At 65.2% G+C, this 57,671-nt stretch carries 49 protein-coding genes and 2 pseudogenes (1 of these 51 only partly in view); 38 read left to right on the top strand and 13 right to left on the bottom strand.

Going from position 1 to position 57,671, the window contains the following annotated elements; translation table 11 throughout:
- The first annotated feature begins 58 nt into the window (after positions 1-58).
- The 14 genes and pseudogenes from KIO74_RS30905 (at position 59) to KIO74_RS30840 (ending at position 19,770) form a co-directional block, all read left to right on the top strand.
- Positions 59-661 (top strand): DUF1419 domain-containing protein, encoded by a 603-nt coding sequence (locus tag KIO74_RS30905; protein ID WP_213339604.1) that lies wholly within the window; start codon positions 59-61, stop codon positions 659-661.
- Positions 662-669: 8 nt separating this feature from the next.
- Complete coding sequence (locus KIO74_RS30900) at positions 670-1,068, top strand: DUF3085 domain-containing protein (protein WP_213339603.1); 399 nt, start codon at positions 670-672, stop codon at positions 1,066-1,068.
- A 107-nt stretch (positions 1,069-1,175) separates the two neighbouring features.
- Positions 1,176-6,269, top strand: coding sequence for a helicase-like domain-containing protein (locus KIO74_RS30895; RefSeq protein ID WP_213339602.1), 5,094 nt, complete (start codon positions 1,176-1,178; stop codon positions 6,267-6,269).
- Between the two features lie 260 nt (positions 6,270-6,529).
- Complete coding sequence (locus KIO74_RS30890) at positions 6,530-8,212, top strand: ParB N-terminal domain-containing protein (protein ID WP_213339600.1); 1,683 nt, start codon at positions 6,530-6,532, stop codon at positions 8,210-8,212.
- A gap of 98 nt (positions 8,213-8,310) precedes the next feature.
- Positions 8,311-8,787 (top strand): UCP036055 family protein, encoded by a 477-nt coding sequence (locus KIO74_RS30885; protein WP_213339599.1) that lies wholly within the window; start codon positions 8,311-8,313, stop codon positions 8,785-8,787.
- Positions 8,784-9,671: a DUF7007 domain-containing protein gene (locus tag KIO74_RS30880; protein WP_213339598.1), complete on the top strand. Its 888-nt coding sequence runs from the start codon at positions 8,784-8,786 to the stop codon at positions 9,669-9,671. The genes KIO74_RS30885 and KIO74_RS30880 overlap by 4 nt, the downstream gene beginning before the upstream one ends.
- The gene (locus tag KIO74_RS32085) at positions 9,668-10,171 is read left to right on the top strand and encodes a hypothetical protein (protein WP_244434627.1); all 504 of its coding nucleotides are present in this window, start codon (positions 9,668-9,670) and stop codon (positions 10,169-10,171) included. Before KIO74_RS30880 ends, KIO74_RS32085 begins: the two co-directional genes overlap by 4 nt.
- Positions 10,172-10,848: 677 nt before the next feature.
- The gene (locus KIO74_RS30870; RefSeq protein ID WP_213339597.1) at positions 10,849-11,436 is read left to right on the top strand and encodes a hypothetical protein; all 588 of its coding nucleotides are present in this window, start codon (positions 10,849-10,851) and stop codon (positions 11,434-11,436) included.
- 348 nt (positions 11,437-11,784) lie between these two features.
- A pseudogene (locus tag KIO74_RS30865) lies at positions 11,785-12,501 on the top strand (ArdC family protein); the annotation flags it as partial.
- A 331-nt stretch (positions 12,502-12,832) separates the two neighbouring features.
- On the top strand, positions 12,833-14,188 hold the full coding sequence (locus tag KIO74_RS30860) for a tyrosine-type recombinase/integrase (RefSeq protein WP_254985791.1): 1,356 nt from the start codon (positions 12,833-12,835) through the stop codon (positions 14,186-14,188).
- A gap of 8 nt (positions 14,189-14,196) precedes the next feature.
- Positions 14,197-16,026, top strand: a complete 1,830-nt coding sequence (locus KIO74_RS30855) for a site-specific integrase (protein ID WP_249731673.1) — start codon at positions 14,197-14,199, stop codon at positions 16,024-16,026.
- Entirely contained in the window at positions 16,023-18,188 is a 2,166-nt protein-coding gene (locus tag KIO74_RS30850) for a hypothetical protein (RefSeq protein ID WP_172241061.1), read from the top strand. The genes KIO74_RS30855 and KIO74_RS30850 overlap by 4 nt, the downstream gene beginning before the upstream one ends.
- Complete coding sequence (locus KIO74_RS30845; RefSeq protein WP_089172863.1) at positions 18,185-18,625, top strand: hypothetical protein; 441 nt, start codon at positions 18,185-18,187, stop codon at positions 18,623-18,625. The genes KIO74_RS30850 and KIO74_RS30845 overlap by 4 nt, the downstream gene beginning before the upstream one ends.
- A 221-nt stretch (positions 18,626-18,846) precedes the next feature.
- Positions 18,847-19,770: an ArdC family protein gene (locus tag KIO74_RS30840; protein ID WP_089172864.1), complete on the top strand. Its 924-nt coding sequence runs from the start codon at positions 18,847-18,849 to the stop codon at positions 19,768-19,770.
- Positions 19,771-19,784: 14 nt separating this feature from the next.
- On the opposite strand, the gene KIO74_RS30835 is transcribed toward KIO74_RS30840, so the two are convergent.
- Positions 19,785-20,213: a MerR family transcriptional regulator gene (locus KIO74_RS30835; RefSeq protein WP_089172865.1), complete on the bottom strand. Its 429-nt coding sequence runs from the start codon at positions 20,211-20,213 to the stop codon at positions 19,785-19,787.
- An 86-nt stretch (positions 20,214-20,299) separates the two neighbouring features.
- Between KIO74_RS30835 and KIO74_RS30830 the strand changes: the two genes are divergently transcribed.
- From KIO74_RS30830 to KIO74_RS30805, 6 genes and pseudogenes are all read left to right on the top strand, one after another.
- Positions 20,300-20,725 (top strand): mercuric transporter MerT family protein, encoded by a 426-nt coding sequence (locus tag KIO74_RS30830; RefSeq protein WP_089172952.1) that lies wholly within the window; start codon positions 20,300-20,302, stop codon positions 20,723-20,725.
- A gap of 23 nt (positions 20,726-20,748) precedes the next feature.
- Entirely contained in the window at positions 20,749-21,036 is a 288-nt protein-coding gene (locus KIO74_RS30825; protein ID WP_089172866.1) for a heavy-metal-associated domain-containing protein, read from the top strand.
- 1 nt (position 21,037) lies between these two features.
- The gene (gene merF / locus KIO74_RS30820; protein WP_089172867.1) at positions 21,038-21,277 is read left to right on the top strand and encodes a mercury resistance system transport protein MerF; all 240 of its coding nucleotides are present in this window, start codon (positions 21,038-21,040) and stop codon (positions 21,275-21,277) included.
- Between the two features lie 4 nt (positions 21,278-21,281).
- On the top strand, positions 21,282-23,519 hold the full coding sequence (merBA, locus tag KIO74_RS30815; RefSeq protein ID WP_089172868.1) for a bifunctional organomercurial lyase/mercury(II) reductase MerBA: 2,238 nt from the start codon (positions 21,282-21,284) through the stop codon (positions 23,517-23,519).
- A 126-nt stretch (positions 23,520-23,645) separates the two neighbouring features.
- Positions 23,646-23,861: pseudogene (locus tag KIO74_RS30810) on the top strand (zincin-like metallopeptidase domain-containing protein); the annotation flags it as partial.
- Positions 23,861-24,802 carry an adenine nucleotide alpha hydrolase family protein gene (locus KIO74_RS30805; protein WP_034462714.1) on the top strand — a complete coding sequence of 314 codons (942 nt, stop codon included), beginning with the start codon at positions 23,861-23,863 and terminating at the stop codon, positions 24,800-24,802. The pseudogene KIO74_RS30810 and the gene KIO74_RS30805, both read left to right, overlap by 1 nt.
- Positions 24,803-24,914: 112 nt before the next feature.
- Here the strand turns inward: KIO74_RS30805 and KIO74_RS30800 are convergent, their stop codons facing one another.
- A complete protein-coding gene (locus KIO74_RS30800; RefSeq protein WP_152539756.1) occupies positions 24,915-25,781 on the bottom strand; it encodes a hypothetical protein in 867 nt (288 codons plus the stop codon).
- Between the two features lie 444 nt (positions 25,782-26,225).
- On the opposite strand from KIO74_RS30800, the gene KIO74_RS30795 reads away from it, so the two are divergent.
- The 3 genes from KIO74_RS30795 (at position 26,226) to KIO74_RS30785 (ending at position 27,885) form a co-directional block, all read left to right on the top strand.
- Complete coding sequence (locus tag KIO74_RS30795; RefSeq protein ID WP_034462712.1) at positions 26,226-26,411, top strand: hypothetical protein; 186 nt, start codon at positions 26,226-26,228, stop codon at positions 26,409-26,411.
- A gap of 323 nt (positions 26,412-26,734) precedes the next feature.
- Positions 26,735-26,893 carry a hypothetical protein gene (locus KIO74_RS30790; protein ID WP_160170419.1) on the top strand — a complete coding sequence of 53 codons (159 nt, stop codon included), beginning with the start codon at positions 26,735-26,737 and terminating at the stop codon, positions 26,891-26,893.
- A 677-nt stretch (positions 26,894-27,570) separates the two neighbouring features.
- Positions 27,571-27,885, top strand: a complete 315-nt coding sequence (locus KIO74_RS30785; RefSeq protein WP_034462711.1) for a DUF736 domain-containing protein — start codon at positions 27,571-27,573, stop codon at positions 27,883-27,885.
- A 68-nt stretch (positions 27,886-27,953) separates the two neighbouring features.
- On the opposite strand, the gene KIO74_RS30780 is transcribed toward KIO74_RS30785, so the two are convergent.
- Positions 27,954-28,217 (bottom strand): WGR domain-containing protein, encoded by a 264-nt coding sequence (locus KIO74_RS30780; RefSeq protein WP_034462746.1) that lies wholly within the window; start codon positions 28,215-28,217, stop codon positions 27,954-27,956.
- Positions 28,218-28,346: 129 nt separating this feature from the next.
- Complete coding sequence (locus tag KIO74_RS30775) at positions 28,347-28,547, bottom strand: hypothetical protein (protein WP_034462710.1); 201 nt, start codon at positions 28,545-28,547, stop codon at positions 28,347-28,349.
- 179 nt (positions 28,548-28,726) lie between these two features.
- Here KIO74_RS30775 and KIO74_RS30770 point away from each other — a divergent pair, with 179 nt between their 5' ends.
- Entirely contained in the window at positions 28,727-28,948 is a 222-nt protein-coding gene (locus KIO74_RS30770; protein ID WP_034462709.1) for a hypothetical protein, read from the top strand.
- Positions 28,949-28,997: 49 nt separating this feature from the next.
- Here KIO74_RS30770 and KIO74_RS30765 read toward each other — a convergent pair whose 3' ends face one another.
- From KIO74_RS30765 to KIO74_RS30745, 5 genes are all read right to left on the bottom strand, one after another.
- Positions 28,998-31,337: a S8 family peptidase gene (locus KIO74_RS30765; RefSeq protein WP_244643288.1), complete on the bottom strand. Its 2,340-nt coding sequence runs from the start codon at positions 31,335-31,337 to the stop codon at positions 28,998-29,000.
- Positions 31,338-31,344: 7 nt separating this feature from the next.
- Positions 31,345-32,316 carry an AAA family ATPase gene (locus KIO74_RS30760; protein ID WP_244643287.1) on the bottom strand — a complete coding sequence of 324 codons (972 nt, stop codon included), beginning with the start codon at positions 32,314-32,316 and terminating at the stop codon, positions 31,345-31,347.
- 128 nt (positions 32,317-32,444) lie between these two features.
- Complete coding sequence (locus tag KIO74_RS30755) at positions 32,445-33,599, bottom strand: RHE_PE00001 family protein (protein WP_213339594.1); 1,155 nt, start codon at positions 33,597-33,599, stop codon at positions 32,445-32,447.
- Positions 33,600-33,862: 263 nt separating this feature from the next.
- Complete coding sequence (locus tag KIO74_RS30750) at positions 33,863-34,309, bottom strand: mRNA interferase PemK (protein ID WP_034462706.1); 447 nt, start codon at positions 34,307-34,309, stop codon at positions 33,863-33,865.
- A 3-nt stretch (positions 34,310-34,312) separates the two neighbouring features.
- A complete protein-coding gene (locus tag KIO74_RS30745) occupies positions 34,313-34,582 on the bottom strand; it encodes a type II toxin-antitoxin system Phd/YefM family antitoxin (RefSeq protein ID WP_034462705.1) in 270 nt (89 codons plus the stop codon).
- Positions 34,583-34,644: 62 nt separating this feature from the next.
- Between KIO74_RS30745 and KIO74_RS30740 the strand changes: the two genes are divergently transcribed.
- The 6 genes from KIO74_RS30740 to KIO74_RS30715 all read left to right on the top strand — a co-directional run bounded on the left by KIO74_RS30740 (position 34,645) and on the right by KIO74_RS30715 (position 41,970).
- Entirely contained in the window at positions 34,645-35,739 is a 1,095-nt protein-coding gene (locus KIO74_RS30740; RefSeq protein WP_213339592.1) for a hypothetical protein, read from the top strand.
- Positions 35,740-35,747: 8 nt separating this feature from the next.
- The gene (locus tag KIO74_RS30735; protein WP_213339590.1) at positions 35,748-36,917 is read left to right on the top strand and encodes a tyrosine-type recombinase/integrase; all 1,170 of its coding nucleotides are present in this window, start codon (positions 35,748-35,750) and stop codon (positions 36,915-36,917) included.
- Positions 36,918-37,391: 474 nt separating this feature from the next.
- Positions 37,392-38,615, top strand: coding sequence for a plasmid partitioning protein RepA (gene repA / locus KIO74_RS30730; protein WP_034462702.1), 1,224 nt, complete (start codon positions 37,392-37,394; stop codon positions 38,613-38,615).
- Complete coding sequence (repB, locus tag KIO74_RS30725; protein WP_034462744.1) at positions 38,612-39,598, top strand: plasmid partitioning protein RepB; 987 nt, start codon at positions 38,612-38,614, stop codon at positions 39,596-39,598. The genes repA and repB overlap by 4 nt, the downstream gene beginning before the upstream one ends.
- A gap of 191 nt (positions 39,599-39,789) precedes the next feature.
- Positions 39,790-41,022 carry a plasmid replication protein RepC gene (repC, locus tag KIO74_RS30720; RefSeq protein WP_213339589.1) on the top strand — a complete coding sequence of 411 codons (1,233 nt, stop codon included), beginning with the start codon at positions 39,790-39,792 and terminating at the stop codon, positions 41,020-41,022.
- 615 nt (positions 41,023-41,637) lie between these two features.
- Positions 41,638-41,970, top strand: coding sequence for a single-stranded DNA-binding protein (locus KIO74_RS30715; RefSeq protein WP_034462700.1), 333 nt, complete (start codon positions 41,638-41,640; stop codon positions 41,968-41,970).
- A 49-nt stretch (positions 41,971-42,019) separates the two neighbouring features.
- On the opposite strand, the gene KIO74_RS30710 is transcribed toward KIO74_RS30715, so the two are convergent.
- A complete protein-coding gene (locus tag KIO74_RS30710) occupies positions 42,020-42,325 on the bottom strand; it encodes an XRE family transcriptional regulator (RefSeq protein ID WP_249731672.1) in 306 nt (101 codons plus the stop codon).
- Positions 42,326-42,502: 177 nt separating this feature from the next.
- A complete protein-coding gene (locus KIO74_RS30705; RefSeq protein ID WP_034462699.1) occupies positions 42,503-42,796 on the bottom strand; it encodes a helix-turn-helix domain-containing protein in 294 nt (97 codons plus the stop codon).
- Positions 42,797-43,109: 313 nt separating this feature from the next.
- On the opposite strand from KIO74_RS30705, the gene repC (KIO74_RS30700) reads away from it, so the two are divergent.
- Positions 43,110-44,321 (top strand): plasmid replication protein RepC, encoded by a 1,212-nt coding sequence (gene repC, locus KIO74_RS30700; protein ID WP_051443753.1) that lies wholly within the window; start codon positions 43,110-43,112, stop codon positions 44,319-44,321.
- Between the two features lie 41 nt (positions 44,322-44,362).
- Here repC (KIO74_RS30700) and KIO74_RS30695 read toward each other — a convergent pair whose 3' ends face one another.
- Positions 44,363-44,791, bottom strand: coding sequence for a hypothetical protein (locus KIO74_RS30695; RefSeq protein ID WP_034462698.1), 429 nt, complete (start codon positions 44,789-44,791; stop codon positions 44,363-44,365).
- Entirely contained in the window at positions 44,788-45,486 is a 699-nt protein-coding gene (locus KIO74_RS30690; RefSeq protein ID WP_213339588.1) for an AAA family ATPase, read from the bottom strand. Before KIO74_RS30690 ends, KIO74_RS30695 begins: the two co-directional genes overlap by 4 nt.
- Positions 45,487-45,975: 489 nt before the next feature.
- On the opposite strand from KIO74_RS30690, the gene KIO74_RS30685 reads away from it, so the two are divergent.
- From KIO74_RS30685 to KIO74_RS30655, 7 genes are all read left to right on the top strand, one after another.
- Positions 45,976-46,401, top strand: coding sequence for a hypothetical protein (locus KIO74_RS30685; protein ID WP_034462697.1), 426 nt, complete (start codon positions 45,976-45,978; stop codon positions 46,399-46,401).
- Positions 46,401-48,719, top strand: a complete 2,319-nt coding sequence (locus KIO74_RS30680; protein ID WP_213339587.1) for a relaxase/mobilization nuclease domain-containing protein — start codon at positions 46,401-46,403, stop codon at positions 48,717-48,719. The genes KIO74_RS30685 and KIO74_RS30680 overlap by 1 nt, the downstream gene beginning before the upstream one ends.
- A 677-nt stretch (positions 48,720-49,396) precedes the next feature.
- Complete coding sequence (locus KIO74_RS30675; RefSeq protein WP_034462694.1) at positions 49,397-49,801, top strand: FixH family protein; 405 nt, start codon at positions 49,397-49,399, stop codon at positions 49,799-49,801.
- Positions 49,798-51,207 carry an efflux RND transporter periplasmic adaptor subunit gene (locus KIO74_RS30670; RefSeq protein WP_213339586.1) on the top strand — a complete coding sequence of 470 codons (1,410 nt, stop codon included), beginning with the start codon at positions 49,798-49,800 and terminating at the stop codon, positions 51,205-51,207. Before KIO74_RS30675 ends, KIO74_RS30670 begins: the two co-directional genes overlap by 4 nt.
- Positions 51,207-54,407 (top strand): efflux RND transporter permease subunit, encoded by a 3,201-nt coding sequence (locus tag KIO74_RS30665; RefSeq protein ID WP_213339619.1) that lies wholly within the window; start codon positions 51,207-51,209, stop codon positions 54,405-54,407. Before KIO74_RS30670 ends, KIO74_RS30665 begins: the two co-directional genes overlap by 1 nt.
- Before the next feature lie 1,101 nt (positions 54,408-55,508).
- On the top strand, positions 55,509-56,837 hold the full coding sequence (locus KIO74_RS30660; protein WP_244434625.1) for a TolC family protein: 1,329 nt from the start codon (positions 55,509-55,511) through the stop codon (positions 56,835-56,837).
- Between the two features lie 14 nt (positions 56,838-56,851).
- A protein-coding gene (locus tag KIO74_RS30655) for a multicopper oxidase family protein (protein ID WP_034462690.1) crosses the window boundary here: on the top strand, positions 56,852-57,671 show its 5' portion. The gene runs 575 nt beyond the window's last position; only the first 820 of its 1,395 coding nucleotides appear in the window; its start codon is at positions 56,852-56,854; its stop codon lies off the right edge, out of view.

The raw sequence follows: 57,671 nt of genomic DNA, 5'->3' as shown, positions 1-57,671 counted from the left end.
ATGGCGAACCGGAAGGGGGAGCCGCGCTCCGGCCCGACGAGGCTGAAAGGAGCCGACCATGACCCTCTCTTCGATCCGCAAGGTCTATCAAGGCGCCGCCGACCGCCGGCAGATGTTTCGCATGTTCGATCGGCACAAGGATCGGCCGAACCGCACGGACGACGACGCGACCGCGCTTTATGCGGGCGAGTGGTTCGAGATCGGCGCAGCCGAGCATGACTATATTTTCGAGATCCTGCCGCCATTGTGGATGCGCGGCGATATGTTCGCGATGCGCGAATTCCTCACCGGCAGCATCACGAGCGTGTTCTTCGAACTGAGGATCGACGGCCGCGTCCGCTATTTTCACGCCTATTGCGATCTTGGCGACCGGAAGTCGCCCGAGCGTATGCGCGCAGCGATCATCGAGCGCGAGTCGCGTCCGGTCCGCGCCATGACGCGCGAGGAGCGCCTCGAGCACATCTGGTCGAGCACACACGATCCCTATCGTGGCTATGCCGACCGGCGCTTTCCCGCCGCGGAGCGCGGCAAGCGCATTGTCATCGTCTACGGCCAGGATCGGAGCCATGACTTCCGGCTGCTCGACCGGCTGACCGACGCGGATATCGCCGTGAAGCTTCCGGTGCATCTGCGCTACCTGCCCGACGCGATCGCCGCATAGGTGCAGCCATGTTCACCTTCTCCGTGACGGCGGTCCACGCCGCGATCACGCGCGGGCGCATCGACGCCCTCATGAATGGCGGCTTCCGCAATCCGCACTACGGCCTTGCGCCCGGCAAGGATGAAACGCCCGGCGTCTGGCTGGTCGGCGACGAAGGCGTCTACATCATGTCCAACGGAAAGCTCGCCGAAGGGCAACGCTCCCTCGTCGTCTATGCCGAGGAGTGCGATCCGAAGACCAACCCCGACTACTGGCACTACAAACGCCAGTATTTCGGCGGCGATGACGGCATCGATTTTCTCGACGCCGAAATGCTCGTGCGGCTGATCGGGGCAATGCCCTTAGCCACGCACCTCACGATCACGATGACCGACGACAGCATGTCGATCACGCCGATCCACCGCTGACCGCTCGGGCCACGCGGCCCGTTCCCGCAACCTCTCGCGACCATCGCACCAGCCGGAATCCCCCGGCGGGGTCGATGGCGCGCGCCTTCAACACAGGAGACCTTACGATGGCGCACGACGATCCCTTCACTCTCGACCTTTTCGGCAACACCGCTCTCTCGTCGGGCCTTGGCCTCGGCGTAACCGCCTTCGGCGGTGCGTTCGCGAACGATGCCGACGATGAGCCCGATCCCTCGACGCCGGCTCCGGCGCTGCCGGTCGCAGCCACCGCACGCCCCATTCCACCGGCACGTCCCGCGCGCGGGACGAATTTCCTTCTCGTCGGCGAGCGCCTGCTCGCCAGGACCTGGAAAGAGCGCGGGCGCGACAACATCGCCGCCATCCGGCTCGCGGCCGAGATCGAGGCCGATCAACGCCTTGCCACGCCGCAGGAGCAGGCGCAGCTGATCCGCTTCACCGGCTTCGGGTCGTCCGACCTTGCCAATGGTGTCTTTCGCCGGCCCGGCGAGCCGGATTTCCGCGAAGGCTGGCAGGAGCTCGGCGCATCGCTCGAAGATGCGGTCGGCGAACTCGACTATGCCTCGCTCGCCCGCTGCACGCAGTATGCTCATTTCACGCCCGAGCTGATCGTTCGCGCGATCTGGACAGCGTTGCAGCGTCTCGGCTGGCGTGGCGGCCGCGTGATCGAGCCCGGCATCGGCACGGGCCTCTTCCCGGCACTGATGCCGGAGGGACTGCGCGACATTGCGCATGTCACCGGCATCGAGCTCGATCCGGTCACGGCGCGAATCGCCCGGCTGCTCCAGCCGCGGGCGCGGATCCTCGTCGGCGATTTCGCGCGCACCGAGCTGCCGGCCGCCTTCGATCTCGCGATCGGCAATCCGCCCTTTTCCGACCGAACCGTCCGATCGGACCGGGCTTATCGCTCCAAGGGCTTTCGCCTGCACGACTACTTCATCGCGCGTGCGATCGATCTCCTGAAGCCCGGCGCACTTGCCGCATTCGTGACGTCGCACGGCACGATGGACAAGGCGGATTTCGCCGCGCGCGAGCACATCGCCCGATCGGCCGATCTCGTTGCGGCCATTCGCCTGCCCGAAGGCAGCTTCCGCGCGGCCGCCGGCACCGATGTCGTGGTCGACCTTCTCTTCTTTCGCAGGCGCAAGATCGGCGAAGCCGAAGGCGATGCATCCTGGCTCGACACCGAGGAGGTACGCCCGGCAGGCGAAGACGAGAGCGCGATCCGCGTGAACCGCTGGTTTGTGCAGCACCCCGCCTTCGTGCTCGGGACGCATGCGCTGACATCCGGTCCCTTCGGCGAGACCTATACCTGCCTGCCGCGCGCCGGCGAGGCGCTCGAGGGTCTTCTTCCCGGCGCGATCGCTCTTCTCCCGCAGGCGATCTACGACGGCGAGCCCGACGTCATCGATCCTGATCTCGACGAAGACGGCGAGCTGGCGGATCGTGCTTCTCCCTCCGATCGCCATGTTCGCGAAGGCAGCTATTTCGCTGACAAGGTCCACGGCGTCATGCAGGTCCTCGACGGCAGGCCCGTCGCGGTCAAGGTTCGCAAGGGCCGCAGCGCCGAGGGCGTGCCCGAAAAGCATGTGCGGATCATCGGCAAGCTGATCCCGATCCGCGATGCGGTGCGCGAGGTGCTCAAATGCCAGGAAACCGACCGGCCGTGGAAGGATGCGCAGGTTCGTCTTCGCATTGGCTGGTCGAACTTCGTGCGCGATTTCGGCCCGATCAACTTCACGACCGTCTCGATGACCGAGGACGACGAGACCGGCGAGGTCCGCGAGACGCATCGCCGGCCGAACCTGCAGCCCTTCCTCGATGATCCCGATTGCTGGCTGGTGGCCTCGATCGAGGACTACGACATCGAGACAAACACCGCCAAACCCGGGCCGATCTTCACCGAGCGCGTGATCGCGCCGCCGGCGCCGCCGGTGATCACCCGCGCGGCGGATGCGCTCGCCGTGGTGTTGAACGAGCGTGGCCGCGTCGATCTCGAACATATCGCCGAACTGCTGCATCGCGAATGCGAGGACGTCGTTGCCGAGCTCGGCAGCGCCATCTTCCGCGATCCGGCCGACGGTTCATGGCAGACAGCGGACGCTTATCTGTCGGGTCCTGTGCGCGACAAGCTCAAGACGGCCAAGGCGGCGGCCGCGCTCGACGCTGAGTACGAGCGCAATGTCACTGCGCTTCAAGGCGTCCAGCCCGCCGATCTCAGCCCGTCCGACATCACCGCGCGCCTCGGCGCACCATGGATTCCGGCCGCCGATGTCGTCGCCTTCGTCAAGCAGACGATGGGCGCCGACATCAAGATCCACCACATGCCCGAGCTCGCCTCGTGGACGGTGGAGGCGCGGCAGCTCGGCTGGATGGCGGCCGGCACGTCCGAATGGGGCACCGACCGGCGGCACGCCGGCGAACTCGTCGCCGACGCGCTGAACAGCCGCGTGCCGCAGATCTTCGACATCGTGAAGGACGGCGACAGTGAGCGCCGCGTCCTCAACGTCGTCGACACCGAGGCGGCGAAGACGAAGCTGCAAAAGATCAAGGACGAATTCCAGCGCTGGATCTGGTCCGATCCTGATCGCACCGACCGTCTCGCGCGCGTCTACAACGACCGCTTCAACAACATCGCTCCGCGCGCCTTCGACGGATCGCACCTGAAGCTACCGGGCGCCTCTGGCGCCTTTTCTCTTTATGGGCATCAGAAACGCGGCATCTGGAGGATCATATCGGCGGGCTCGACCTATCTCGCGCACGCCGTCGGCGCCGGCAAGACCATGACGATGGCCGCCGCCATCATGGAGCAGCGCCGGCTTGGGCTGATCGCCAAGGCGATGCTCGTCGTGCCGGGCCATTGCCTCGCGCAGGCGGCGCGGGAATTTCTCGCACTTTATCCGAACGCACGAATCCTGGTCGCGGACGAGACCAATTTCAGCAAGGACAAGCGGCACCGCTTCCTGTCGCGCGCGGCGACCGCGACCTGGGACGCGATCATCATCACCCATTCGGCTTTCCGCTTCATCTCGGTGCCATCGGCGTTCGAGCAACAGATGATCCAGGACGAGCTGGAGCTCTACGAGACGCTGCTGTCCAAGGTCGAGAGCGACGATCGCGTCTCGCGCAAGCGGCTCGAAAGGCTCAAGGAGGGCCTGAAAGAAAGGCTTGAGGCGTTGTCGACCCGCAAGGACGACTTGCTCACCATCTCCGAGATCGGCATCGATCAGATCATCGTCGACGAGGCGCAAGAGTTCCGCAAGCTCTCCTTCGCGACCAATATGTCGACGTTGAAGGGCGTCGATCCGAACGGCTCGCAGCGCGCCTGGGATCTATTCGTCAAGTCGCGCTACGTCGACGTGAAGAACCCGGGCCGTGCGCTCGTGCTCGCCTCCGGCACGCCGATCACCAACACGCTCGGCGAGATGTTCTCCGTGCAGCGCTATCTCGGATATGCGGCATTGCTCGAACGCGGCCTGCACGAATTCGACGCCTGGGCGTCGACCTTCGGCGACGTCACGACCGAGCTCGAGCTGCAGCCATCGGGCAAGTACAAGCCGGTCACGCGCTTCGCGACCTTCGTCAATGTGCCCGAGCTCATCGCGATGTTCCGCTCTTTTGCGGACGTCGTCATGCCGGAGGACCTGCGCCAGTACGTCAAGGTGCCGGCGATCTCGACCGGCAAGCGGCAGATCCTCACCGCGAAGCCGTCGGCGGCGTTCAAGCGCTACCAGACGCTGCTCGGCGAGCGGATCAAGGCGATCGAGGAACGCGACCGCGCGCCCGAGCCCGGCGACGACATCCTCTTGTCGGTCATCACTGATGGCCGCCATGCGGCGATCGATCTGCGCCTGGTCGACCCGGACAATGACAACGAGGCCGACAACAAGCTGAACCAGCTCGTCGGCAACGCCTTCCGCATCTGGAGCGACACTGCCGAGCGCACCTATGTCCGCTCCGACGGCAAACCGTTCGATCTGCCCGGCGCGGCGCAGATGATCTTCTCGGACCTTGGCACCATCAGCGTCGAGAAATCGCGCGGCTTCTCGGCCTATCGCTGGATCCGCGACGAGCTCGTCCGCATGGGCGTGCCGGCCTCCGAAATCGCCTTCATGCAGGATTTCAAGAAGTCCGAGGCGAAACAACGCCTGTTCGGCGACGTGCGCGCCGGCAAGGTCCGCTTCCTGATCGGCAGTTCGGACACGATGGGGACCGGCGTCAACGCGCAGCTGCGCCTGAAGGCCTTGCATCACCTTGATGTGCCGTGGCTGCCGTCGCAGATCGAGCAGCGTGAGGGCCGCATCGTACGTCAGGGCAACCAGCACGACGAGGTCGATATCTTCGCCTATGCGACCGAGGGCTCGCTCGACGCGCAGATGTGGCAGAACAACGAGCGCAAGGCCCGCTTCATCGCGGCTGCCCTTTCCGGCGACACCTCGATCCGCCGGCTGGAAGACATGGGCGAGAGCCAGGCCAATCAGTTCGCAATGGCGAAAGCGATCGCGTCAGGTGATCCGCGCCTGATGCAGAAGGCCGGCCTCGAAGCCGATATCGCACGGCTCGAACGGTTGCGCGCTGCCCATATCGACGATCAGCACGCGGTGCGGCGCCAGATTCGCGACGCCGAACGCGACATCGAATATTCGACGCGTCGCATTGGCGAAATCGGCCAGGACATCGCGCGCTGCCTTCCGACCGCCGGCGACGCCTTCACCATGAAGGTGACGGGCGACACATACGACGAGCGCAAACTCGCGGGCCGAGCGCTCCTGAAGGAGATCCTGACGCTCGTTCAGCTTCAGCAGGAAGGCGAGAGCGTGATCGCATCGATCGGCGGCTTCGACGTCGAATATAGCGGCGAACGCTTCGGCCGCGATGGCTACCGCTACACCACGATGTTGCAGCGAACCGGCGCCGACTACGAGATCGAGCTTCCGGTGACGGTGACGCCGCTCGGCGCCATCGCTCGCCTCGAGCACGCGCTCGACGATTTCGAGGGCGAACGCGAACGCATGTCCCAGCGCCTTGCCGATGCCCAGCGGCGGTTGGCGTCCTATGCGTCGCGCGACGGCGGTGAATTCGCGTTCGCGAGCGAGCTTGCCGAGAAGCGCCGGCAGCTCGCGGAGGTCGAGAAGGCTCTGGCGGACGACGGACGCGAAGGCAAGATAGCGGCGGCCGCCTGAAATGGAAAAGGGAGAGGAGAAGAAGAAGGGGAAATGCCCGCTCGCAGATCGGGCGGGCCGTCGACGCTGACGCTCAACCGCCGCCTGCGCGATCCCGGCCCGTCGTCCTGCGCAGGGCTCTGGCCCTGCTGGTCCTGCCGGGCAGGGATGCTCGGCCGCAGTTGCACCGGCCCGTCCGCTCCGCGGGCCGGGGGATGTCTTCGGGAAGAAGACGAGAAAGGGCCGGGAAGCCGGTCCGCAACCCCAAAAGGAGCATTCCCATGCAACTCATCAAGGTCGATCCGCGTGCGCTGAAGGAAAATCCCGACCGCCTGCGCCAGACGAAATCGACGCCGCAGGCCGACGCGTTGCTGCTCGCCACGATCAAGGCCGTCGGCATCGTCCAGCCGCCTGTCATCACGCCCGAAACTGGCGGGGGCAACGGCTACATCATCAATGCCGGACATCGCCGCGTGAAGCAGGCGATCGCAGCGGGTCTCGAGGAAATCGACGTGCTCGTCGACGAGGCGTCAAACGACAACGGCGCCATGCGATCGATGGTCACGAACATCGCTTTCGAGCCGATGAACCCCGTCGACCAGTGGCGGGCGATCGAGCGCCTGGTCGCGCTCGGCTGGACCGAGGAGGCGATTGGCGTGGCGCTCGCGCTCCCCGTGCGCCAGATCAAGAAGCTGCGGCTGCTCGCCAACGTCCTTCCGGCCATGCTCGATCACATGGCCAAGGGCGACATGCCGAACGAGCAGCAGCTGCGCACCATCGCGGCGGCCTCGCTCGACGAGCAGAAGGAGGTCTGGAAGAAGCACAAGCCGTCGAAGGGCGATCCGCAGGTCTCGTGGTGGAGCGTGGCGCAGGGCCTGCAGAAGACCCGCATGTATGCGCGCCATGCAAGCTTTGGCGACGATCTCGCGCAGGCTTACGGCATCCAGTGGGTCGAGGACCTGTTCGCTCCGGCCGATGAGGACAGCCGCTACACCACGAATGTCGAGGGCTTCCTCGGCGCGCAGCAGGAATGGATGACGGCGAACCTGCCCAAGAAGGGCGTCATCGCCGAAACCACGAACTGGGGGGAGGTGAAGCTGCCGCCGAAGGCCGAGCGCGTCTACGGCAAGCCGACCAAGTCCGATTGCACCGCGATGTACCTCGACCGCGAGGGTCGTGTGCAGAGCGTGCATTATCGCATGCCTGAAGCCAAGAAGCCGAAGGGCGGCAAGGGCGCGAGCAGCACCGATAACGCCCCGGAGGACGTCGGTGAAGTGTCGAGGCCGCGTCCCGACGTGACTCGCAAGGGCGTCGAGATGATCGGCGACTACCGAACCGACGCGCTGCGCGAAGCGCTCGGCCGCGCGCCGATCGAGGACGATGCGCTGATGGCGCTGCTGATCCTCGCCTTCGCCGGCCAGAACGTCTCGGTGACGACGGGGAGCGGCGGTGTCTACTACGGCCACAGCCGGCTGGCGAAGAACGCGGCGGTGCTGTTCGACGCCGACGGCAAGCTCGCCTTCGACATGGACACGCTGCGTGTTGCGGCCCGCACCATGCTGGTCGACGTTTTCTCGTGCCGGGAAAACGCCACCAACAGCGGCATCGTCGCGCGCATCGCGGGCGAGATGATCGGCGCCGACGCATTCCTGCCGAACATGGGCACGGAGGATTTCCTCTCGTGCCTGTCGCGGCCGGCGCTCGAAGGCTCGTGCAAGGACACGCCGGTCCTGCCGCGCCAGCGCGTGAAGGACACGCGCGCAGCTCTCGTCGAGCATTACAAGGAGGGGCATTTCGTCCATCCCTCCGCGCTCTTCGCCCCCGATCCGGCGAAGCTCTCCGACTGGCTGTCGTCGCGCGCGACGGCGACCGACGACGATGAAGCCGACGAAGAGGTGGCCGATATCGGCGAGGCAGGCTCCGACGATGATGAAGCCGGCGAATTCCTGGATGCGGCCGAGTAGCGACGCATCCGCTCATCTCATCTCGCAAACGACATCCCGCCGCCGGCCCTGCCGGCGGCGGTTCCGTTTCCACACACGCGCTATCCAAGGAGGACACCATGTCCGCGCACACGATCTTCGACACCGCACCAATCGGGTCCATCGTCGCCTGGTCCGATGGAACGCCGCAGCCCCCGCCGCGCTTCACCAAGAAGCTGGCGGCTTGGCACACGAGCAACAGTCGCGGCCGGTTGATCCGCAAGCAGGGGGCGCGCGGCGTCGGCAACCTCTCGCTCTCGGCATGCTTCACCCTGCACGAGGCCGACCACGGCGCCGGCGGGGTCGTCGCGATCCGCGTCCATCGGACGTTCTCGCTCGACTCGCGACTGGCCTTCACCATCGTCGAGCGCGCGGCGATCGGATCGGTCCGCATCCTCGATCGCGCTGGCGACGACGCCGAACTGGTCTATCTCGCAACACACGAGGCCGACGCCCGCGAGTGGCTGACGCGCCACGGCTATCCGCGTGCCGTGCTCCAGGAGGTGACGGCCGACGAGGTCGGCGCCGACATCGTTGAGGGGAGGACAGCGGCATGAACGCCCCCTCTCCTGCCCGTCCTCAGACCGAGACCCCCGGATTTCCGGGGGTTTCTTTCGGCCGAAGCGCCGACGGCATGCCTGTCGCGCTCGTCGGCGACACGGCGTTCGCCATGGCGATGGCGCGCGACGATCGGCACTATCTCGTCACCGCGTGGAGGCTCTCGCGACCGATGGGCGAGTGGACGCGCGCCTATTTCTACGGGCACTCAGGCGAGCTCGCCGACGAGGCGGCGTTTCGCGCGCGCGTGCTCGAAAACGCCGAACATCAGCGCGAGCGCAAGATGCTCGGCCGTGTCGAGGAATATTCGCGTGCCCATACGCCCTGGGGCACCTCGCAGGGCGCGACGATCTACGCCGAGGGCGTCACGTCGCATTCGACTGCCGGGCATGGCGGCTTCAAGCTCTCGTCCGAGCGAAACCGCAAGGTCCATCGCATGCTGCGCTCGGCCGGCGGATGGTACGAGGAAGATGCTGAGTGGGCGATCGTCGCGATCACCTTTCCGCATCTCTTCACCGCCTTCGAGCGTCGCTGTGCGGAGCGGACCATCAAGGACAGCTGGCCCGATGCCTGGGAGGCGATCTTCGGCACCATCCTCATGCCGGGCGAATCGCACGAGAAGGATCGCCGGGCCTTCGAAGCGGCCCATGCCCACGACTGGATCGCGATCTCTGCGATCACGTCGAAGCAGGTCGCGGGCTTTGTCGAGGTCGTCGCGACGCCGGGCGGTAAGCGGGGCTTTGGGACCGAGGAGCGCCGCTTCCTCGTGCCCTCGGACGAATATCGCGTCGGCCGCTTCGGCTTCGTGGTCGATCCCGCTCGCCACCACGTCTATGGCGGCGAGTCGGACTTTATCGGCTGGCAGCCAGGGAGGGCGGCATGATCCCCTCCTCCAATCGTCGTCATCTTCTCCACCGCATGGAGGAAGCACGGCGACAGACGCAGCGCCAGCTCGACATGATCGATCGGCAGATCACGCGGAGGATGACGGCGCTGATCCCGTCGCTCGGCCGCAGGCAGTCCGGGTATCGTCGCGGCAAGCCGCCGGATCCGGATGCTTTCCTCGAGCGGTATCGCGCGAGCCTGGCGGCGCTCACGGCGGAGCGCCAACCGGAAATCGACGCCTTGGCGCGAAAGCTCGCGCGGCAGGACCATGCAATCGAGGCGCTGCGGCGGCGCCTTGGTATCGAAGACGGCCGACCCGCTGGCCGCCACGCGTGCATCAGCACGACGGTGGATCATCATGATGCCGGCCCGGCTCGGCGCTGTGGCCGGAAACCGGCGCGTCGATCTTGCGATGATCGGCATCCGACGGCGTGCGGGTCGAGCAGAGAGCCCACGCCGCCAGCACGGCGCGCTCCGGCCACTGTCAACGGCGCATGAGGGAGCGCGGGCTGTCGCACCCTGACGCTATCCGGTCGACGCCTGGGCAAGGTTGGAATCAACTGGCCTGCGCCGGCGTCTGGTCCGCGGCCGAGAACATCCAACGCCGGCGGCTCCAACACCGGCGGCGACCTTGCCGATGATGGAATGCATCCGCCTCGTGGAAACCTCCGATCAGGCACCCGGCGAGACGACTGGCGCTGGAGTCGTGCGCGCGGGCGCAGCCGGGAGAGAGTGCCGGTCGTCTGCGATGAGGTGCCAGGCCGCCACGAAAGCGGCCGGACGGTCCGGCGGGTGTCATGCGTCGCGGCCGGCGGCCTGGTGGTGGGGTGCGGCGGGTACATGAGGTCCTTACCTGTCGGTTTCGCTTGTTGATGGGCGTTCCGGCCCGCCGGGCCTCCCCTCGGGTTTTGTTGCGCTCTTAAACCGGCGGCCGGTCGCTTCAAGGCCGCGTGCCGCGCCGCGTTGCGGCCGGAGCTGCCGATCTCGGCACAGCGGGCCCGCGCGCCGCGCGAGGGCTGGAAGCCCTGCTTGCGCGCAAACCGGCTCCGCTCGATCCGGCCGCCCCGGACCCTGAAACGCCCGTCATTCCGCCGGTTTCGGTCGATCGCACCCGAAGGGAGGACCGGCAGGAGCCGATCCGGGCCTTCAGGCGAACCGAAGGAAAGGAAGTTCTCATGACCAAAGCCGCTCGCACCCAACGTCAGCCCGCGAAGGTCGTCCAGGTCCGCAAGAGCACCACGCTCGAAATGGTCAGGCTTGCCTGCCCCGACGCCGCCCAGGCGACGCTCATCTCCGAGAGCTTTGGTCTTCCCGTTCTCGACGGCGACGGGATCCGTGATCTCCATCAGCGCATGATCGTCGAGACGGCCGACAGCCTGAGCGAAGGCCTCGGCGAGAGAGCGATGCAGATTCATCTGCAGCGGATCGTCGGCGCCTATGTCGGCTCCGCGCACGGCGCCGGCCAGTTCTATAGCCGCGCGGTGACCGAGGCCCGCGATGCGACGGCCAAGGCGTCCAACGACCTGCGCGACGAGGACCTCGACGGTCCCGTCGGTTTCGACAGCACCGCGCAGCGCAAGCGCGAGTTCGCCGCTGACATGGCCTTGCAGTCGCACGCCCTGCGCATGGCGGCCGAGGGTGCCGTCGCGGCCTACGAGCACGTCGTCGGCGAGCGCTGGAAGCCCTTCGAGCGTCCGGTCGAAAATCCCGGCCACACGCTCGATCGCAAGGCGGCCGAAATGCAGCTGGCGGCCTTCGGCTGATGGCACCGGGCGAGGCTTCGGCCTCGCCCGTCTTCGATACCACGACGCTGGGCTGGCCCCGATGGGGCCGGCCCCTTTTTCGTGTCGCTGCCGCGGCCGCAGCGCACGACGGCGGCGACGACCGCCATGCGGCCGCTCCTCAAGAAGATGGAATGGAGAAAATGAGGCGGTGCGCGTCGCGACGCCCGTCCGGCTTTTGGTCCTGCCAGGGCCGGGGCCCGGCGCAGCGGCTTCGCCGCCCTCCACTTCGTTGCGGCCCAAGGGTGCGCCGCTCCCCTGAATTCCCTGGCGATGGACCGCCGTGACGAGGTCGCGATGGGCGCGACCTCCAAGCGGAGGTTCAGGAAAATGACTGAGAAGAAGGAAGGCTCACGCGCCGACGTCTACGCGCGCATCACCGATCGCATCGTCGCGGATCTCGAAAAGGGTGTTCGGCCCTGGATCCAGCCATGGAGCGCCGGCCACGCGGGTCGGCGCATCACGCGGCCGCTGCGCCACAACGGCGAACCTTACAGTGGCATGAACGTGCTGCTGCTCTGGTCGGAAGCGCTCGCGCGCGGTTTCACCTCGCCGACCTGGATGACGTTCAAGCAGGCGATCGAGCTCGACGCTCATGTCCGCAAGGGCGAGTCGGGCGCGACCGTTATCTATGCGAGCCGTTTCACCCGGACGGAGACCGACGGCAATGGCGGCGAGGTCGAGCGCGACATCCCGTTCCTGAAGACCTATTCGGTCTTCAACGTCGAGCAGATCGCCGGACTGCCCGACCACTTCTACCGGCAGCCGGCGCCGACGATCGATCCGATCCAGCGGATCGATCATGCCGATCGCTTCTTCGCGAATACGGGGTCGGCGATCCGGCATGGCGGCGCGCGAGCCTTCTACGCGCCGTCGACCGATCACATCCAGATGCCGCCATTCGAGACGTTTCGCGACGCTGCATCGTACGTGGCGGTGCTGAGCCACGAGCATGTCCATTGGACGGCGGATTCGCGCCGCGTGGGGCGCGACCTCAGCCGTTATGCGAAGGATCGCAGCGAACGCGCGCGCGAGGAGCTCGTCGCCTTATCCTGACACTGTGATCCTGTCTCAGAATCAGGCATGGGGAGGCATCATCGGCGGTTCCGATGAGGCTCTTCAGACGTCCGAGTCAAGCGTTCCCGCAGCGTAAGCGAGGACAACGCTTGACGCGGCGGCGACTCCACAAGCTTGTTCATGGGGTGCAGGCAAAGTCCTGCACCCCTGCCACGTGGCGAACGGGAGAGCGCGAGGGGAACCCCTCGCATTCCAAACAAAAGAGTTGCGCCGAAGGCGCTCCGTTCAGGTATCGTGCGTGCAGTTATATTTTACCGACCTTGGCGCTGTTTCGCGCCCGCTTTCCATAGATGGTTTCGCAGTGAACACTGCGCCCGGCGCGCTTGACACGGCCGAGCGCGCCGGGCTGATCGATGACATGCCCTTCATCCTGATGGATGACGGCAGCTACGATCTTGATCTCAACCGGTTCTTCCGCGCCTGTCCCGCTATGGGGGCGCGATCGCCGAACACGTGGCGCTCCTACGCACGCGATATTCTTGTTTGGGCACGCTTCCTCCACGAACGCCGCGGCGGCAAGACGGTCTGGCAGGCCGACCGCCATGACGTGTTGGCGTTTCATCGGGCACGGCGCCTGTCGGACGCCGCATACCGCATTTCGGCGTCGAGCTGGAACCGTTGCGTTGCCGCGCTTGACAAGCTTTATCGCTGGGCCGTTGAAGAGGAGATCATCACGACCTCGCCCTTCGGCTACGGCGTCGCGCTACGGCGGGCGTCGGGTAGGCGCGCCATGGTGGCCGTCACGACGAACCGGGCACGTGAGCGCGCAGCGCGTCGGCACGATACCCGATACATTGACCTCGGCCGCTACCTGCTTTTTCGCGACGTCGGGCTGAGAGGACGTCTGCCGGACGGTTCCGAGGATCCTGCGTGGCGTGGCCGCAATGGGGAGCGGAACGCCCTCTTCGCCGAGCTTCTCGTCACGACCGGTTTGCGGCTGACCGAGGCCGGCAGCCTGCTCCTGACGGAGCTTCCGCGCCTGACCGAGGCTGGATCGCGCTCAGCGCCGTTCGATCTTGCCGGTCCGATCGCCAAGGGCGGACGGCCACGGCGCATCCCTATTCCCCGCAGGGTGCTGAGGATGATCGCCGACTACATCGACTTCGAGCGCACGATTTCCGCCTCGCGGTCCGAACCGGCGCTGTCCGATCCGCTCTGGCTAATGCCGGTGGACAGGAAGGTAAGAGATGACGCAGGCAAGCGTGTTCGGGTCGACCGCCTGACGCCACGCGAGCGCCGGCGCGTGCTGATCGGTGCACCCGCTACGGCGCAGCATGCCGTGCTCTGGCTGACCGAATGCGGCCAGCCTGTCCCGCCGGCCACCTGGGAAGCTGCCTTCCGCCGGGCCTGCGTCCGCTGTCGTCGCTTCGGCATCGAGATCGACGTGACGCCGCATACCTTGCGGCATACCTTCGCCGGCAACATGCTCTCCATGCTGATCCGCGAGCAGATCGGCTCGGTGTTCGATCCGCAGGACCGGCACGGCGCGGCCTACCGGCGGATTCTCTGCGATCCGCTGCAGAAGCTGCAGCACCTGCTGGGGCACGCCAGCGTGACCAGCACCTACATCTATCTCGACAGCCTTGCCGAGGCGCAGGAGCTGGTCGAGGCGGCCGCGGATCGCTGGGCAGAAGATACGGCTGGAGATGCCGCATGATTGCCGCGATGACTGCCTTAAAGCGGTGGCCGGGCCGCCGTGCACTGTTTCCCGAAGCCTTGCCCGACCCCGAGGGTGAAGCCGTCGCTGCGATCGCGTCGCTGCGCTTCTCCGTCACGCTTGCGGACCGTAGCAAGACAATCGACCTGACGATGCTCAGCGGCCGCAGGGCGTTGGCCCGGAGTTTTGCCGGTGCTCTCTGGCGCGCCTGCCAGGTCGGCGGTCCGGCCGGCTCGATCTCGACCGCTTCCGCCTATGCCAATGCGCTTAAGACGTTCTGGCGGTATCTCGACGCCGTTAGTCCCCACGTCGTCAGATTGTCCGACGTGAGCGCCGCCTGCATCGACGGCTTCGACGCCTGGATGGAGGAGAGCGGCCTGCATCCCAATCACCGGCTGCGCCGGATGAGCAAGGTGCTCAACTTGCTGCGGCTCGCCGAAGCCGCCGAGCCCGGCCGCCTGCCGCCCGATGCCTCGCGGCGCTTGATGTACACGAGCGACCGGCCGGGCGTGCGCGCCCGGCCGCGTGATGCCTATGGCGACGATATCGCGAAGGCGTTGCGGACCGCGGCACGCACCGATCTGGCCGCCATCATCCGTCGCTTCGCTGACGCAGATCGAATGCCGACGGTCGAGGACGCCTTTCGAAGCAGCGCGCTCGCGGCGGCACACGAAGCGGCCATGGCGGCGATCGATGCGGAAGGCGTCATTGGGCACAGGCATCCTCTCTTCAAGCGGCTCTACACACTCCGCCGTGAGAGCGGCTTGCCGAACGATCGCCTGATCCACGATCTGCATGGCCGCCGGCACCTGCTCGCCGCCGACCTCGTGTCGCTCATAGTCCTTGTCTCGCTCGACACGGGGCTCGAGATCGAAGCGATCAAGGACCTGCGGGCAGATTGCCTGAAGAATCCGGCGGGTGGCTATGTCGAGATTGAGTATTGTAAGCGGCGGGCGCGCGGCGCTGAGTGGAAGCGGCTGCGCGTGCGCGACGGCGGTTCCTCGACTCCGGGCGGTCTGATCCGCAAGGTGCTGCAGTGGACCGGCCCGGCGCGAGACCGGCTCGGCGCCGATACGCTCTGGGTCCACTACGCCTGGGGCCGCTTGATCCCGCGCGTGCTTGGCATGAAGGAGCCTGTGGCTTCATGGACCCGCCGGCATGACATCCGCGATGAACAGGACCAGCCCCTTCGTCTCAACCTGACTCGCCTGCGCAAGACTCACAAGGCGGCATGGTACCGGCGCACGGGCGGCCAGCTCGAGCGCTTTGCCGTTGGGCACAGCACCGCGGTTGCGGCCAATCACTACGCCGACATTCCCGCGCTTCGCCATATTCACGAAGCCACGATCGCCGACGCCATGAGCGATGCGCTTGACGCAGCCCTGCGTCCCTGCGTGCTGTCGCCGGACGAGGAAGCGGCCGTCCGGGTCGATCCCGACCACGCGACCGGTCTTCCCATTTCCGGCGCCGCCGCTGTCACCGCGTTGCTCCGCGGCGAACAGGATGTCTGGCTCGCCAGTTGCGGCGGGTTCTACGCGAGCCCGTTCGGCCCAGAGGGCGAAGCCTGTCCGTCGCCCTTTTGGGGCTGTCTCGAATGCAGCAACGCGGTGATCACGGCCCGCAAGCTGCCCGCGCTGCTGTCGTTCCTCAGCTTTATCAGGACGCAGAGACAAGCGCTCACCGAAGCCGACTGGACGACCAAGTTCGGCCGCGTTCATGGCCGGATCGCCGATCAGATCCTGCCCCGGTTCAGCGAAGCCGAGATTGATGAGGCGCGACAGGCTGCGGCTGCGGACCCGAGGCTGATCTACCTTCCGCCTGAAGCGGGAGCGCCATGATGCCAGCACCGATCACACTTCCAGCCAGACCTTCTTTGCCCTCGGTCATTTACAGTGACGACGAGCCCGTGCTCGCCGGCGTCGCAATCAGGGACGATGCCGACCGCGCGCAGCTCCACCGTTTCGGTGACGATCACTGGGATTTGAGCGCCGCCATCTTCCGGGTGAACGCGCGCTACAGCAATTACCGGCTCAACTTCGCCCGCATCGCCGATCCGGTCACGCGCCGTCTGGCGAAAGAGTATGTAATCGCCCGTCTGCGCATCCACTTGCCGGGATATCGTGCGCCCTGCGGCGCGACCTCGGCGATCCGGCTTCTGCGCTACATCCAGCACTTTGCCGCGTTCCTTCGGACGCAGCTCGGCGCCGTCGACCTCGGCCGAGTGGATCCGGCTTTGCTCGACGCCTATCTGGTGCATGCCCGCGACGGCGGCCGGAGAACGCCCCACGAGACGGTGAAGTATGTCGAGGTGCCGATTGACCTGCACCACCTGGCGCCGTGGCTGACCGGCGGCGGTATCGGCTTTCTGCCGTGGCGCGGGCGCGCCGCGCACCGTGTCGCCGGCCGGCCGCCGGCGCCTGCCGAGAACGCCACGCCGCGCATTCCCGAGCCGGTCATCGGCGCCATGCTTCGCTGGGCGCTCAAGTATGTTGAGATCTATGCACCCGACATTCTCGCGGCGCGGGCGGAGCTGGATGCTCTCGAGGCCCGCTGCGCCCGGCTGATGGCGCGGGATCAGCAGACCGGACGGGCCGTCGCCAGGACCTATCGGGCCCGCGTGGCGAAGTGGCTCGACGCGCGCCGGGCTGCCGGCCGGGGTATCCCGATCTGGGAGCGCGCGCCCAACGCCGCCCGCCGGATCGATCCGCTGACCGGCCAGGAGCTGCCACCCTACAATCTGCACTTGATGCGGCTGCACGCCGGTGCGCCGGAGAGCGGCCGCGTCAGCCAGTCCGAGGCGACCGCGCGACTGATCGAGGAGATGGCTGCCGAGCTCGGAACCGAGGTTGGCGGTCTCGATACGCCGATCTCCATTGATCCGGACACCGGCCTGTCATGGCGCGAGCGCTTCGACGGCCTCAGTCTCGCCCGCGAGGAGCGGATGCTGCAGGGCGCCTGCTATATCGTCTGCGCCTATCTCACCGGCATGCGCGACAGCGAGGTGCAGGCGATGCAGCCGGGCTGCGTGTCGCCGGTGCGTAGCGGCGACGGCCTGGTCGAACGCTATCGGGTGCGCAGCACCGTCTACAAGCGCCATGGCCCGCGCGGCGTGACGGCCGACTGGATCACCATTGAGCCGGTCGCCCGCGCCGTGGAAGTCATGGAGGTGCTCTCGGCGCGCAATCGCAAGGAGAAGGGACTCTCGTCCCTGTGGGTGACGCTGAAGGATTGGCCCTGGAGCGCCGATCACCTCGGCATGGGCGCAACGGCAACGCTCAATCTGTTCCGCGACGGCCTGGACGCGCGTTCGGAAGGCGGACCAGCGATCCCGCGCCCCGGCGACGAGCCGTGGAAGTTCACGACGCGGCAGCTGCGCCGCACAATTTCCTGGTACATCGCCAACCGGCCGTTCGGCACCATCGCCGGCAAGATCCAGTACAAGCACGCCTCGGTCGCCATGTTCGAAGGTTATGCCGGATCGGCGCGGGCCGACTTCCGCCTCGCCGTCGAGCGCGAGCGCGCGCTCGGCCAGCTCGACGACATTGTCGCCCATTACGAGGCCTATCTGCGCGACGAAGGTCCGGCCGGACCGGGTGCGGCGCGATTGCGACGGGAGTTCGCCCGCGTCCACGACGAGATCGGTGATCTTCCCGGCCGGATCATGGACCGCAAGCGGTTGCGCACCACGCTCGCCCATCTCGGACGGACGTTGCATGTCGGCTTCCTCAATGACTGCCTCTTCGATGCGGCGACCGCCCTCTGCCTCACGGACGTGGCGGATCCCGAGCGAACGGCGCCGGCGCTTTCCCGATGCAGTCCCGATCGCTGCCCGAACGCCTGTCTGACCGCCCGGCATCGCGAGCCGTGGCAGGCCTCGATCGCCGAGGGCGAAGGGCTGCTTGCCGACCGGCGCCTGTCGCCGTTGCAACGCGAAGCCATCGCGCGCGACAACGAACGCAAACGCCGGCTCATCGCACCCCTGATAGAGGGCGCCGCATGAGCGCGCTCGGCCCGAAGAGCGAGGCGGCGCTGCGGGCGGCGATGGCACGGCTGCTCGACGGCCGCCCCGAGCGCACCGACGGCGCGCTGACCGTCGCCAACCTGGCGCGCGAGGCCGGAGTCAGCCGGGCGACGGCGAACCGTGCGGTCGATGTTCTCGCCGAGTTCCGTGCCGCCGAAGCACGCCACCGGCGAGCCACTCCGAGAGCCCTCAAGGAGCGCATCCGCGCGCTCGAGGCCGAGCTGCGCGCCGTGCGCGGCGCCGAGATCGCCGAGCTGCGCGGCCTCGCCCGCACGCTCGCCCAGCACATCCAGGTGCTGACGCTGCAGATCGCCGAGCGGGATGCGGTGATAGCCGGTCTGCAGGACGAGCTTGACCGATCGCGCGAGGCCAAGGTCGTCGCGCTGCGACGCCCGCCGCGAGACGGCGCCGGCTGAGAGCCGCGCAACTGCCTATCGTCGACCGGTCTTGCGGTCGTCGGTCATGGGTGCCTCTTCAAGCTCGCCCGTCGAGGCAGGGGCTCGGGTGTGGCAGACGCTGCCAGCCCATCAACCCTGTTCCGCACCAGCACCGAGAACAGGGTGTGACGGGCCGGCCCCCCCGCGTCTGCCCCTGCCGCCTCGCCCTCGACGGAGAGGGCGAGCTGAAGGAGGCACCCATGACCACAGATCGCAGCAACTCGACCCGGACTGATATCTACGAGCGTGTCACCAGCCAGATCATCGCCGCCATCGAAGCCGGCGCCGGCGACTACCGGATGCCGTGGCATCACGACGGATCGGCCATCACCACGCCGGTCAACGTCGCCTCGTGCAAGGCCTATCGTGGCGTCAACATCCTCTCGCTCTGGGCCGCGGCGCACGCGGCCGGCTATCCCGCCGGCATTTGGGGCACCTACCGCCAATGGCAGGCGCTCGGCGCCCAGGTTCGCAAGGGCGAACGCGGCCATCTGGTCGTGTTCTGGAAGACCACCGATCGCGGCGATGCGGACGCCCAACACGGCGACGAGGATCGCGACGAGCCCGCCCGGCGGATGTTCGCCCGCGGCTACACCGTCTTCAACTGCGCGCAGGTCGACGGCTACACACCGCCCGAGACGCCGGAGCTGCCCGAGGTCGAGCGGATCGAGCGGGCCGAACGGTTCTGCGCGGCCCTCGGCATCGACATCCGCCACGGCGGACCGCAGGCCTACTACCGCCCGTCTACCGACCAGGTGCAGATGCCGGAGTTCGCCTGCTTCCGCGACGCGGTCGCCTACTACGCCGTGTTGCTGCATGAATGCGGCCACGCTTCCGGCGCCAGGCATCGCCTCGACCGCGATCTTTCCGGACGCTTCGGCTCGGCCGCCTACGCGATGGAGGAATGCACGGTCGAGCTCTTGAGCGCGATGATCTGCGCCGATCTCAACCTGAGCGTCGAGCCGCGACCCGACCACGCCCGTTACATCGCCTCCTGGCTCAAGGTGCTGCGTTCCGACTCGCGCGCCATCTTCACCGCCGCGAGCAAGGCGCAGGAGATCACCGACTGGATGCACGCGCAGCAGGTCGGCGATCGCCAGCACGAGGTCCGGGGCGCCGCATAGGCGCCCCTGCTCGATCAGTTGACGGTTCGCTCCTGGAACAGTGTCTCGATCAGCGGACACTCCGGGAGCGTGCCGTCGCCGCACTGGGCAACGACGTCCTCGAGCACCCGCTCCATGCGCCTTAGGTCGGCGATCTTCGCCCGGACGTCGGCAAGGTGGACGGCAGCGACATCGCGTGCTTCGGCACAGGGCCGGTCGCGCTCGTCAACGAGACGCAGGAGCTCACGGATTTCGTCAAGCGAGAACCCGAGCTCGCGCGCCCGCAAAACGAAGCGAAGCCGCCGCTCGTGAGTGCTGTTGTAGCTGCGATAGCCGCTCGCCGTGCGCGGCGGCTCGGGCAGAAGGCCGACCTTCTCATAATAGCGCACCGTCTCCAGATTGCAGCCCGTCCGCCGGGCGAGCTCGGCCCGCTGTATGCCCTTCATCCCGGCGTGATCGCCCATCGCAAAAAGCCCTCTTGACTCTGTAGTTGCTACAGACTGCACACTAGCGCCTGGATAGGAATTCGGCAAGGAAAGCGAGTCCTGACATGAATGCATCGCGATATGGACCAGCAGACATTGCACCGACTGCAGCGAAGCTGACGACGCCCGAGCAGAATGAGGTCCGGCGGCAGCGCCTGGTCGCAGTCGGCGGTATTCTCGGCGCCATCGGCGCCTCGTCCTGCTGCATCATTCCACTCATCCTGTTCAGCCTTGGTATCAGCGGTGCCTGGATTGGCAATCTGACGGCACTTGCCCCCTACAAGCCCTTCTTCGTCGCTGGGACGACAGGCGTTCTCGGCTACGGCTTTTACCTCGTCTACTGGAAGCCACGGCGAGCCTGCGCCGACGGCGAAGCCTGCACACGCCCCGCCCCCAGCCGCCTCGTCCAGATCGGACTCTGGATGGCAACGGTTCTCGTCGTTGCTGCCTTCGCCTTCGACTACGTTGCTCCGCTGCTGCTTTCCGCCTGATACCGAAAGGAGAGCCTCCCCCTATGAAGAGTTTGAGCGTTTGCACCCTGATCGGCTCGCTGATGCTGGCCCCTGCCGCCTGGGCCGGCGAGCGCACCATCACCTTCGCCGTCGACAACATGACCTGCGCCACGTGTCCCTACATTGTGAAGACCACGATGGCGGCGGTCCCCGGCGTCGCGAATGTGACCGTCTCCTTCGAGGCGAAGACCGCGACTGTCACCTTCGACGATGCGAAGACGAACCCCGATGCCATCGCGGCCGCCAGCATGAATGCCGGTTATCCGGCCCACCCGAGGCAGGGCAGTTGACATGAACGACCTTGCCCTGGTCCGCACCGGCGTGGCGGGCGGCATAATAGCTGCGATCTGCTGCGTGACACCCATTCTTGCCGTCCTGCTGCCGCTCGTCGGTCTGGGCGCGTGGCTCGTCAGCGCGGATCTGATGGCGTTTTCACTGCTGGCCGTCAGCCTGGGACTCATAGCGTGGGGCCTCTACCGCCGCCGGGCGAATGCGGCCTGCGGCGAGAGCAAGAACCACAAGGAAGCCTGAAGCCATGAACGATTGCTGTGCATCCTCCTCCCGGGACAAACCTGCCGTTTCTCAGCCCGCGACACTGCCGAGCTTCGCCGTGCGGCCCGATGTTACGTTTCCGGACTGGTCGGCCGTCACATTGCCGGCGGTCCGAGACGCCTTGCAGGCGATGGTCGGCTCCGACCACGTGCTCAATCGCTGGAGCGGCTACGATCCCACCACGGACCGCGTGCGCGTTGCGTTGCTCCAGCTCTACGCCGAAGACGGGCAGGCCCCGGCTATAGGCGCGCTTGCGGAACGTGCAAGTTTGAGCGAGACGGCCATCTGGCCGTTGCTCGCAGAACTTCGCCGGCGCGACCTCGTCGTTCTCGACGGCGAGCAGATCGTCGGTGCCTATCCCTTCACCGACCGCGACACCGGCCATCGGGTCACGCTGGACGGACATGTTCTCAACGCCATGTGCGCGGTCGACGCGCTCGGCATCGGCGCCATGACCGGTCGTGACGTCGCGATCGCCTCGCAATGCCGCCATTGCGGCGCGCCGATCCGGATCACGACGCGTGAGCGAGGACGGGCGCTGGCCGCCGTCGCGCCGTCGACGGCCGTCATGTGGCAAAGTGTCCGCTATGAAGGCGGCTGCGCCGCGAGCTCGCTCTGCGCGACGACCGCCTTCTTCTGCTCGGACGAGCATCTCTCCCTCTGGCGCGACGAACGTTCTGCCGACAAGCCGGGTTTCCGGCTGTCGATCGAGGAAGGACTGCAGGCTGGCCGCGCTCTGTTCGGGCCGAGCCTTGCTGGACTCGATACGGCGTCGAAGAGCACGGCGGTCGCAAGCCGCCCCTTCCCGGCCAACGGCCGCAATGGTGGCACCTACGACCTCGTCGTGATTGGCGCCGGCTCGGCCGGCTTCTCTGCCGCGATCACCGCCGCTGATCAGGGCGCCCAAGTCGCGCTGATCGGCAGTGGTACCATCGGCGGCACCTGCGTCAATGTCGGCTGCGTACCATCGAAGACCCTCATCCGCGCCGCTGAGACGCTGCACAACGCTCGCGTGGCAGCCCGTTTTGCCGGCATCACAGCCGAGGCCGAACTGGCCGACTGGCGCGGAACCGTTCGTCAGAAGGACGCGCTGGTTTCGGAGCTGCGCCGGGCCAAGTATGTCGACCTGCTCCCCGCCTACAACGGCATCGCGTATCGCGATGGGCCGGCGCGCCTCGTCGACGACGGTGTCGAGGTGAATGGTACACGCATTCCGGCCGGCAAAATCATCATCGCTACCGGCGCGCGGCCGGCAATCCCCGCCATCCCTGGGATCGAGACCGTGCCGTATCTGACCAGCACGTCGGCGCTCGAGCTTGAGAAGCTGCCGTCCTCACTGCTCGTCATCGGCGGCGGCTATATCGGCGCGGAACTCGCCCAGATGTTCGCCCGTGCCGGCGTCAAGGTGACGCTCGTCTGTCGCTCGCGACTGTTGCCTGAGGCCGAGCCGGAGATCGGCGCGGCGCTGACGGGGTATTTCGAGGACGAAGGGATCACTGTCGTCTCCGGCATCGCCTACCGTACGATCCGCAAGACTGAGGGCGGCGTTTCACTGACCGTTACGCGCGACGGCGAGGATATTGCTGTCGGCGCCGATCAGGTGCTGATTTCCACCGGCCGCACGCCCAACATCGAAGGCCTCGGGTTTGCCGAGCACGGGATTGCCATCTCGCCGAAGGGCGGCATCGTCGTCGATGACCGCATGCGCACGACGCGCGCTGGCATCTATGCCGCCGGCGACGTCACCGGCCGCGACCAGTTCGTCTACATGGCTGCCTACGGTGCCAAGCTCGCGGCCAAGAACGCCCTTAACGGCGACAGCCTGCGCTATGACAACAGCGCCATGCCGGCGATCGTGTTCACCGATCCGCAGGTGGCGAGCGTCGGGCTGATCGAGGCCGCAGCGCGCGCCGCCGGGCATGCGGTCCGCGTCTCGACGATCGGTCTCGACCAGGTGCCCCGTGCGCTTGCCGCCCGCGACACACGTGGGCTCATCAAGCTCGTCGCCGACGCCGGCAGCGGCCGGCTGCTTGGCGCGCACATCCTCGCGCCGGAAGGCGCCGACAGCATCCAGACCGCAACACTGGCAATCCGGCAGGGGCTCAGCGTCGACGATCTGGCGGACACGATCTTTCCGTACCTCACCACCGTCGAGGGCCTGAAGCTCGCGGCGCTAGCCTTCGACAGGGACGTCGCCAAGCTGTCCTGCTGCGCCGGTTGAATAGTGGCAAGGGCCTCTGAGCACCCCTCGAATCTGTCTCACGCGTCGAGATCGATCGGAAGCGTGTGGATTTTCAGACAAATGCCGCCGAAAAATCCGCCTGAGACAGGTTGACTGTTCAGATAAGTGGCCGAAATCGGATCTGCGCTGATCTGCGCCGACCTCGGGATCGTGCCCGAGCTCGAACCGCGGCCCGACCACGCAAGCTACGTGGAATCGTGGCTCCAGGTCCTGCAGGGCGACAAGCGCGCGGTCTTCCAGGCCGCCGCACACGCGCAGCGCGCCGCCGCCTTCCTGCACGGTCTCCAGCCGGCGGAAGCCGCAGAGGGGGAGGCAGCGTAATGTTTCACGTTCCGCCTGCTTCTGGGGAGGGGCTTTCGCCCTCCCCGATCCGCTTGCGCGTGCTCTCGCTCGGCGCCGGCGTCCAATCGACGACAATGGCGCTGCTCGCGGCCCATGGCGAAATCGGCCCGATGCCGGATTGCGCGATTTTTGCCGATACCGGCTGGGAGCCTGCCGCCGTCTACGAGCATCTCGATTGGCTCATGTCAGGAAATGTCCTGCCCTTTCCCGTGCACATCGTGTCGGCCGGCAATATCCGCGAACACGTTCTCGCCGCCGGCGAGGGCCGTCGATGGGCATCGATTCCGGCGTTCACCCGCACGGTCAGGCCTGCCGGTACGCCCATTCCGGTCCTCGACGAGGATGATGAGGGTGAGCTGATCGAGATCGGCGAACGCCGCAGCGCGGCCGACATCATCTCGATCGGCATGATCCGCCGGCAATGCACGGCGGAGTTCAAGATCGTTCCGATCCGGCGCAAGGTCCGCGAGCTCGCCGGGCTTGCCCGCAAGCGCTCGCCCTCCTTCCCTGTCGTCGAGCAATGGATCGGCATCAGCACGGACGAGGTCATCCGGGCGAAGCCGAGCTTCGAAGGCTGGCAGATCAAGCGCTTTCCCCTGATCGAGCGACGCATGTGCCGGCAGGATTGCATGGCGTGGCTGCACCGCCATGGCTATCCGATCCCGCCGAAGAGCGCGTGCATCGGCTGCCCGTTCCACGACAATGCCCGCTGGCGCGATTTGCGCGATCACGACGGCGAGGCGTGGGCTGATGCGGTCGCGGTCGACCACGCCCTGCGTTCCGGTCTTCGCGGCATCCGTGGCGATGTGTTCCTGCATCGCTCCTGTGTGCCGCTCGACCTTGCCGATCTGTCGACCGCCGCCGATCACGGTCAACTCGACCTTTTCGGCAACGAGTGCGAAGGGATGTGCGGCGTGTGAACACCTCGCTTTTTGCGGGGGTCAGGCCACGCCTAGCAGTCTCCGCGTGTGCGCGGGGCCTATCGGAAGTGGACTCCCACGTCACAGCACCGCTTCGAACGGGCAAGGGTTCTCAGAGCCAAGCGCGCACGTGCTCGATCCGCCAAACAAGCAGAGTTTCTGTAGCTTCATCATAACGGCGCAACAACCCGGTGATGATCGCATCGTCGGGGGTCCACGTGGATAGATCGCATCCCAGTTCAACAAATCTCGTGTTCCAGACCAGCGAGCCGCTAAAGCCGGCTGGATTATCGTAGAGAACGCGATCGCGAACGCTGCTGTCGGTGCCAGACGTCACACTCGCCTGACCTCCCTTCCATAGGACTTCAAAAATTTCGCCGTCGCCAGTGTCATGCTTTTCCTGCGAGCAATAGCCGCTGAGAATGACATCGGTGCCGAAATTTCCGATGTAGTTCGCGTTCTCGCCAGCAATGCCTCTGAAGAAGAGAAGCTCGTCTTTCACCGGTTCATGAATTTGCGCAAATCTCGATATTGAGAGCGTACTAGCCCTTCCACAGACCTTTGCCCACTCGTCCTCAGGCAAGGGTGAGATCGCCACGTCCTTCTTAGGGTCGCCTTCCATGCGCCACATGCCTGGCTGAAGCTGAACGCTCCCTGCATGATCGACGTAAAAAGCCGTAGGGTCAAAACGGGCAACGTGCGCGCAGGTGAGTATCTGAGCATCACTGTTCTCGATGAACGTGCCAGTTCCTATGTCAACTTCACCGGCGAGAACGCTTACGTATGGACGAGTGAAGGCCCTCATCTGATCGGCAACGGCGTCACACATTGCATTCCACTTCGTTCGTCTCTCTTGTTCCGTCAATTGCTTACCTCCCATGACATGGCGCCTGTTCGTGAATGCACACGCTTGCGCTGGTATTTCAATTTGATATCTAGCGCCGCATCCGGCGCGGAAACCGGACAGTACGAGCTTCACGGTACAGATCCACGCCACCGCGGTCCAAGTCGAGCGCGACAATTCAATCAGTGGGCAGCCGCTTGCGAGGGCCGCTTGCTGGATAGCGTCTTCCGGGAAGGGAGCACGGCGGTTGGGGCCGTGTTCTGCTCTTGACCGAAGAGTAGTCGTGGCGCTGCAACCCCGATCTGGATTGGCCAGTGATGCCCGGGCTTGGAGGCGATCGCCGGCAGGTTCCGGCGAAAAGAGAATGCGGCATGCGGTCGGTCTCGACCGCCGCGGACCAACCCCGCTCTGCAGCGATGGCGTCCTGGCCCTCCTCCGGATCTTCCACGATCAACCCACAAGGGGTCGGCTAGCGAGCTGCCGCCGCTCCAGCTTCGCCTTCGCGGTGATCGCGACCGAAGGCGGTCCTTCGAGGAGCCATCGAGCGGGAATTGGCCCGCTCCGGATGGAGCCTTCGAAATGTCGCACGATCTTTCCCTTGCCCAGAACCACGCCTTCCAGCTCGCTCGCACCCTGATGGTCCCGGTGACGCTCTTCAAATCCGGCGATGCCTACGGCGCACTGCCCTCGAACGAGCTCGACGACAGCGACGACCTGGAGCTGATTCACGAATTCGATCCTTACGAGCGTGGTCCGGCTCATTGAGCCGGTTCCGATGGCGCCGCGCGACGCGGCGCCTCGACTGATTCTTCACGACGACCGCGGCTTTGCGTGGCCGGGGAAGGAAGAAGAACCCAGCCGCTCCGTTGTGCCAGGGCCATCTCTCTCTCAGAGTCGGCCGATGATACCGGCAGTCGGACCGCGTCAAGGACGCGCGGTCATCCCCCAATTTCCCGCCGCCACCCGCAGGGCGGCGACAGAAAATCGGCACCCCCGCACGCCGGCTCTGCCGGTCGCTGCGCGATCCCTGACCCGGCCCTCCAGCGCCTGGTGGCCCTTCCTCCGTCATCGAGACGAAGGAGGTTCAAATGGAGAACGTTCACGACATCTACGCCGAAATTGCCGAACTCCGCGCCGAGCTTGCGCATTGCATCCTGACGCGTAAGGAGCGCCGCGAAACGCAGCAACGCCTCGATCAGGCGCTCGCGGAAGCGGAACGCCGGCAGCGCGAGGCGGCGGGGGCTTAGCCCCCTTTTTTGTCGGCGATGGCCGGCGATGATGCTGCATCGGGACCGAAGCGCTTGCGTCCCTCGGGCCAAGGCCACGCCTTGCGACGTGGACTTTGTCGGGCGGGTGGCCCCGCCGCCGGCGCAGAGGCATCTATAGGGCCAGCCTTTGACTATGACTGGCGTTGGCGAGACCGCGAGTACGACGCATCAGCTCGGTTGGACATGAGGGGCGGCGACCTGCCGATCGGGTTCCTGGCAAGGGCAGGTGCATGACATTCGAGCGAAGGCTGGGGATCGTGGGTCCCTTACGGGATGCGGCTGCGGTCGGCGAGCTGGACGCCGGCCTGCGGGAGAGCGAGTGCACCGTGATGGTGCCGTCGGGCGTGATTGCGGCAGCGATAGTGACGCGCATGTCCTCATTCCCAAGGCGTTTACGACAGCCACTCCCAATACGAACCCGATTGGCCTGGTCTGACCGAAGGACGAGTACGCTGCGCGTTCTCTCGATCTTGTCCCCGCAACGTCCGGCGACGACTTTTTTCCGCCGCCTTCGGCTTTGCATCGCGAGGCAAAAAAGCCGCCTCCGGCCGCCTTCCACTTCGTTTCAGCCCTTCGGGTGCGGGTCGATCGCCCCCGGTCTCACGACCGCCATCGGGTCGCGATGGGCGCGGCCCTGATAACAAGGAAATGAGACAATGGCTAACATCGGCACCTTCACCTCCAACGGCAACGGCTTCACGGGCACCATCCGCACCCTGACCCTGAACGTCAAAGCTCGGCTGGTCCGCATCGAGAACCCCTCCGACAAGGGTCCGCACTTCCGCATCTTCGCAGCGGCGAATGTCGAGCTCGGCGCCGCTTGGCAGAAGCACTCGGAACAGACGGATCGCGACTACCTCTCGGTCAAGCTCGACGATCCGAGCTTCCCGGCCCCGATCTACGCGACCCTGGTCGAAGTCGAAGGCGAGGAAGGCCTGCAGCTGATCTGGTCCCGGCCGAACCGGGACTGATCCGGGCGACAAGAGGGCCCCGCCGCGAGGCGGGGCCCTCGCCACGTTCGTGACGCGCCGCGAAGGCCCTAACTGCGAGCTTGAACGTCGGCATCGCGATAACCGCGGCGCCTTTTTGTACGCTCGAGCCGGCCGAGCGCGGCCGTCGCCTCTTCCGGCTCGTCGAAGGTCTCCATCATCGACTGGCCATTCGTTCCGATGCGGCCCCAATTCCGAATGAGCGACGCGCCGCCGAACAGCGTCGGCTGAAGTGCAAGCGCGTAGAAGCGCCGCATGTTCAGGTCCGGCTCAATGCGATGCAGGTGGAGCTGTTCGGGATCCTCGCTGGCCATGTCGTGAGTGTCGCTTCCTTCGGAAGCGGCGTCCAACGCCATCTATGAATCAATCTGGTCTGATCGATTCATCGGAGTGATCAATCCGTCGCACCAGCTTCGGCGCGATCCGCCTCTTGGTCGAGCCAGCTATGCGTCGCACTGGGGATGTGATCGATCCAAAGCCGCGAGGCGCTCTGGCATCGCGAGCAACTTCTGCGCGGCGGCGGTGATTGCCTCTGCGATCGTTGGATAGGTTTCCGCCGAGCTCACCGAAACGCCCCCCGGAAGCGTCACCGTCGCCTGATAGCCGTTGCCCTTCGGCGTCGCGGAGTGCGTAATTTCCGTCATCTCAATTCCCCTCCCGACGTTTGAGCCGCAATGGAATTGCAGGCGTTAGTGTTCTTGCTATCCGCGCCTTGAAGCGCCGCGAAATCGCAAGCTCGCCCGCCCATTGTCGGGAGCCGGGAAAAATCCGTCAGACAGACTTTCAAACTCGGCCTGGATGAACAATCGTCGAGGCTATTACAATGACGCGCGAAACGACGATGCCCTTTAATGAGTTCGGGTTTCAAGAAGTCGAATATGAAAGGTCGTATCGGCAGTTTGCGGCTCCTTTCCTGATCGAAGGAAAGGCGGCGAGTAATCTATTCTTCATGCACGAGGCGCAAATCGGCTTGGATGCGAGAACGCCCTCGCACACCGCGCCCACGATCGGCTCGTCGCGAAGCTTTGCCAGCGGATCGATCTGAAGGGCAAGGCGTTGGCCGCGGAGCGGCACGCTTGCTCGGATAGCTTAGACTATGCTTGGACCCTGATCCGCTGCCGTACGCGTTCGTAGAGCTGGACCTCGGCCTTGTGGAGCAGTTCGACGACGACCGCGAATTGCTGCCGATCGACATGGGTCGCCCAGCCGCCTTCGCAGCGCACGACGAGATAGTAATAGTCTCCGTAATCTTCCACACCACGTTTGAACGTCACGGTCGCGCACTGAACCGTTCCCTTCTCGCGTGCCTGGGGACCGGGTACGAGAGCGCAATTATATCGCGCTGCAAGTTCGGGGAACGGACCGTCGTCCTGTTCACGCTTGCGATAATGATCGAAGATCAAGTCGGGCTGGCACCCACGGACCAAGCGGAACGACATGCCGACGCCGGCATAGTCGTTCCGCGTGTGCCGCACCGGTGGATCGAATGCCAGCGTTACACGAATGCAGCGCTCGCCATTGCCCGCCTGGAACGCTTCTGGGATCGGAATCCGATAGACCGCAAAATGATCGAGCGCGAGCTCATCCTCAGCATAGAGGGTCACGCGCGCGTCGTCCGAGAATGCGGCGCGCTCGAGATCCACCAGACCGTGACCGACAATCGCCCGCGTTGCATCCCCACCAAGCAGCTGAAGCCGCTCGCCGGCGGGCGGCGGGATTTCCGCAGACCCTACAATGAGCGCGCGGACGAGATTGGCGGAGGCTTGCGGGAAGCGCGTCAGGATCTGAGCGGCGGTGAAGGCGACGCGCGGCGCGGCATAGGACGTGCCCGACCCTGCCGTGAAGAGCCGATCAAGATAGCTGTGATGCAGGGTCAGAACACCGGCGCTGCCGACGTCCTCCCCTCCCCGCAGCCTCGCGACGACGGCATCGAAAATCAGCGTGCCGCCAATCTCGACCACGTCGGGTTTGGTTGCGCCGCCCGGTCCCGGCCCGATCCGCGAGAATGGCGCCGGCTCATGCAGGCGTGTGATGGCGCGGACGCGGACGTCGTCGGCACGATCGGGATCGAGACCTTCGCCATGCGCGAGCGCGCCGACGGTGATGACGTTCAAGGCGCCGGCCGGCTCGAACAACCGGTTGGCATCCTCGAGAAGGTAGTGCGGATATTCCGTCACTGCCTGTTCGAGGCGATTTCCGCCGCGCGGGCTTCGATTGCCGGACGAGACGATGATGACGACGTCGAGCTCGCGCGCCAGTCCGTCGAGCGTGGCGGCCCATGTTCCGACCTTGCCGCCGTCGAAGACGCGCCGGCGGTCGGCCAGCGCGATCACGAAGACCCGACAGCCAAAGCGCTGGTTCAGGGTCGTGATCGCCTCGCGCATCTGCGAGGGTACGAGCCGCCGATCGTCAAAGCCTCCTTGGTCGTTCACCACCTTTGCCGCACAAAGCCGCGCGCCGCGCTGTAACCCGCCTGCGTCGAGCTGCGCACGAAGATCGCCGAACACGGCGACACCGGCCACGCGGGTGCCATGACCCCAGACGTCGGCGGTGCCGAGCTCGGCGGGAACGCCGATCGAACCGACAAGGATGTCCGCCAAAAATGGGTGATCGTTGACGCCGCTGTCGATGATGCCGATCAACGGGGCGTCATCAGCGACGGCGTTCAGCGGCGGCGCATCCGCCAGCACCATGTCGAGCGCCTCTGCCGTCGTCACATCCGGCGCCGGCGGCAGATCGATCGCCGCGATCTCCTCAACCGTCAGGAGAGTTCGCAACAGCTCCCCCGTCAGCTGCGCGCGAAACATGCTGATCGATGGGCCGACATAGCGATCGAAGACATCGCCAGCCCGTGCTTCGACGTAGCGAATGACATCCTCGATCTTGCGTTCGCGCAGGCGACGCTCGCCCAGATCCCAAAGCTCGATGTCCACCAGATAGGATGTCCGTGCGACGAAATCCGCGACATCAGCGAATCCTTCTTCACGCAAGCGTGGACCGATCCGATCGCGCGGCTCGACCGATCCAATGCTTTCGATTCCGGAGACGAAATTGACGTAGGGGGCGTGTTTCTGGCCGGGGGGTGGGCCACCCTGATAGGCATCAAGCCGCGCGCGGAAATCCACCATATCTTCGTTCGACGCGAACAGCACGAGGGTGCGATCTGCGTCGCTGGACAATACCGTGAGCCCCAGGCGTTCCCAGTCCTCCTCGAGAAGCGGACCCGTCATCTGCACGCGCAAAATCAAAGAAGGATCGACGAATTCGGGCTTGCGCCGACGTCGTTGCTCCTGCGTCGCAGCCTCGAGTTCGTCGCGCAGCTTCGTGGTGTGCTGGTCGCGATCGCGCACAGGCGGCGGACCGCCGCCGCCGTGCTTGCGGCGCTCGAATTGCTCGGGAAGCCGGACGAGTTCGAGATGATCGTATCGGGCCACGGCGCGCCTAGCTCGGCGGCGCGAGGCGAGACTGTCCTGCCCGGCGGCGCGCCTCGTCTTCCAAGGCGCGATTGAAGTCGCGGGCCTGCACCTGCTTGCGGCGCTCGATGATCATCGTCTTGACCGCCTGCGTGCAGACGCGCTCGATTTCGGCATAGGAGTAGCCTTGCAGCGCCGCCGCATGCTGCAGCGGATCGAACGCGGTGGCGATGTTCTTGAATTTGAGCCGTAGGAACCGGGCGATCATCGCCCGATCCGGCTTGTCGAACCAGACGACCTCGTCGAAGCGCCGCCACACCGCCGGATCGAGCGATTGATCGAGGTTGGTCGCGGCGATCAGAAAGCCCTTCGGCTGGATATGGTCGATGAACAGCAGCAGGCTGTTGACGACCCGGCGCAGCTCGTTGTGCTCGCTCGAGTCGTCGCGCGAGCGCGCCAGGGCGTCGAACTCGTCAAAGAACAGGACGCAGGGCTGTTTGCGCGCGAACTCGAAAATCTTGCGGACGTTGCCGGCCGTCTCCCCCAGGTAGGACGAGATCAGCCGATCGAGCTTGACGAGGAACAGCGGCAGACCGAGTTCGGCTGCAAAAATCTCCGCGCACAGGGTCTTGCCGCATCCCGGCGGGCCGCAGAACAGGAGCTTGGATCGGACCTTGAGGCCATGACGCCGGATGTCGTCGGCGCGGCGAAACTCTTTGACCAGGCCGAGCAGCACCCGCACGTTCGTCGCCCCGAGCACGATATCATTGCGCGTGTGCCGCGGCTCAATCCGCTCGATGAAGTCGGCGGCCGCTTCGGGGAACGGAAGCAGGGGCGCAAGCGCCTTCGGACCGCTCGGGCGGCTTGGGCCAGCCTCGAGTGTTTTGCGCAGGCTGCGCGCCAGCACGCGGTTGTTCTTCTTTTCCTCTTCGCCGATGATTTGCTCCGCCACGGCACGGAACTCATCGTCCCGACCGTAGCTGGCCAGCAATTTTTTCATCAACTCCCCGCGGGCCATGGCTGTACTTTACTTTCTCCTGCTCGACGAATCATAACCGCAAATGCAGCGTTTCACGATGGGGTTACTGCCTGATTTAAACAACGCAGATCGCCGGCGTCGGGCGACATCTAAACAACGCCCCACGCTCGATAACGTCCCCTCCCGGTCGCCTCCCGCAACCCGAGCTTTCCGACCAGGTCCTGCGCGGCGCGCGGCGTGATCTCCAGCTCTTCCGCGATCATGCCGGCTGAGACGATCGGGCGGGTCAGCACATAGTCGAGCAGCGCCGGCAGGGAGGAGGTCGAGCGGCGGCCGTCGAGCTTGCGGGCCAGCAGGGTGCGGGCGGTCAGCCAGCGGTCGTGGTCCTTCAGCCCGGCCGCGGCCGCGGCGGCGATCGCCTCGAGCTGGACTGCGAGACGCCCTGCCCTGTCGGCCGGCCTCCGTCGCTCGCGCGGGATCGCCTTAAGTCCCTCGTGCAGGCACGGCAGGTGCATCCTCGCCTTGCCGCGTTCCCGTAGCAGGCTGGCGCCGAGCAGGCGTGCGAGCCAGGGAGTATGCTGCAGCGGCTCGATCGCGGCCCAGGCGTCTGCCGCGATTGCCGACGCCAGCGTCGGCGGCAGGTTGCGTGTTTGGTCGACGACCGTACGCCAGGCGTCGAGACGTTCGTCCTCGTCCCAGTCGAGATCGTAGACCAGCGGGTCCCGCTCGGGCTGGGGCTGGCGCCGCCCATTGCTTTCGCCCGCCAGCGTGCGATCGGCCTGGGCGATCGCGGCGTCCACGGCTGCGAAGACGTCGGCCAGCCGGTCGTCGGTGGGGGCCACGCGAAACGCCTCGCCGGTATCAGCGTCGCTGTCTTCGTCCTCCGGACCGCGCGCCTCATCCTCTTCCTCACTCCGGTTGAGCCGTTCCGCTTCCCGGTCGCCCTGCCCTCCCCTGCCCCGCAGCCCGGCGAGGCCGGCCGCCGACAGCGCCCAGTCGGGGTTGGCCGCGGCGATGCGCCGGCGCGTGCGCAGCACGGCGTGGGCGCGGGTCAGTTCATGGGTCGGGGCGCGGATGTCCATGCCGGCATCGTGGAGGACGAGATCGTCGAGGTGGACCAGCTCGCCTTCCAGCCAAAGACTGGCGCAGGCGTCAGTGAAGTGGGTGCGGGCGATCCACCCGTCGCGGATCGGGCTTTTGGCCAGGCGCTCGTCGAGCCGGGCCAGCGCATCCTCGGCGGCCGCGAGCCGTCCGGCGATATGGGTCCAGGGCAGCGGATCAGGAATTTCGTAGCCGGACTGCAACGTCTTGATAACTCTGAGCGGAATCGGTCAAACGGAAGCTATCACGAGCATAGCTTCCGTCATAGCGATATTCGCTTTCGCATCCTTTTGACTATCGATAACCACCCCTTATCGATAGTGTTGGACACGGAATCGCAAATCGGCGATTCTGGCCGCCCTCAGCCTGGAGAATCACGCCCGCCGGGCCTCCGATCGACGCGAGGACGCCGCCGCTGCCAGCCCCCTGCCCTCTTCCGGACGCCTTCGGCCGCCGCCGGCGGCCGTCACTCGGTGCGCGGCACGCTCCGGTGCGGCGCGCTGGTCGCGACCTCGCCGCGGGCGATCGCCACGAAGCGGCGCTTCACCTCGGCGAACAGGCCCGGCGTCAGGGCTCCATAATAGCCGCTTTCGGTGTCGATATTGCGCAGGTCCGGCCCCGGCCAGGTGAAGCGGTTGCTCTCGGTCAGCACGATCCACGAGCGCTCGGCGTCGAGCCGCAGGCGCGCCTTGACGTCGGCCGGGATCTCGATCGCGTCGGCCGCATTGGTGGGCGGCGTGTGGGTGATCGGCAGGACGCGCACGACCGGATCGCCCGCCTCCGTCGTCATGACGATCGCCAGCACCAGGCACGGGCGGTCCTTGTCGCCCTCCTCCCGGCCCTCGCGGTGCTGCCAGTCCCAAAGATAGGCATAGCGGAAGACCCAGCCGAGCCTGATGTCGGTCGGCAGCACCTCTCAGCCGGCGGTCTGCTTGGCGGAGGCGCCGACCTGGTCGGGGTCCGGCGTCATCTCGGCGGCCTCGACCGCGGCGATCTCGGCGTCGCTGAGGTCGATGGTGCGCTGGACGCGGCGGTCGCGCTTCGACAGCCGCACGAAGTCCTCGTAGGCCATCAGCACGGTGCGCGGCCTGCCGTTCTTGGTGATCACCACCGGCTCGCGCACGGCGGCGTCCTGGTAGGCGCCGAAGTTCTTGGAGACCTCGGCGGCGGTCACGGTGGAAGCCATGGTCGGTTCTCCTTCGTTCCGGAATATACGGAAATCCCGCTAATCCCGCAAGAGGTCCTGCCATGACCCTTCCTCCCGTCCGCCTGCCCGACTCGGCCTCGATCCAAGCGGCACTGGCCGGCCTCGACCCGGCCTCGATCGACGCCGACCTCGTCCCCGCCCTCGCCGCCGCCTTCCCTGGCTTCGACTTCAGCCTCGCCCGGGTCGACGACGACTACTGGCGCGACACCCGGTCGGTCATCCAGCCGGACGGCACGCGCGTCGGCGAGCTGGGGCCGTGGATGACGGGCGAGCTCGCCAAGGATGGCGGCGACGTCAAGGCGACCTGGGAGCGCCTGAAGGACACCGGCCTGCAGATCACCGAGTGGCGTGGCGCCAGCGCCTTCGTCTTCGCGCCGACCGGCCCCGCTCCGGCCGACTACATTCAGATCGCGCTCGGCCGCGAGGTCGAGTGGCGCGCCGGCCCGGTCGTTAACCCGGACTACCGCCCGTGGGGTGAGCAGGAACTGCTCGACCCGAGCTGGCCGCGCCGTGATCCCCTGCCCGACACGGACCGCCTCGCCGGTCCGGTCTACCGCCTCCTCGACCGCGCCGGCAGCGCTTTCGTCCACGTCCGCAGCTTCCTCGACCGCTGCGGCCGCATCGAGCGCGAGAAGCGCGAGGCCAAGCGGCCCGAGATGGAGCGGCGCGTCGTCCGGGAGACCGGACCGGGCGGCGCGACGCGCGAGACCCCCTTCCTCAACCTGGTGCCGGACTACTTCGAGTTCGTGCCGCGCGAGCTGCGCTTCTTCCGAGACTGGGAGGACTCGAGCGCCCGGCCGCAGCGCGTCTTCGCGCACTGGGCGCTGGACGCCCGCGACTATACCTACAAAGGCGAGCGCGAAGTGGGCTTCATCCCGCGGCCGCTGAAGATGCCACGAGAGCGGCTCCTGCTGACACCAGAGACGTCGGTTCACCAGTTGATGGACCGGATCGAGGCGGTTGACGGTGAGGTCGGCCTGCCCTTCGGCTGGTTCTTTCTGATGACCCATGGCCACTGGGTCGAGCCCGATGTCGGCCTCGCGATCGCGGAAGGCCTCAAGGCGCAGCGCGTCCGCCTGCCGGACGCGGATGCAGCGGTGCTACTGCGCTGGGCCGAGCGATCTTACGGATTCTGAGGCGTACCATGGACGACATTGTCAAAGGCCGATCGCTTAACGCCGAATCCAGGCGCGCGCTGGAGCTCGACACGCTTTCGGCCATCCTGCCGATGGACCGGCGCGATCGCCTCGCGCAACTGCTCACGGACGACGACGTCGCGACGCTCAAGCACCTCGCGCGCGAGGGCATGGGCGAAAACAGCCTGCGGGCTTTGGCATCGGATCTGGCTTATCTCGAAGGCTGGGCGGCGGCCGCCACCGGCGGGCCGCTGCCGTGGCCGGCGACGGAAGCGTTGGCGCTGAAGTTCGTCGCGCATCACTTGTGGGATCTGGCGCAGCGCGAAACCGACCCCCGGCACGGGATGCCGGCGGCGGTCGCCGAGGCGCTGCGCGGGGAGGGGCTGTTGCGCAGCGCCGGCCCGCATGCGCCGAGCACCGTGAAGCGGCGCCTGGCGAGCTGGGGCACGCTGCACCGGTGGAAGGGGATCGAGGGGCCCTTTGGCTCTCCCGCCGTGCGGTCGGCCGTGCGCCTGGCGGTGAGGGCCTCGCCGCGGCCGCGCCGGCGCAAGAGCAAGCGGGCCGTGACGCGCGACGTCCTCGACCGCCTGGCCGCGACCTGCGCGACGGACCGACTCGCCGACACGCGCGACCTCGCGATTCTGCTGCTGGCCTTCGCCTCCGGCGGGCGGCGGCGCAGCGAGGTGGCGCGGCTGCGGATCGAGCAGCTGAGCGAGGAGCCGGCGGTGCCGCTTGATCCGCTCGACCCGAATTCGGCGACGCTGCCGTGCATCTCGATCCAGCTCGGTCGCACGAAAACCGGCGACGCTGATGACGTGGGGAGGGTGTTCCTGGTCGGCCCGCCGGTCGAGGCGTTGCGGGAGTGGCTCGATCGAGCTGATATCCGGAAAGGCGCGATCTTCCGCGCGATCGACCGTTGGGAGGCGATCGAGGAGCGCGCGCTGACCCCCCAATCGATCAATCTGATCGTCAAGCGGCGCTGCACGATGGCTGAGCTTGACCCCAAAGAGTTCGCTGCGCATGGATTGCGGGCAGGGTACCTCACCGAAGCGGCGCGCCAGGGCATTGGCTTGCCCGAGGCAATGCAGCAGTCGCAGCATCGGTCTGTGCAGCAGGCTGCGAGCTATTACAACGAGGCAGAGCGCGCGCAGGGCAGGGCGGCCCGCCTTGGGATCTAGTGTGAGGACCGCTCACAGCGCGAAATGTCGCGCGAACCTGCGGTGAAGGGGCGCCTCTTCCTGTGTCGATCGCTTCGTGCCGAAGTCGATGGACGGCGGTTACGAAGGGAAAGTTCTCAGCTGAGAACTACCGCGGTTCCGTCTTTCCCCAACGTCGCTGCAAAGGCGCGCCTCGGGCGCGTCACCCTTCGCCGCGCAGTCCGAAACTCGCTAACAGATTTCGGCAATCCGCCTATCGGGCGTCTAGCGGGAAAGTTCTCAGCTGAGAACTCTTCAGGACGGTCCTCGAAATTGAGTGGCAGCGCACGACCGCACAGCGGCTCCAGACCGATGCAATGCGACTCGCGTATGCTTTAGCGGCGGCCCGACCATTCCGCCACAATGGTTAATGCGCGTTAACTCTAAATCGCTTGACCGACTCGGACGAACAAGAGAATTTACGCTCGACACGAGAAATAGCGGCATCGAGCGTAGATGACAGAGCTAACACAAATTGACCCAAGTCATCGCACCGGAAAAAAGGTGCGCTCGTTGACTCGGTTGATCGAGTCGGACGCCGACTTGCTCAGTGCGCAGCTGAAGGAGCTGCGAACTCGCGCCTTCCCTCCCGCGGCTCAAAAGGAGCTGCGCAAATTCACGTCGGGTGAAGCCGCCAAGCTGGTTGGCGTCACCGACGCATACATTCGTCAATTGTCGATCTCCGGTGACGTTCCGGAAACTGAAAAGAATGCGCGCGGGCGCCGCTTGTTTACGCTCGAACAGATTCACGAGGTCCGGCGAACGCTCGCCCGCTCGAAGCCGACATATCTGCCGACACGTCGCAAGGGCGATCATCTCCAGGTGATTGCTGTCACCAACTTCAAGGGCGGGTCAGGCAAAACAACCACTGCCGCACATGTCGCGCAGTACTTCGCAATGCGTGGGTTCCGCACTCTCGCCATCGACCTAGACCCCCAGGCTTCGTTGTCGGCGCTTTTCGGATTGCAGCCGGAATTCGACCTACAAGAGAACGACACCCTTTACGGCGCGATCCGCTACGACGACCAGCAACGCCCGATGAGCGACGTTATCCGGACGACCTACTTCGCCGGTCTCGATATCGTTCCCGGCAATCTGGAGCTTCAGGAATTTGAGCACGACACGCCACGTGTACTCGCCGAGGGCCGCCGTAGCTCCGACCGAATGTTTTTCTCCCGCATCGCTACGGCGTTAGCTTCGGTAGAAGATCGGTATGACGTTGTAATACTCGACTGCCCGCCCTCGCTCGGCTTTCTTACGCTCTCGGCGCTCTGCGCCGCGAGGAGCGTCCTCGTCACCATTCATCCGCAAATGCTAGACGTCGCGTCGATGTCCCAGTTCTTGCACATGACCTCCAGCCTCCTTGACGTTGTCGAGAAGGCCGGGGGGGACGCTGACTACGACTTCTTCCGGTACGCGATCACGCGATACGAGCCTTCCGACGGGCCACAGGGCCAAATCGTCGGCCTGATGCGAAGCTTGTTTGGCGAGCGTGTCCTTACGACCCCGATCCTTAAGTCGACTGCGATTGCAGACGCCGGGCTGACGAAGCAGACCCTTTACGAGATCGGCCGCGAGAATTTTACCCGCAGCACCTACGACCGGGCGATCGAGGCGCTCGATACTGTCCATGCCGAAATTGAGAGCCTTGTCCTTGAGGCTTGGGGGAGGGCGACGTGAACAAGCGCCGCGACCAACTGAAGGCCATGATGGCGCCGATCACCGGGCCAACCGCCCCGAGCGAAGATCGGCCGACGCGCCCGCCGGTGTCATCCGGTTCGCTTAAAGCGATGGGTCTCTCGCTGAAGAGCCTGTCCGACGATGCGGACGAGGCCCAGGCGCTACGGGCGCAACTCGCATCGGGCGCTCAAGTTGTCGAGATCGATCCGAATCTCGTCGATCCCGCGTTCATACGCGATCGCCTTAATGTCAGCGATGGAGACGAGTTCGAGGCGTTCAAGGCTGGACTGTCGGAGGATGGGCAACAAGTTCCGATCCTCGTGCGTCCGCGAATCGATGCTCCCGGACGCTACCAGGCCGCATATGGACATCGCCGGGTCGCAGCCCTTCGTGCCCTCGGTCGGCCCGTTAAGGCGATTGTGCGCGAGCTTAGCGACGAAGAGTTGGTCGTCGCTCAAGGCAAAGAGAATACAGATCGCAAGGATCTCTCGTTCATCGAGCGCGCGCTGTTCGCGGCCAGACTTGAGGATCGTGGCATTGCACGTGCGGCAATCATGTCAGCGCTCTCGGTGCCAAAGGGAAATCTGTCGACGATGATTTCTCTTGTCAGAGAGCTTCCCGAAGACCTCATCATCGCTATTGGCGCGGCCCCGAAGGTCGGGCGCCCCCGTTGGGAGCAGTTGGCGACGCTGGTGAAGCAGGGCGATACAAAATGGCGTGACGTGGTTTCCGATGCAAATTTTCAGGCTGGCCCGAGCGATGCCCGCTTCGAGCGAGTGTTGAAGGCCTTGGTTCGCCGTCCGAAGAAGCCAGCGACGTATATCGTCAAATCTGACGATGGAAAGCAGGTTGCGCGCATCGAGCGCGCCAAGGATCAAACCCGCCTCACGATCGACAATCGTCACGCACCCGACTTCGGAGCGTATCTCGTCGATCAGCTGCCCGAGATCTATGCGGCATTCAAGCGCCGCGCAGATGCGTGAACCGCGTACCCTGACAACACGAGAGGAACCGTAGGCAAAGAAAAAGGCCCCCGAAACGTCACCGTCCCGGAAGCCTCTGTCTTAGTTTGGCGACTGATAGAGAATCACTTCCGCGAATCGCAGTCAAGTCTCTCGTGAGAGACGGCGCCGTTTCGGCGAGCAGATTTCCTTTGCCCGCATGAGGGCAAGACATGGAACCACATACCCCAACGACGCCCTTTGGGCGGCGATCGCTGACGCTCGCCCACCTGGCAACGCAGATCGCCGCATCGTCGCGTTCGCCCGAGAAGGTCGTACACAAGTGGAAGATATTCCAGGCGATCTGCCGGGCGCGGCCGAGCCTCGGCGTGACGGAGCGCGCGCTTTCGGTGCTGAATGCGCTTCTCACGTTCCACCCCGAGACCGCGTTGACGGGCGAGGACGACCTCGTCGTCTTCCCGTCGAACCAACACCTGTCGCTTCGCGCGCACGGCATGCCGGCGTCTACGCTGCGACGCCATCTCGCCGTCCTGGTCGACGCTGGACTGATCGTCCGCCGCGACAGTCCCAACGGCAAGCGCTACGCGCGCAAGGGCGCATCGGGCGAGATCGAGCTAGCGTTCGGCTTCGACCTTTCGCCGCTCGTGGTCCGCTCAGAGGAGTTCGAGAACCTGGCGGCGGCCGTGGAGGCTGAAGCCCGTGCCATCAAGCTCGCACGCGAGCGCATCACACTGTGCCGGCGCGACATCGCCAAGATGATCGCGACGGCCATCGAGGAGGGCGTCTCGACGCGCAGGGGAGGGCAGGGGCCTGTGGACTGGGCAGACGTCCACGCCGACTTTCGCTCGATCGTCGAGGGGATTCCGCGCACAGCGACCCGCATCCAGCTCGAGGCGGCGGCCGAGGAGCTCTCGCAACTCGCGGACGATGTCCTCAACTTGCTGGAAAGCCACGTCAAAACACAAGATATGAGCGCCAATGAGTCCCGAAGTGAGCGCCATATACAGAATTCAAATCCAGACCCCTTAATTGATCTTGAACCTGGCTTTCGAGGAAGCCGGGCGGCGAGGACGGTGCCAGAACCTGAAACGCCGAGGGTTGCCGAGACGGCCTATCCGCTTGGGTTGGTGATGAAGGCTTGCCCCGACATCGCCGACTACGGCAGAGGCGGGATTTCGAACTGGCGGGACCTCCTGGCGACGGCGGCGGTGGTCCGGTCGATGCTCGGGATCAGCCCCAGCGCCTGGGAGGAGGCGCAAGCCGTGATGGGCGAAATGCAGGCGGCCGTGGTTGTGGCGTGCATCCTGCAGCGCGGCGCGGCCATTCGATCGGCCGGCGGCTATTTGCGTGGCCTGACCGAGAAGGCGCGGGCCGGGGAGTTCTCGCTCGGGCCGATCCTGATGTCGCAGATCAACGCGCAACTGCGCACCAAACGATCGGCGTGACGGCGTGGCGGTCTCGAGGGGAGGGGCGCGCCCGATGCTGGCGGGTCGGTTCGACGTTCGCGACGGCGTGGCCGGAATTTCGCGGACTGGCTTCGGGTTGTGCCCGGGCTGTTTGCGCTGCTGTTCTGCCGTTCGGCCAGGCACGCGGCGGTCGCTCATTGTTGCTCGGTGCGTTCCGTGTGCCGTCGACTGCTTGGATCGCCCCGAAATCCAGCGCGGCGTCTTCTCGCTGGTGCAACGTCCTCGATGGATTGGCATCGACTACGCGGGTTCTTGCTGCCGAACTTTGGCCCGGCGCGGGGCAATGGTGGTACGGCGACGATTGCTCGCTTCTCCCCGTCGGGCAGCGCTCCCGGTTTCATGGCTGGATTCCTATGGCCGTCGCCGGCACGTCGGTCCCCTCGCCCGAGAATTTTCCCCTGCCGCCACCCGCTTGCGGGTCCCGTCGGCATTCCTCGCGCACACGCCTGCGGCGCCAAAATTGACGGGCTGACGGGACGCAGCGCTGCGCTCGCCCTTCGCCCGCGTCTCGCGGGCTTCGGCTCTGTGCCGTCTTCCCGGCCATCACGGATCGCCATCGCAACGGGGCGCAGCCCCAAAAGATGGAGAGAGACTATGCGCAACATCGCCGAATTCACCCTCATCGGCCGCGTCGGGACCATCAAGCAGGTCGGCAAGACGGTCCGCGTCACCGTCTGCGCCAACTATCCCTTCAAGGACAAGGGCGGCGAGTGGAAGGACGACCAGCACTGGAACGAGGTGACGATCTTCACCAAGTCGATCCAGGACTACGTGAACGAGCATGTCAGCAAGGGCGACCTGGTGCACGTGCGCGGCCGGGTTCGGCAGAATAGCTACGAGCGCGACGGCCAACGGATCTACACCGTCGACCTGATCGGCCTCGAGTTCGGCAAGCTCGCCCAAGCCGCCGAGCGGCCCGCCACCTAAGCCAGAGACGGGGAGGCGCGAGCCTCCCCGGTCCCTTCCACCTTGAGTATCAGGACGGCAGTTTTCGTGATCGCGTCTGACGCGCCAGCGCGCGATCGGCGCGATTCTTCTTGGTGATCGCCGACATCAGCTCATCGTAGTTCACGCCGCTCTTCTCTAGGGCGCGCCGCGCGTCGGCGACGTCGAAGCCCAAGAGCTCGAACACGCTCATGTTCAGGCTCGTCGCGATGCGCTCGATCGTGCGGATCGTCGGATTACCGATGCCGCGGACCATCGTGTAATAGGTGTGGCGCGCGAGCCCCGTCTTGGCCAGGAATGCCTCCGCGCCGCCATTTTCGATCTCGAGCTGCTGCATCCGAATCGCCAGCATCTCGTTCAGAACCGAGTGATCGAGAGACTGAGGCTTTCGGACGGGCGACATCTCGGCCGGCTCTGCTACGCGTTGGGCACGCTCCAGCATCACCACACCTCTGTGTCAAAGTCTAGAATATTGGACATTGACCAAGCGAATTTCTTGTTGAGGCGACTCGACTTAGCGCGCGCCGACACCGAATCGGCGCGCGCTCTGGCCGGCCTTACCCAGGAACGAAATCGGCTCGACGCCGGCGCGCTCGGCTATGAGCTCGATGTAGTCGAGACTTGGGTTCGCTGCATCGGTCATCAGGTGGAAGTAGCTCGACCTTGGAATCCCGAGGCGTTCCGCGAAGGCGCAACGGGTGAGGCCCATCTCCTTGCGCAGGCACTCGAGAGCGTCCTGGAACGCAATAAGCAGCGTGTTGCCGTGAGCCGCGTGAGCGGCCTTCCGGCCGGATACCTTCGTGTTCATCGAGTCGCTCGCGTCCCTCGCTGATGCGACGTCGTCACTGCGGTGCGGGCGTATAACCCACACGTTGGACTGCCGTCTAACATTCAATATAATAGACGGATTCGATTCAACCAACAGGAGCGCGCTCGGACAAAGAAAAACCCGGCAGAGCCGGGTCTCCCAAGAGGGTCAGCGGGCTGGCGACGCCAATCGCCAGCGGTGCCTCGTAAACGCTACAGCATCCTAGCCCGCGCCACCCGACAGTTCAAGAGACTCGCGCGTTTTCACGCCACGGTCTTTGTTTGCCACGCGCTCTCGCGAAGAGAGGACGCGAATGCAGATGCCTGGCCTCAATCCAACCGCCCCCTTCGGGCCGCGGCCGTTGTCCGCGACTGCGCTGCGCGCGCAGCGAAACGTCACGCTGTGCGCCGGCAAGGCTGCACACAAGTGGAGGATGTTCCGCCACGTCTGCGAGGCGAGGGCGGAGCTCCGGCTCTCCGACCGATCGCTCACGGTGCTGAATGCACTGCTGAGCTTCCACCCGGACACGGTTCTCACGCTCGGGTCGGACGACCTTGTGGTTTTCCCCTCGAACCGGGAGCTCTCGGTGCGGGCGCACGGCATTCCCGCCTCGACACTTCGCAGACACATTGCTGCCCTGGTCGACGCCGGGCTCATCCTTCGCCGCGACAGCCCCAACGGAAAGCGCTACGTGAGGCGCGCGCCGGGCGGCGGCATCGAGCAGACTTTCGGGTTCGACCTCAGCCCGCTCGTGGCGAGCGCGGACGAGCTGGCTGGCCGAGCCGCCCGTACCATTGAAGAGCGCCGGGCAGTGGACGCGCTCCGCGAGCAGATTACGCTTGCCCGCCGCGACATCGCGAAGATGCTGTCGTTCGGCGTCGAGCAGCACGTCGACGCCGGCCTTCCGGCGCTTCACCGCGAGTACAGGGAACTGCTCGACAGCCGGCCGCGGGCCGCGCGCAGAGAGACGCTGGAGCCGCTCGCTGCCGCGTTGGCCGAGCTATCGAAACGGATCCTCCACATTCTGGAGAATCAGATCGAGGACGCGCCCCCTCGCGACGCGACCGGCGAAACGGAATGTCCGGCATCCGAAGGCAGCTACGGCGCCGGCGAGCCCCGTCAAGCCGAACCGAAGGGCGACGCTGCGCTCCCCGTCCCGGTGCGGCTGGTCGCCGAGAGGTGCCCCGACTTCGTCGACTACGCGCGCGAGGGTCTGCGCACGGCGCGCGACGTCACCGACACCGCGGCGATCGTGCGCCCGTTGCTCGGCGTCAGCCCGAGCGCTTGGGAGGAAACCTGCGTTGCAATGGGGCCTGGCTTGGCGAGCGTCACGCTCGCCCTTATCCTGCAACGCGGCAGCGCAATCAGGAACCCCGGCGGCTACCTGAGGACGTTGGCGCGACGTGCCTCGGCCGGCCAGTTCTCCGTGTGGCCCATGCTGATGGCGCTCGGCGCCACGCAGCGCCAAAAGTCCGAGGCTGCGCGCACCCCACCCACCCCTTCCTTCCCGGACGAAGGTGCATAGAGACCGGTCATCACTGCGCGGTCGCTTTTCCTCGCCGACGGCTATTGCCCGTCGACGGGCGGCAAACGTCCGAGCCGTTTCAAGAGGTCGTGGATTGCGCGGTCGACAATGCGCAAAGGCTGCGTGCGCTCCTCGGCGGCGAGCTGGCGAAGCGCGAGGTCAATGGCGTCGGGCAGGCGTAGCGCGTAGGGCCGCGACGACGCGCGCTCGCCATAGGCCTCGAACGGATTGCGATTGCGGTCGCGCGGCGACCGTGGCGCTTTCTTCGGCTGGTCGGGCTCGCCCGTCTCCGACGACAACCTCCTTTGCGCAGGCGGCGCCGGCGTGACCGGGTCATGATAGGCCGGGGTGACGACGACGGGCTGTAGCGGGGGCCTCTGTCCTGGCGGCGTGCCAACGCGTTGCGCGCGGAACGCGTCGCGGGGCAGGGGAGGCCGATCCGGCTTCTCACTCGGCGCGCCGTCGCTCATGCTGCGGTGTCATCCGCGGAGCCTTGGCTCGCGGCGAGCAGCTCGCGCACGACCTGGTCGGCGTTGTAGCGCGCCTTGTGCACGGACTCGTCCTTGTCGCTCATCTGGTAGAGCGTGCCGAAGCCGCTGGTCATCGTGCGGAAGGTCACGCGACGGTAGAGCGCCGTCGCGCACACCGGGACATGCTCGGAATCGAAGTAGCCGACGACCTCGCGCAGGGGGCGCGTGTTGCGGTCGAGGCTGTCGTACTCGTTGAACAGCACGCGGTGCTGACTCATCGGCAGCTGCGCGGTGGCGGCGTGCTGCTCGAGGTTGCGGATCGTCCGTACGACCTGAGACGCGTCGAAAGTGTGGACCTTGCAGGGCAGCACGACGAGGTCGGCGCGCAACGCCGCCTGGACTAGGACCTCGCCATAGTAACCGGGCGTGTCGATGACGACGACGTCGTAGCCGGCGAGCCGCTCGACAGCCTGGGCCAACGCCGCCTCGTCAGGTGCGCGGACGAGGTCGACGCCCTGAGGGCTCAGCCCGCGCGCGACGGACGACGCGTGCCACTGGTAGGAGGACCCCTGCGGGTCGGCGTCGACGATCGCGGCGGAGTAGCCGTGTTTGGCGAACTCGCCGGCGAGAATGATCGCGACCGTGGTCTTACCACTGCCGCCCTTTGGGTTAGCCACTGCGAAAACGCTTGGCACGCCCACCTCCTGCTTCTCGTGGAATCGCTCATCTAACATACGATATAATAGATATTCGGCAATACCGCAGTTCGTCACTCCGGAAGTGCGTGACTGCGGTGTTGCGGTGGTCACGCGTTGCGGTGCTCGGGCAATGCGTCATTGCGGTATTTCGGCAATGTGTGAAGGCGGCAATGCGCGGATACAACAGCACGCTTTTATGGCATTCCGGTATTGGCGGCGTCGTTCATTGAGGTATTGCCGCATTAGTGGACTTCGTCATTGCTGACTTGCGGTGAGATTATCCGGAAGATCCGTGTCGGGAGATGGGCTGGCTTCCCTGGTCGTGAACGCCCTTCTTTGGGAGAGGTCTGACAGTCGATTTATTAGATGTTAGTTGACAAGATACCGGTTTGTGGGCCAAACCCGGGGACGACTGCTGAACGCAGTCGGACAGCGCTGACGCGCAATAGCGGCAGAGCCGCGCGAACGGGAAGGAAGGGAGCGCCGATGGTTCGCTCCGCGAGAGAACCGCGACGCAAGCCGAGGCTCCGGACCGAGTTGTCGGATGCCGACGAGGCGCGGCTTCAGGCGGCCGTTGTGCTGTTCGGCGTGCCGAAGGCCGAGGTGGTGCGGCGCCTGATCCGCGCGTCAGTGCAGGCGGGGCCAGCACTGTCGGCGGAGAATACACGCGCCGTCGTCGAGCTCGCCCAGCAGGTCCGGATGGTCGGCCGCAACCTCTCGCAGGTCCTGCGCGCCATCCACCGCGGCCAAGCGGTGCGCATCGAGGACACCGAGCCGGTGTGGCGCGGCCTGCACGAGGTGGTTGCCGCCATCAACGACGAATTGACCGAGATGACCGTGGCCTACGGTTCGAAACTGCGCCGGCAGGCCGGGCTTCCGCTGCCATCCGAGATCCCGACCGAGGAGGCGTGATGAACCGCGCAGCCCAGATCGCCTGGTGGGTCGCGCAGGTCGAGGCCGCACGGACAGCTGTCACCGCGGCCGCCGAGTCACGGCGCCGACCCCGAGCCTTTGGCGGCCTTGACGACGAGCCGAGACGGCGGGCGGCGCGGGTTGCGCCGCTTCCCAAAGTGCCACCTGCAGACCAGGTCATCCGCGGGCATACAATCACCGGCGGTCGCGACGAAGAGCGCTCGCGGTCGTTGCCACCGTCGTCGGCTGGGGGAGGTGGCGGTGGACCGCCCCCGGTTCGTCCTGCCGCGCGGGCGCCGATCCCCGGCGGCGCGGGCGGGGCAGGGCCGGGCGCCGTCGGCCGCGCGCGCCAGTTCGCCGCGGGCTACCAGCCTGCGGTCATCAAGGTGCTGTCCTGGGCGCACGGGACCGTCCGGGCCACCAAGACGGGGCAGTACGTGCAGCGCGAGGACGTGCCGCTCGAAACCCACGACGGCCGCATGTTGACGGACCGCGAGGCGGTCGCCGACGAGATCAAGGCGTGGTCGGTCAACTTCTCGAAGCGGGCCGAGAGCCAGGACGTCTCCGCAGTCCGCCTGATGCTGCGCGGCGTGAAGGATACTGAAGAGGGCCGCGAAACCTACGAGAAGGCGATCGCTGCCGGCTTCGCCGGGCACCGCTACGCGTACCGGCTCGACACGACGTCATCCGGCGACCTCGAGGCGCGCCTCGTCATCGCCTTGGCAGGGCCGGCGAAGGAGCGGTTCCGCGTCCGCGAGGAGCGGGTCGGAGACCACGAAAAGCAGTTCACGCGGAAGCGCTTCGACATGGCCTCGGAGGGAAAGATCGCGGATCGCATCCATGCCGCGACCGGGATTGGTACCCAGGCAATCGGCGTGTCGCCCGGAATGACCAACCACGGCCGCAACGGCGTGACCTATCGACTCAACAAGCTGGTCGAGCACGGCGCAGTGGTCGACGACAAGGGCAAGGCCATCGCCAACGTCGCCGACACACGGGTCGCGGCGCGCGAGTGGGGGCCGTCCCTTCGCTCGCAGTCGGTGCGCGACACGATGCACCTCATGCTGTCAGCGAAAGCGGGCACCAATGTCGAGGCCTTGAGACGGGCCGCGCGCTCCTTCCTGCAGGACCGCTTCGGTGACCACAAATTCATGTTCGGCATCCACGTCGATAAGGAGGCGGCCGGCCACATCCACGTCCACGCCGTGATCGCCGCGAAAGGCGAGTCCGGCCAGAAACTGCACCCGGGGCCCGAAACGTTCCGCGAATGGCGCACGGCATACGCCCAGCACGCCCAGGCGGAGGGGCTGCGCATCGTAGCAACCTCGGCGCGGGAGCGCGCGTCGTCGCAGAGCTACGGCCCGAAGGACAAGGCCATAGTCGAGACGGCGGAGCGGCCGCGAACCGCTCGCGAAGCAAGGGATCGCGCCTATGCCGCCGATCCGGCTAACCGGCGGTTGATCGACAATGCCCGGCAGCGGATCGCGACTGCGCGTGCAAATCCGATCAGCTTGCCGAAGTCGCCGCCGGCTCGCAAAGTTGTGAATGAAAGCGTGTTGGCCTGGCGAACGGTAGCGGCCGAACAGCCGGCCAATCCGATCGCCAAGGACATGCTCGAGCGTCTGTTGATGGCGCAGGCCATCGGGGGGATACTTCAAGCAATCGGACGTCGTGTCGAGCAGATCACAAAGGAAGATAGCGGCATGGCCATTTCATCTGAACAGATGGCGAAGGACCTTCGCGTGATGAACGAGGCGGTCTCGCGAACGAGCGACCTTCTCGTGGGAGAGACCAAGCAGCAGTTCCGCGAGACGTCTGCTCGCTATCTCGAAACTCTGGCCAACCGCATCGACCTTCAACGAGTCCAGGAGCGCGGCGTCGAACGACTCAGTCGCGGCGAGGTCGAGTCCATCGTGGGAACGAATGCAGACCGGCTTATCGAGCGAGCCCAAGAAATCCGCCTTAAGGAAGAACGCGAGGCCGCATCCGCGGAACAAATCGCTGCTCGCGCGGTCAATGCCGAGCGGAGACAAGAGGCCGGTGTTGCGTTGGATGCGACATCGCAGCGTGAGCTGCGAGCCGAACGAAGCATTGTGGCCGGATCGCAGCAGGCCGCGTCAAGAGAGGCGCGGGAGGCTGCCGCCGCCGCCGAGGCTGCGCGAGCGATTGCGGAACATCCCGGTCAGCCGATTCCCGCGGCGCTTGTGCAAACGGATGCGCTTGCGAAGCTCCGCGCGGAGCAAGAACAAGTTATCCGGGAGATCGAAGCGAGCGAGCGGGCGACGGCACAATCAACGAAAGGTCAGCGTCTAGTCTAGAGAGACGCCTTGTTTTTGAATATTCTTGCGGCGGCATTCTGGCTTCTTGGCGCTAAGCGGAATTAGAGTGGATAATCAGGTGCCAATGGCGTCGTCGCACGCGGACCGTCGGTCGCGCTGAGGTGGCGTTAGGGACGACGATCATTCCCTATCTTCCCTTAACGTGAGGCCTGTGGCATCCTAGTGCCTATGAGGGTTGGCATCTGGCTCCGCAGGTTGCTCCCGATCCTAGCGGTTTTGGGGCTCATTGCCGGACCGTTCGCTGTATCGGCGAGCGGTGCTGTCGTGCAGGCTGCCTCCGCCATGTCGATGTCCGACATGGCGGAGGACATGTCCTGTTGTCCGGTTGAGAAGCCAAACCTGCCAGATTGCCCGAAATCGTGCCCGTTGATGGCGCTTTGCATGGCCAAGTGCTCCTCGGTGTCGTCGACACTTTCGAGCCTCGTCGTCTTTTGGGATCAAACAGATACGCTCCTCCCGGCCAACGCCGTGTTCGGCGACGCGCTTGTGATAGAACCCCCAGCTCGACCTCCGCGAATCTAGAACATCGCCGGCGGCGTTAGCGCGCCGGATCGTGTCGCCCTAGCAAGGCTCGGGCGGCCGAGAGCGCGTGGCCCTAAGCCACGCCATGCCGGGCCATGTGCACGGTACGTCGATGCATCTAGGACTTTCAAACGATGACCACTTCTAAGAAGAGCGCCGCCTCGGGCGCGCTCGCAGTCGCACTCTGCGTGGCAGGCCTCTCGACGGCGCAAGCAGAGGTCACGGACTACGAATTCCAGCTCCTTCAGACCGACGTCAAGCAGGGCAACGCGGCCATCGTCGATGTCCGCCTCGTCGACAAGCGAACCGGTTCATCAGTCGCCGACGCCGTCATCTTTGCAACCCGGATCGACATGGCGCCAGACGGCATGGAAACGATGACAGCGCCGATCGAGGTTCTCCCCTCGACGGAGCCGGGAGTCTATCGTTTCAAGGCCAACCTGGTGATGGCCGGCGGATGGCGCCTTTCGCTCGGAGCGAAGATACAAGGTGAAACCGGCACGCTCGAAAGCAAGCTGGTCCTGAAGGCGACGCCGTGAGACGGATCTCTCTGCGGGTCCTCGCCCTCGCCGCTGTTCTGGCGGCGGGGATCGGAGGTTATTGGGCTGGCGTCCGGGGCTTACCCGTGGCCGGCCTCCGCGAATGGCTTGGTCGCGAGGGAACCCCTGTAACGGCTCAGCCCGAGGCCACGGGGGCGATCATCTATTATCAGGATCCTGACGGCAGGCCGGCTTATTCGACGACGCCGCGCCAGACCCGAGACGGCCGGGCTTTTCGCGCCGTTCGTGCCAGCGAGGATGTGAGCTTCGAGGAAAGGCCGCCGGCGACGGCCGATGCCACCCCGCGGCGCATTCTCTACTACCGCAATCCGATGGGGCTGCCTGACACCTCGCCGACGCCGAAAAAGGATTCGATGGGGATGGATTACATCCCCGTTTACGAGGGGGAAGATGATGGTAGCCCCGTCGTGCGGGTGCCGCTTGGCAAGCTGCAGCGGACTGGTGTGCGATCCGAGTTGGCGACGCGGCGTCCTGTGGGCAGATCAATGCGCGTACCTGGAATGGTTCAGCTCGACGAACGGCGCATTTCCGTGGTCGCAACCCGGAGCGATGCCTTCATCAACGAGGTCGCGAGCGTCACGACCGGGGATCGCGTGAAGAAAGGCCAGGTACTCCTCAGGCTCTATTCGCCAGACATTGCCGCCGCCGGCGCCCAGTTCCTCAGCGATCTTAATATCGGCGGTCGCGACAGTGCTGCCGGCGGTGCCCGACAGCGCCTGGAAAATCTGGGTGTACCGCCAGAGGCGATCGCGGAGATCGAGAGGACACGCAAGGTGCCGCTCTCGATGACGTGGCGCGCGCCGCGCGATGGCGTCGTGCTCGAACGCAATGTCGTCGACGGCATGAAGGCAGCGCCGGGCGACGTGCTATTCCGTCTCGCGGACATTTCGACCATCTGGGTACTGGCCGATGTGCCGGAGTTCGATCTTGAGGCCGTTCGGCTCGGTGCGCCCGTGGCGATCCACGTCCGAAGCCTACCGGGGCGCACCTTCGAAGGACGCGCTTCGCTGATTTATCCGCAGGTCGGTGAGGCGACCAGGGCAACGAGAGTGCGGATCGAGATCGCCAATCCCGGGGATGTTCTGCTCCCAAATATGTATGCGGAAGTGGAGATCGGCGCAGGCGATGCGGCGCCGGTGTTGGCGGTCCCCGAGAGTGCGGTGATCGATAGCGGCACGCGGCAGTTCGTTATCATTGATCGTGGAGAAGGGCAGTTCGAGCCGCGAAACGTGAAAATCGGCGCGCGGGGCGCGGGCTTCACCGAAATTCGCGAAGGGATTGCGGAGGGCGACCGTGTCGTGGTCGCTGCAAATTTCCTGATCGACGCCGAGAGCAATCTGAAGGCGGCGCTCCGCGGCCTGACTCCGCCGGAGCCACAACCATGATGATCTCTCGCTTCATCGACTGGTCGGCCCGCAATCTTGTGCTCGTCTTCGTCGGCACCATCTTCGCGGTCGCCGCCGGGCTCTACGCGCTTAAGACGCTCCCGCTCGACGCTATACCCGACCTCTCCGACGTGCAGGTGATCATCTATACGGATTATCCGGGCCAGGCGCCGCAGGTGGTCGAAGACCAAGTCACCTATCCGCTCACCACCTCGATGCTGACGGTACCAAGATCGAAGGTAGTGCGCGGTTTCTCCTTCTTCGGCGTCTCGTTCGTCTACGTCATCTTCGAAGACGGCACCGATCCCTATTGGGCGCGTTCGCGCGTGCTCGAATATCTCAACGCTGCCGGGCAGCGATTACCGACAGGGGTCACGCCGACCTTGGGGCCGGATGCAACTGGCGTTGGCTGGGTGTACCAATACGCGGTCGTCGCCAAGGAAATGACTCTTGCCGAGTTGCGCTCGCTGCAGGATTGGGTGATCCGCTTCGGCGCATCCAAGGCCGAGGGCGTTGCGGAGGTCGCCAGTGTTGGCGGGTTCGTGAAGCAATATTCGATCGTGGTTGATCCGAACCGGCTGCGGGCACTGGGTATTTCGCTCAATCGAGTGCGCGAGGCGGTCAAGGCCAGCAACGCCGATGTTGGCGGCCGCACCGTCGAGCTATCCGAATTCGAGTTCATGGTGCGCGGTCGCGGCTATATCCGAAGTGTCGCGGACATTGAGAACGTTGTGCTGAAGACCGACGGGGGCGTGTCGCTACGGGTCAAAGATGTTGCGCGTGTCGAAATCGGGCCGGACGAACGCCGCGGCATCACCGAACTCAACGGCGACGGTGAGGTCGCAAGCGGAATCGTGCTGCAACGGTTTGGTGCCAACGCGCTCACGGTGATCGAGAACGTCAAGGTGCGGCTGGCTGAGATTGCGACTAGCTTGCCCAAGGGCGCCGAGATTGTCCCAGTCTACGATAGGTCTGAACTGATCGACCGGGCGATCGAGACGCTGAAAGGGACGCTGATCGAGGAGAGCGTGATCGTTGCGCTAGTCTGCGTGGTGTTCCTGCTGCATCTGCGGAGCGCGCTCGTCGCCATCCTGATGCTCCCGGTCGGTATCCTGATCGCCTTTGCGGGGATGAGGTCGATAGGCCTCGGCTCGAACATTATGAGCTTAGGCGGCATCGCGATCGCCGTAGGCGCCATGATCGACGCCGCCATCGTAATGATCGAGAACGCGCACAAGCATTTGGAACGTGCGCCACCGGCCAAGCCGCGCACCGAGATCCTCATTGAGGCGGCCAGTCAGGTCGGCCCGGCGCTTTTCTTCAGCCTGCTCGTCATTACCGTCTCTTTCCTGCCAATTTTTACGCTGGAGTCGCAGGAGGGTCGGATGTTCGGCCCGCTCGCCTTCACCAAGACCTTCTCAATGGCGGCCGCCGCGTTGCTGTCGGTGACGTTGGTGCCGGCGCTCATGGTGGTCTTCGTGCGCGGCCGGATCATCCCGGAGCATCGGAACCCGATCAACCGCTTCTTGATTTGGGCCTACCGTCCAGTCATTCGTGGCGTCTTGAGGGCCAAGACGCTCACCCTCTTCGTCGCGCTCATTGCTCTCGGGGTGACAGTGTGGCCGGCGCGACAGATCGGCTCAGAGTTCATGCCGAATCTCGACGAGGGCACGTTGATGTACATGCCAACCACCTTGCCCAGCATTTCCGTGACCAAGGCGGCCGAGCTGCTCCAGATGCAGGACCGCATCATCAAGAGCTTCCCGGAGGTGGCTTCCGTCTATGGCAAGGCGGGACGTGCCCTCACAGCGACCGATCCGGCGCCGACCGAGATGTTCGAGACCATCATCAATCTGAAGCCGAAGAGCGACTGGCGCCCGGGCGTTACCATCGACAGCCTGAGGGCCGAGATGGACAAGGCATTGCAGTTCCCGGGGGTCTCCAATGCCTGGACTATGCCGATCCGTGCCCGCATTGACATGCTTGCCACCGGCATCCGCACGCCCGTCGGTGTGAAGGTCTTTGGCACCGATCTCGGTCAGATGGAGCAGAGCGCTCGCGAAGTCGAGCGGGTGCTGCGCAGTGTATCAGGCACATCGAGCGCCTATGCCGAGCGGGTGATCGGCGGCTATTATCTCGACATTGTGCCAGATCGTGACGCGCTCGGCCGTTATGGCTTGTCGATCGGGGACATCCAGAGCGTGATCGCGAGTGCGTTGGGCGCCGAGACGGTGACGACCACCGTCGAGGGGCGCGAGCGCTATGCCGTTACCATCCGCTATCCACGGGATTTCAGGAGCGACCCCCAGTCTATCGCGCGCGATGTGCAGGTGTCGTTGCCAACCGGCGGAATGGTGCCCCTCGGCGAGATCGCCAAGGTCAAGCTCACCCGCGGCGCGACGTCGATCCGTACCGAGAACGGCCAACTTGCAGTCTACGTCTTCGTCGACATCGTCGGCCGCGATCTTGGCGGCTATGTCGCCGAGGCACAGCAGGCGGTCTCGAAAGAGATCAGACTCCCTGCCGGCACCTATGTTTCGTGGAGCGGCCAGTTTGAATATCTGCAACGCGCCGAAGCACGATTGAAGATTGTCGTCCCACTCACGCTGCTCGTCATATTCCTGTTGCTCTATCTCAACTTCCGGGCGCTGACGGAAACGGTCATCGTCATGCTGTCGCTGCCGTTCGCGCTCGTCGGTGGCATCTGGTTGATGTGGTGGCTCGGGTTCAATATGTCGGTGGCGGTGGCGGTCGGCTTTATCGCGCTTGCCGGCGTTGCCGCCGAGACTGGCGTCATAATGCTGATTTATCTGGAGCAGGCCATGGCGGACCTGCGGGCGACTCGGGACGCAGAGGGACGGCCCTTTACCCGCGATGACGTCTACGAGGCGATAATGCTGGGTGCCGTGGAGCGGGTACGGCCGAAGATGATGACGGTGATCGCGATTACGGCTGGCCTCGTCCCGATCTTGTGGAGCAACGGCACCGGCTCGGAGGTGATGCAGCGCATTGCTGTGCCGATGATCGGCGGCATGGTCTCCTCGACCGTCCTGACGCTGGTTGTGATCCCCGCTGTCTACGCACTGGTGAAATGCTGGCGGTTGCCGCGAACCAGCGAGCCGCCGCATGAGCACAGAACCGGCCATCGGAACCTGGATCCGACCAATGTCGAAAAAAGCTCAGCAATATCAACAAATTAGTTCCATAATTAAGGTTATGCGACAGGCGGGTTGCGCTAGCCAGGCGGGGTCGAAGCAGGGCTGCTACGTGTCGAATGTTCATGCCACGTTCTTTTCCCACATAGCCTCTTGCCAAGGGGGCTCCCGACTGTATGCTCGGACCGGCCATGCTCAGACGATTCCGCTCCTTTGTGATTCTTCTCGCGACGCTCGCCGTCTTGATGACGAACGCGACGTGGGCAATCACTACGTCCGCGATGGCTCATTCTCCGCTCAATGCGCATTCGCATTCATCTACCACGGCGGAGCATGCTGCGGGCCAGCATTCTTCCCACGAATCTAAGATGCGTTACCAAGCGGTGGTGGATTGCTCTAGCGCCTCCACATCGACTTGTGAGGGTGGGCATCAGTCGAAGGACCCAGCTCAATCCTGCTGCGGCACAATGGCTTGCCACGCCACCATTGCGACAACGACATCCATGGTCACAGTGGTCGCTTTCGCGAGGATGATCAAGCCCTTCCCCTTAGAATACGGCCTCAAGCAGCAGCAGCTCGGTCGCCTCGATCGTCCTCCGAGAGCCGTCGGCGCATAAGTCGTCGGTAGGAGATTTGGCGATCTGAACCTTTGACGGACATTGTCCGTCTTAACGTCCCGTTCCCGGATATCAGCCGACGACCTTCGAAGCCGCGTACGCCGCCGCTTGCGAAGGATGCCGTCCCCACGCCGAGCATGCGTAACGCTCTCGGTCGACCTGGCTGATCTTCGAGGACCATAACCGTAATGAGATTTATCGTTGTAGTGGCGACGTCTGTCGCCCTTTCCGGCTGCGCAGAATTCCCTGTGCTTCAAGCGGGGGCCGATCCGGCTGATCCAGCCGCTCGAGTGCCCCCTACTCGGTATGTGCCCGTTTCGGCGGGAACCATCGACTATCGGCCCGTTGAGCCGAAATCCTGGATCGAGCAAAACCAGCGTGTCGCTCCCCGCATGGGGGGCAACAAATGAGCCCGGCCAACGCAATCTTCGCAATCTTTCGTGCACGCTCGTCTGCCAAGAAGCTTTCCCTCGTGGGCTCGTTTACGTTGGCCCTAGGCGGGTGTGCGACGTTTTCGCCTGATGGGGGAATGCAGCCCGTGGCCCAGCAAGTTGGTGCCACTATCGGCAAAGACACCATCAAGATCACGTCGCCGGCGGAGGCCAGTTATGCGCAGTCCCGCATCAAGGCACTTCTTGCCAAGCCGCTAACGCCCGATTCTGCCGTGCAGATTGCACTGTTGAACAATCGGGGATTGCAGGCGGAATACAACGCTCTCGGTCTTTCGGAAGTCGCGTTCGTTGAGGCGAGCTTGCCGCCCAATCCGACTGTCGCGGTCGGCCGCTCAGTCATCGACGGCACGCTCGACGTCGAACGGCGCATTATTGCCAACCTTCTGTCTCTTCTGACCCAGCCAACCCGGCGTGCCATCGGCGAGCTTCAGTTCGAGGCTGCAAGGTACCGCGCAATCGATGGCACCTTCAGAACGGCGGTAAACGCTCGTAAGGCCTACTACGCCGCTGTTGCCGCGCGTCAGAAGGCAAACTTCCTGGACCAGGCGCGTACAAGCGCTGATGCTGCCGCCGATCTCACGCGCCGCCTTGGCGAAACGGGAGCGGCGAAAAAGCTCGATCAGGCGCGCGCGGCCGCATTCTATGCGGAGGTTGCTAACGAACTGGCAGCAGCTCGGCTCGAGGTAGGAACGACCCGCGAGGCGCTGACGCGTAGCCTGGGGATCTGGGGCAGCGACCTCAGTTATAAGCTTCCGAGCGACTTGCCGCGTCTGCCACAGCGCTTGCCCACTCAACAGGCCGTCGAGGTCCAGGCGATCCGCAAGCGCGTCGACCTCATCGCATCTCGACTGGATCTCGACGCTCTCGCCACGTCTCTGCGCCTGGAACAGGCGACACGCTACATCTCGGCCTTCGAACTGGCCGGGATCTCGCAGTTCGAGCGCAGCAAGGTCGATGGCATTGTCGAAAAGTCGAGAGCCGCAGGCCACTCGCTCGATCTCGCAATCGAGATCCCGGTCTTCGATTTCGGTGAGACCACGCGGCGCCGTGCGGTCGAAACCTATTCGATGGCAGTCAATCGCTTCGCGGAGCAGGCGGTCAACATTCGCTCGGAAGCGCGGGGCGCATATCTAACCTATCGTGCTGCCTACGAGATTGCGCTCGCATATCGCAATAAGATTGTGCCGTTGCGCCGCACGGTGAACGAACAGTCATTGCTCGAATACAATGGCATGCTCATCGATCTCTTCGTGCTGCTCACAACCTTCCGCGAAGGTATCGACAGCAACGTCGCGGCTATTGATGCACAGCGAGACTATTTCACGGCCCGGGTCGATTTCGATGCAGCCATTCAAGGTGGCGGTTCGGGGCCAGGCGCGGCGACTCGTGTCGCCGACGGACAATAATCGGAGCCCAAAAAATGACTGTTTCACGTCGAAATTTCTTAAGCGCCGCTGGCGGCATCACGCTCGTCAGCGCGGGCGCGGTCTCTGGCCGCACGGCTTTCGCTTCGGTGCCGGAGGCGCCGACCATGAAGAGCCCTCTCATGCAGCCTCCCTTGGTGCCGCAAACGGGGCCGGACTACAATCCTGTGGTAACGCTTAACGGCTGGACGCTGCCGTGGCGCATGAACGGCGACTGGAAAGAATTCCATCTAGTCGCAGAGCCGGTCGTGCGTGAATTCTCGCCCGGCATGGTTGGGCACCTTTGGGGCTACAACGGCCAATCCCCCGGCCCGACTATCGAAGCGGTCGAGGGCGACAAGGTCCGGATCTTTGTCACCAACAAGCTGCCGGAGCACACCACGATCCATTGGCATGGCCAGCTGTTGCCCAATGGAATGGACGGCGTCGGCGGTCTTGTGCAGCCCCACATTCCCGTCGGGAAGACATTCGTCTACGAGTTTCAGCTGCAGAAGAGCGGTACGTTCATGTACCACCCGCATTCCGACGAGATGGTCCAGATGGCCATGGGGATGATGGGGTTCTTTGTCGTGCATCCGAGGGACCCAGCGTTTCGCCGGGTGGATCGGGACTTCGTCTTTCTCATGGCGTCTTACGATATCGAGCCCGGCACCTACGTGCCGCGCGTCGCCGAGATGACTGACTTCAACATGTGGACCTGGAACACCCGTGTGTTCCCAGGCATCGATCACATTGTGGCCGGCAAGGGAGACAAGGTGCGGATCCGCTTTGGCAATCTCACCATGACCAATCATCCCATTCACATGCACGGCTACG

This window comes from Chelatococcus sp. HY11 (assembly GCF_018398335.1).
In the GTDB taxonomy this organism is placed as follows: domain Bacteria; phylum Pseudomonadota; class Alphaproteobacteria; order Rhizobiales; family Beijerinckiaceae; genus Chelatococcus.
Note: the sequence above shows the minus strand (reverse complement) of the source record. Positions and strands in the feature narration are given on the sequence as shown.

Bases quoted from the DNA above. Each gene is read 5' to 3' on its own strand.
- KIO74_RS30775 (WP_034462710.1), bottom strand. From the start codon at position 28,547: ATGACGGAAATTACGCACTCCGCGACGCCGAAGGGCAACGGCTATCAG.
- repC (WP_051443753.1), top strand. From the start codon at position 43,110: ATGCAGATGCCTGGCCTCAATCCAACCGCCCCCTTCGGGCCGCGGCCG.
- KIO74_RS30845 (WP_089172863.1), top strand. From the start codon at position 18,185: ATGAGCGCGCTCGGCCCGAAGAGCGAGGCGGCGCTGCGGGCGGCGATG.
- KIO74_RS30880 (WP_213339598.1), top strand. From the start codon at position 8,784: ATGAACGCCCCCTCTCCTGCCCGTCCTCAGACCGAGACCCCCGGATTT.
- KIO74_RS30770 (WP_034462709.1), top strand. From the start codon at position 28,727: ATGACGCGCGAAACGACGATGCCCTTTAATGAGTTCGGGTTTCAAGAA.
- KIO74_RS30830 (WP_089172952.1), top strand. From the start codon at position 20,300: ATGAATGCATCGCGATATGGACCAGCAGACATTGCACCGACTGCAGCG.
- KIO74_RS30745 (WP_034462705.1), bottom strand. From the start codon at position 34,582: ATGGCTTCCACCGTGACCGCCGCCGAGGTCTCCAAGAACTTCGGCGCC.
- KIO74_RS30685 (WP_034462697.1), top strand. From the start codon at position 45,976: ATGGTTCGCTCCGCGAGAGAACCGCGACGCAAGCCGAGGCTCCGGACC.
- merF (WP_089172867.1), top strand. From the start codon at position 21,038: ATGAACGACCTTGCCCTGGTCCGCACCGGCGTGGCGGGCGGCATAATA.
- KIO74_RS30695 (WP_034462698.1), bottom strand. From the start codon at position 44,791: ATGAGCGACGGCGCGCCGAGTGAGAAGCCGGATCGGCCTCCCCTGCCC.
- KIO74_RS30760 (WP_244643287.1), bottom strand. From the start codon at position 32,316: ATGAAAAAATTGCTGGCCAGCTACGGTCGGGACGATGAGTTCCGTGCC.
- KIO74_RS30825 (WP_089172866.1), top strand. From the start codon at position 20,749: ATGAAGAGTTTGAGCGTTTGCACCCTGATCGGCTCGCTGATGCTGGCC.
- KIO74_RS30790 (WP_160170419.1), top strand. From the start codon at position 26,735: ATGGAGAACGTTCACGACATCTACGCCGAAATTGCCGAACTCCGCGCC.
- KIO74_RS30780 (WP_034462746.1), bottom strand. From the start codon at position 28,217: ATGGCCAGCGAGGATCCCGAACAGCTCCACCTGCATCGCATTGAGCCG.
- KIO74_RS30805 (WP_034462714.1), top strand. From the start codon at position 23,861: ATGTTTCACGTTCCGCCTGCTTCTGGGGAGGGGCTTTCGCCCTCCCCG.
- KIO74_RS30795 (WP_034462712.1), top strand. From the start codon at position 26,226: ATGTCGCACGATCTTTCCCTTGCCCAGAACCACGCCTTCCAGCTCGCT.
- KIO74_RS30870 (WP_213339597.1), top strand. From the start codon at position 10,849: ATGACCAAAGCCGCTCGCACCCAACGTCAGCCCGCGAAGGTCGTCCAG.
- KIO74_RS30855 (WP_249731673.1), top strand. From the start codon at position 14,197: ATGACTGCCTTAAAGCGGTGGCCGGGCCGCCGTGCACTGTTTCCCGAA.
- KIO74_RS30905 (WP_213339604.1), top strand. From the start codon at position 59: ATGACCCTCTCTTCGATCCGCAAGGTCTATCAAGGCGCCGCCGACCGC.
- KIO74_RS32085 (WP_244434627.1), top strand. From the start codon at position 9,668: ATGATCCCCTCCTCCAATCGTCGTCATCTTCTCCACCGCATGGAGGAA.
- KIO74_RS30740 (WP_213339592.1), top strand. From the start codon at position 34,645: ATGACCCTTCCTCCCGTCCGCCTGCCCGACTCGGCCTCGATCCAAGCG.
- KIO74_RS30715 (WP_034462700.1), top strand. From the start codon at position 41,638: ATGCGCAACATCGCCGAATTCACCCTCATCGGCCGCGTCGGGACCATC.
- KIO74_RS30735 (WP_213339590.1), top strand. From the start codon at position 35,748: ATGGACGACATTGTCAAAGGCCGATCGCTTAACGCCGAATCCAGGCGC.
- repA (WP_034462702.1), top strand. From the start codon at position 37,392: ATGACAGAGCTAACACAAATTGACCCAAGTCATCGCACCGGAAAAAAG.
- KIO74_RS30675 (WP_034462694.1), top strand. From the start codon at position 49,397: ATGACCACTTCTAAGAAGAGCGCCGCCTCGGGCGCGCTCGCAGTCGCA.
- KIO74_RS30900 (WP_213339603.1), top strand. From the start codon at position 670: ATGTTCACCTTCTCCGTGACGGCGGTCCACGCCGCGATCACGCGCGGG.
- KIO74_RS30890 (WP_213339600.1), top strand. From the start codon at position 6,530: ATGCAACTCATCAAGGTCGATCCGCGTGCGCTGAAGGAAAATCCCGAC.
- repC (WP_213339589.1), top strand. From the start codon at position 39,790: ATGGAACCACATACCCCAACGACGCCCTTTGGGCGGCGATCGCTGACG.
- KIO74_RS30885 (WP_213339599.1), top strand. From the start codon at position 8,311: ATGTCCGCGCACACGATCTTCGACACCGCACCAATCGGGTCCATCGTC.
- KIO74_RS30835 (WP_089172865.1), bottom strand. From the start codon at position 20,213: ATGGGCGATCACGCCGGGATGAAGGGCATACAGCGGGCCGAGCTCGCC.
- KIO74_RS30850 (WP_172241061.1), top strand. From the start codon at position 16,023: ATGATGCCAGCACCGATCACACTTCCAGCCAGACCTTCTTTGCCCTCG.
- KIO74_RS30665 (WP_213339619.1), top strand. From the start codon at position 51,207: ATGATCTCTCGCTTCATCGACTGGTCGGCCCGCAATCTTGTGCTCGTC.
- KIO74_RS30680 (WP_213339587.1), top strand. From the start codon at position 46,401: ATGAACCGCGCAGCCCAGATCGCCTGGTGGGTCGCGCAGGTCGAGGCC.
- KIO74_RS30785 (WP_034462711.1), top strand. From the start codon at position 27,571: ATGGCTAACATCGGCACCTTCACCTCCAACGGCAACGGCTTCACGGGC.
- KIO74_RS30660 (WP_244434625.1), top strand. From the start codon at position 55,509: ATGCAGCCCGTGGCCCAGCAAGTTGGTGCCACTATCGGCAAAGACACC.
- merBA (WP_089172868.1), top strand. From the start codon at position 21,282: ATGAACGATTGCTGTGCATCCTCCTCCCGGGACAAACCTGCCGTTTCT.
- KIO74_RS30705 (WP_034462699.1), bottom strand. From the start codon at position 42,796: ATGAACACGAAGGTATCCGGCCGGAAGGCCGCTCACGCGGCTCACGGC.
- KIO74_RS30895 (WP_213339602.1), top strand. From the start codon at position 1,176: ATGGCGCACGACGATCCCTTCACTCTCGACCTTTTCGGCAACACCGCT.
- KIO74_RS30710 (WP_249731672.1), bottom strand. From the start codon at position 42,325: ATGCAGCAGCTCGAGATCGAAAATGGCGGCGCGGAGGCATTCCTGGCC.
- KIO74_RS30840 (WP_089172864.1), top strand. From the start codon at position 18,847: ATGACCACAGATCGCAGCAACTCGACCCGGACTGATATCTACGAGCGT.